This window comes from Staphylococcus sp. FSL K6-0223, from assembly GCF_038008285.1.
This window is the reverse complement of record NZ_JBBOYX010000003.1, coordinates 690,571-738,715: the sequence shown is the minus strand read 5'-3', so window position 1 is coordinate 738,715 and position 48,145 is coordinate 690,571. Positions and strand designations below refer to the sequence as shown.

The window sequence follows — 48,145 nt, the reverse complement described above, 5'->3', positions numbered from 1 at the left end:
GAAAGCGATTCAGACTCAGACAGCGACTCAGACTCAGACAGCGATTCAGACTCAGACAGCGATTCAGACTCAGATAGTGACTCAGATTCAGATAGTGACTCAGATTCAGACAGCGGCTCAAATTGTGATTCTGGTTCAGAACATAAAGTACCAGTAGTACCAACACAATATCATGAAATGACATCACATCATGATTCAAACCATCATTATAATAATCTAGTGATGGAGCAGCATCATAAGCAAGAACTACCAGATACTGGTTATGATGTGGCAAATAATGGTACGTTATTTGGAGGTATTCTTGCAGCATTAGGATCATTACTTTTAGTAGGAAGCAAACGTAGAAGTAAGAAATACTAAACCATCATTTACTATTTAATCTTTAAACCCGAGCTTTGGTGCTCGGGTTTTTCTATGAAATAAAACAAAGTAAATGTAAAATAGAATTGAACACGAATGAAGGAGTGAAGCACATGGCTTTAATGACATTGAATTATAGTTCACCGACAATAGGTATGCATCAAAATCTTACAGTCATCTTACCGGAGGACTCAACTTACTTTGATAGCTCCACTTCACCTAAACAACTTAAATCATTATTACTTTTACATGGTTTGTCGAGTGATGAAACAACTTATGTGAGATACACAAGTATTGAGCGATATGCTAATGAACATCAGCTCGCAATTATTATGCCTAATGTAGATCATAGTGGTTACGCTAATATGGCCTATGGTCATAGTTATTATGACTATATATTAGAAATATATGAGTATGTACATCAAATTTTGCCACTCTCTAAAAAACGTGAAGATAATTTTATCGCGGGACATTCAATGGGTGGTTATGGAACGATTAAATTTGCGCTTACCCAACCAGATAAATTTTCCAAAGCAGCACCATTGTCTGCTGTATTCCAAGCGCAAACTCTCATAGATTTAGAGTGGATAGATTTTTCTGCTAAAGCTATCACTGGAGAGAATAGTGATATTAAAGGTACAAATCTAGATACATATCATCTTTTAGAACAAGCAATTGTTTCAAACGCGCAATTACCAGAACTTCTTATTATGTGTGGAACTGAGGATTTCTTATATGAAGATAATTTAGAATTTATTCGCACGCTTGATGAAAAAGGTATTAGTTATACATTCGAGGACAGCCCGGGTGAGCATAATTATGCATTTTGGGATAAGGCAATCAAAAGGGCTATTGAGTGGTTTGTAGAATAATTAAAGTTGAATATTAAAATTCAACGATTATCTAAATATATTGAAATTTATATGAACTCAAAGCGCTTTCAGTTTGAAAATTCTACTCTGTGGTAGACACACAATATCCTAGTTATAATAAGATATTGTTTTATTGTATTAAGACAATGAATGACTTAGGTATAACTTTAGACACACATATCGTATTAAGTATGACTATAAAGATTTTGTCAGTCGCTACTCTTATTTTCTTGAAATTGATATAAAAGATTATATGATTACGTAAAGATATTTAGTTTATAACCGTAGTAATCTTATTTCCTAGAAAATAATTTATTTACCCCGTGTCATGATTAATTTGACGCGGGGTATTTGTATTTAAGATTTTTCATCTTAAAAATTCAAAACCAAACAATTAAACCTAACTTTTAAAATGTAAAGAAAATGTAAAATTTTATAGAAAACTTAAAATAATTTACATTATATTGTTTTACAATCTTGCTAAGTTTAAAATAAGAGTAATATATTAAATGTTTTGAAGATTGGATTTTTTAACTAGGAGTGACGCCATTGCTGAAATATTATATTTCTACAGTTATATTCTTTATTGCTTTTTTATGTGTAAGTGGATTAACCTTAGCTACTAATCTAGAGTCAGAAGCATCGGTTGTAGCTGTAGGTGATAACTTGATTCACCCTGAAGTCTATAATGATGCGAAAACAGGTAAAAATAGTTTTGATTTCAAGCCTATGTATGAGCCCGTTAAAAAAGATATAAAAAATGCAGATATTGCATACGTTAACCAAGAATCTCCGCTTGGTGGTGATGATAGACCTTATCATGGATTTAAGCGTTTTAATACACCTAGTAGTGTAGCTCAAGACTTAGTAGATACAGGCTTTAACTTTGTAAATGGCTCTAATAATCACGCAATGGATCAAGGTGAATCGGGTATCAATAACAGTATACATACATGGGATAAATTTAAAGACAAAGTTTTATTTACAGGTGTTTTTAACTCTCAAGAAGCTCGAGATAATATTCCAACAAAAACAGTTAATGGTATAAAAGTATCAATGTTAAGTTATACATTTGGCACTAATGGTATTAAACCTTCCCATCCATACACAATTAATACATTTGATGAAACACAAATTAAAAAGGATGTTAAAGAAGCTAAAAAGCACAGTGATGCTGTGATTGTATCGGCTCACTGGGGCAATGAAGGTCATCATAAAGAAAATAAAACTCAAGAAAAATATGCAAAAGTCTTTGCAGATGCAGGAGTAAATGTAGTTTTAGGAATGCATCCTCACGTAATCGAGCCGGTGAAATGGGTGAAAGGGAAAGATGGCAATAAAACACTTGTTGCATATTCACTTGGTAATTTTTTAAATGGCCAAGCTACAGGTAACGAAAGCAATGATTTATTAGGTCGTCTTAATTTTAAATTAGTTAAAAATGCAAAAGGCGTCAAAGTGGAAAACGTTAAATGGAGAAGTATGGTCAATCATTATGAATTAGCCAATGTATATGATAAGAATTCTAAAAAAGATTTTAAAATATATCCTTTACATGACTATACTGACAAATTAGCAGAGAAACATGGTTTACATTATGTTAATGGAGCAAATATGACAAAAGAAAGATTGCAAGACATTACTAAAGAAGTTATCGATAAAGAATTCTTAGATGATGAAAGTTTATAGAAGATATAGAAGTGCGCTTAAACGTCAAAACGTTTAAGCGCCGTTTTTATATAGTAACTTAAATTATTTAATGAATTCTATTGTAAAAGGCACGACATAGTCTTCACCTTTGAGTACAAATATGATTGCGACGATTGAATAAATGATCATTGCTATACCAAGGATGAACAATAAGACGACGCCTATAAGTACAAAGACTAAAACGGATGCAATAATTGTATAAATAAGATAACTAATTAAGTAATTAAGATAATTTTTACCTTGTTGATCGATAAAAGCAGAATCATCTCTTTTTAATACCCAAATAATGAGTGGCCCTAAGAAAGTTGTGAAAAATGATAATAACCAAATGACCATAGCAATCGTAGTTTCATTATCAGAAACATCTTTAAATGCATGAGGATTTTTAGATTGATTCACCAATTTCATATATCATTTAGCCCCTTTTTGTATGATTTACTTTAAATATATACATTTTAATTATTAAAGTAAATGACTAAATAATAGTAAATAAAGGGTTATATTGTTCAAAGTAATTTTAATTATGTAACTGTTTCACGCGAAACGGTTACTTTATTGATAATGAAATCTGCAAGACACTACGAATATTGAATCATCCTTAATTTTGTATATTAATCGGTGTTCTATTGAAACTCTTCTACTGAAATAGCCTTCGTAGTTTCCTTTTAATGCTTCTGGTTTTCCAATACCATCGACACAACCATCTCTGGCAATACTTTTAAGTAAAGCATTCACTTTTTTAAAATAATTTTGATTGTGTTGTTGCCAATATTGATAATCTTTAAATGCTTGAGCTGTAAAAGTTACACTAAACTTACTCATTATCATCAATCTCTATTGTAATTGTTTGGTTATGATTCAATTCCATAATTGATTGATTTAAGTGAGACACATTAGCGAGATTGGATTGAAGGTACATCGTTTCCAACATCGCATTATAATCCTTTTCAGCTAAAATCACTGCATTTTCATTTTCCTTTGTCGTAATAGTGTAAGCCACACTATCCTCGTTCACTTTAGTAATAAGTTCTTTGAAATTCTGTCTAGCGTTTGAATAATTAACTGAAGGCATATTAACAGCTCCTTTAAACGTTGTACAATTTATTGTACAATGCGTCCGCTCTGTTGTCATCAATATTTTTTGTCTATAAATCATATTGATGTTTAAAAATGATAAATTCGGACATACATCATATGTAACCATTTTCAAAAGCACTTAATAGAACTAATCATTAATTTTTGGAGGAATGTTTCGCATGACTAAAGAAATTAAACAAAATGTTGGCACAGTTGAAGTTCCTGATACAGTTGAATCTGCAGTTGCTTTAGAGTATTCATTTGTAGAAGCATTAGTGAAATTAGACGTAAATGTAACTGGTATTGCAGATGATAATAATGTAGACAATTTAGACAGTGAAACTCGTAAAAATGTAGGTAGTTATCAATCAGTTGGCCATCGTCAAACACCTATTGTTGATGACATTAAAAATGCTGAGCCACAAGTGATTTTCGCAGATGAGGATAGACATAAATCTATCTTTGAAGATTTAAATTCAATTGCACCTACAGTATTAGTTAAAAGTTTTGATGCAGACTATAAACAAAACAAAGAATCATTCGATTATATTGCGAAAGTTGTTTCTAAACAAGATGAAGGTAAAACAATTTTAGATAATCATGAAAAAGAAATTAAAGATTTAAGTTCTAAAGTACGTATAGATAAAGATGTTGCTACAATCGCCGGCGTTGTTACTGATCAAGATTTAATCATTCATGCTTCTAAATCTTATGTTGGTCAATTATTAGAAGATGTAGGTTTCAAAGCTGGTATTTCTAAAGAAAATGAAAATGATTTACCTGGATATATGGGTGCTGATTATCATAAATTACCTATTAGCAAAGTTGCTGAAGTTAATCCAGAACGCTTAATTGTTATGGTAGATGAAGATAACCAAAAAGATTTCAATAACTTTAAAGAGTCAGATGTATGGAATCAATTAGATGCTGTTAAAAACAATCGTGTTCATGAAGTTAATCGTGAAACATGGGCTAAACATCGTGGTTTAGTAGCAGCAGAACAAATTTTAGAAGACATTACACAATTTACTGAGTAATAAAACGTTTAATTGCTCAAACAATAAAGCATAAAGAAAATGCCCTCTTATCAATTCATTGATAGGAGGGCATTGTTATATCTCATTCAATTACAATGAGTATGAAACTCAATTTATTTATTTTGAGAAGCAAATGCTTTGGCAATTTCACTTAATTTTACTGGTGCATCTTCCACTGCCATTTTCACTTCTACATAGTGCATACGATCGCTATTTGCATTAATTTTTTCAAATGCACGCTTTAATTCTTCAGACGTGTTAACATCGTGTACTTCGACATTGTCTCCGCCAAATACTGCAGGTAAAGCTTTATAATCCCACATGCGTATATCATTATATGGTTCTTTCATACCATGAATCATTCTCTCAACAGTGTAGCCATCATTATTGATAACAAAGATAACAGGTTTCAAGTTTTGACGTATCATTGTTGATAATGATTGTACCGTTAATTGTAATGAACCATCGCCAATGAGTAAGACATTTCTACGTTGAGGGTCAGCAATTTGAGTACCTAATGTTGCTGGTAACGTATAGCCAATTGAACCCCAAAGTGGTTGACCTATAAATGTATTATTTTTATGCATTGCTAAGTCATATGCACCGAAGAAAGATGTCCCTTGCTCTGCGATTAAGATATCGTCTAATTGTAAGAAATCTTGAATCATGTTGAAGTATGTTTCTTGAGTTAATGGCTGATCACTTAGTTCATAATTATTCTTTTGTGGTCTTTCATATTGAAGGTAGTCGTTTTTATTTTCAAAATGAAGATCCTTCAAACCATGTATTAAGCTAGGTAATGTAACGTCATTCGCAACTGTATCATTCATCTTGAAGTTCTTATGATTAATCATCACGACATCATCAATGTCGAATTCGTAAGAGAAGCCAGCTGTTGCTGAGTCAGTTAATTTCGCGCCGATATTTAAGATCGCGTCACTATTATTAACATAATCTTTAATCTTATCTTCAGCAATTTCACCATCAAATACTCCAATATAATGAGGGTTTTCTTCATTAAAGGCACCTTTACCTAGTGATAATTGAGCGACTGGAATATTTGTTTGATTAACAATCTCTTCTAACTCTTTATGCAAGTTGAAACTATTAATTTCGTGTCCTGCAATAATAAGTGGTTGGTCCGCTGATTTTAATTTATCTTCAATCATATCAATATATTTTTTAACATCTTGATGAGGCACGTCTTCAGGTTGGAATGTTTCTGAAACTTCGATTTCAGCTAATGCAACATCAATTGGTAAGTGTAAGTGAACTGGTCGACGCTCTTGAATTGCTGCATTGATCAATCTAGGAATTTCAGTTGTTGCATTTTCAGGAGTGATGTAACCTTGAGCAGTTGTAATAGGTTCGAACATCTTTCTGTAATCATCAAATGTACCTTCACCAAGTGAATGGTGTACAAACTTTCCAGCTTCTTCTACTGCACGAGTTGGTGCGCCTGTGATAGCTATTACTGGTACACGTTCGGCATAAGAACCTGCAATGCCATTTACTGCACTAAGTTCACCAACACCAAATGTAGTGACCATAGCACCTAAACCATTGATACGTGCATAACCATCTGTGGCATAACTCGCGTTTAATTCATTCGTATTGCCAATCCATTCTATATGTTCATGTGAAATAATATCATCTAAAAAGGCTAGGTTAAAATCCCCGGGAACACCAAAGACTTTATCTACTCCGGCTGCATAAACTGCGTCCATTAAATATTGTCCTACGCGTTGTTTCATATTCAACTCCACCTTTGTATTGTATTTATATTACATCTAAAATATTATCTGTTATAATAATTAAAGTCAATAAACTTGACCTTTATTGAAAAGTTAAAAAATCTGAAATTGATGACGAATAGCATTATTTTTATTATAATGACGATATTGAAGAGAAGGGAAAGTACACAAATGTCGATGAATAAAAATGATTATGAACACATGTTATTTTACTTCGCTTACAAAACTTTTATTACAACGGCAGATGAAATTATTGAAGAATATGGTATGAGTCGTCAACATCATCGCTTTTTATTTTTCATCAATAAATTACCAGGCATTACTATTAAAGAATTATTGTTAACTCTAGAAATATCTAAACAAGGCTCTCATGGAACGTTACGTAAATTGAAAGAAGAAGGTTTGATTTATGAAGAAACGTCTGAAGTGGATCGTCGTGTAAAAAAATTATATTCTACACAAAAAGGCGATGCGTTAATTCATAAGTTGAATAAAGCACAAGATGATTTATTTCATCAGACCAAGCAAAATGTTGGTAATGACTGGTATGCCATAATGGAAGAATTAGCGAATTATCGTGAAGGATTTAAAACAGTAGAACATTTAAAGGAAACTGATAAAAGCTGAGACTGTATGAATGACGGTCTCAGCTTTCTTTATTTTCAAAATATATATAATGATGATTATTGGCTATTCTTTTTAATTAAACTTACAACTAATGCAATAAAACCTAATGGGATTAATAAAATAAGTAATGCAATTAACCCTAAAGCACCTAATACCATTGCGATTCCTCCTCATTTGTTTTAGTTACTTAATTCTAGGTTAATTAGGTAATAAGTGTTATTCAATGATTTGTAGGTTAACTTTCAATAATGTAAGAAATAAAAAAGGTAAGTATGTTTTAAATGTTTACTACAACTAAATAAAAAAGTATTGCTTTTAACAGAAAATGGTATATTATTGTTTTATATTAATTCATTTTTAAGGGGAAATGGTATGAAAATATTAGGACATACTCGTGCATTTTCATTTAGAAAAGTAACTTTGGGAGCAGTCACTGCTTTAATTGGATTAGGCACTATAGGCGCAATGGGTAATCAAGCTCAAGCTAGTACGCACTCGAGTTATTCACAATCTCATCGAACAACGACTAATGGTAAAAGTACATCAACGCAATCGAGGGTTAAAACAACTACAGTTAAACCGAAAGTAACATCTACAAAGGTAGTTAAGCCAGTTCATCAGACAAGCAAAGTTCAAACTACTAAGAAAGTCGTGCCTACTAAACAATCGACTAAGAGTATAAAACCTGTAGTTACGAAAGCACCAACTAAACAAGCTACGAGTAGTAAAACTTCAGTTACTGTATCCAAAGCACCCACAACTTCTACGGGTAAAACGACAACTACTAAGTCAGTTACTACTCGGCCAAAAACTACATCAGCAGTAAAATCTACATCTACTAAGCCGACAGCTAAAACTTCAACTTCAAGAACATCATCAACATCTAAAAAATCAACTACTACGACTAAAGCAACAAAGTCTACTACAACTACGAAACGTACGTCGTCATCAACATCGGGAAGTAAGAGTGGAACGACAACATCTCGCACAACAACTCCAAGTAAGTCGACCGCTACTCATACAAGCACATCTACTCGCACAAGTTCGACTAAAAAGTCTACAACATCTACAACAAAGCCATCAACAACAAAATCAACTTCAACGTCGACAAAGCCTATATCATCAACTAAGAAATCAACTACGACAACGACTAAACCTACAACTTCAACAGCGAAGTCTACAACTTCAGCAACAAAATCAACTACGACACCGACAAAGCCATCAACATCAACTAAGCAGCCTACAACAACACCGGCAACTACCGTGCCTACCACTAATCAAACAGATAATAATCAAGAAATGATTGGTACTGCACCAGAAGAACATATAAAAGATAAGTATCAATCGATGACACAACTTGAGAGTGAAACGGTGGAAGGTGTAGATTGGAAAAAAGATACAAGAGATAATGGTACGAAAGTACTTATTGTTGCGCCACATGGAGGAAACATTGAACAAGGAACGACAGAAGCAACGAAAGCTTTGGCGGAAAAAGGAAATTATGATTATTTCTCTTTTGAAGCTATAAGACCTAAAAATAATACAGAATTACATGTTACTTCAACGCATTATGATGATCCTACTCTTAACCAAATGATTAAAAATCGCACAGCTACAATTTCTATTCATGGTGCAGCTGGTACAGATCAAATTATTTATTTAGGAGGGCCACGTTCAACTTTAAGAGATGAAATGGGAACACAATTAAAAAGTAGTGGTTTTACAGTGATGGTTCCACCTGATCGTATCGGAGGAGTAAAGAAAAATAACTTTATAAACAGAGAAGAAAACAATACAGGCGTTCAACTTGAACTAACAACTGCACTCAGAAAAGCTTTCTTCAATAATGGTGATACAAGTACTAAGAATCGTTCTAATGAAAGTAATTGGACGCCGCTGATGCAGACATTTGTTGATGCGTTATATAAGAGTATCAACAATATTTATCCAAATCATTAATTTTGTAGAAGTAAATTAATTCAAAAACTATATAACAATATTGTCATAATAGGGCTAAAGGATGATTTCGATAGCCCTATTATTTTTTATATTTATAACTAATAGAAATTGTTCAAATTTAATAAATTGATTTGAAATACTTCTTTTATAAATGGTAAGAAGGGAAATGTTTGATTTTGAAAAAGAGAATATCAATAAGTACCTCAAGTAAAATGAAATTATCAATACTTATTTGCTTGGTCATTCTAATAATAGGAATCACTAGCGCCTGTGCTATAACACATGAACATAAGCATTCTGCAACGCATCACTCAAAGTTGCATCATGTACCACTGATTGTAGGTCAAGGAGAAGATAAGGGACAGGCATCCACTGTCAATCTTGAGCCTTCAGAATCAGCACAAGAAGATGTACATCATAAAGACCGTTTTAAATCTATGACTGATTTATTTAAGCATACAAAACGGAATGTGGATTGGAAGAAAGAAGTTAAAAAAGTAGGAAGTCATGTATTAATTATTGCGCCTCACGGAGGAAACATTGAAGCGGGTACCACAGAGTTAACTAAATTAATAGCTAACGATAATCACTATGATTATTTTTCATTTACCGTTTTAAGAAAAAAACATGCTGAAGATTTGCATGTAACTTCAAGTCATTATAATGATCCTACATTATTAAATATGGTTAAATCTAAAGATTATGCAGTTTCCATACATGGTGCTAAAGGGGATAAACCTGTCATTTATCTTGGAGGATTAGATACACCTTTAAAAGAAGCAATTAAAAAACAATTAGTTAAACATCATTTTGTTGTTAAAATCGCACCAACTTATTTAGGTGGAGACTTAAAAGAAAATTTCATTAATGAAGATATCAAAGGGAAAGGTGTGCAACTTGAATTAACGACAGCTTTAAGAAAATCTTTATTTGTGAATGAAAAACTATCTGCGAAATCTAGAAATAATAGAAGTAATTGGTCACCGGCGATGTATCGTTTTTCAGATGCCATTGATAAAGCGGTACAACAAGTTGATGAATCAGGAAAAGATAGATAAAGTGTGGCTATATGAAAGAATATTAAATGCAAAAATTAAAATAGTAGAAAATAAAAAATCTCAGAATCGCAAGTGCTTTTCTGAGATTTTTCGCTAATATATTTTAGAAAGTTTTAGCTAGTTCTTTTGCTTCTTCAACGCCGGCTAATTTGATTTCTTCAGCCTTTTCAGGTTCAGCGTTATGACCTTCAATAATAACAGTTTCGTATGAAGGTACACCTAGGAATGTCATAATGTTTCTTAAGTATCGGTCTCCAGATTCAATTTCTGCAGTCGGTCCTTCGCTATAGTATCCGCCTCTAGATTGAATGTGAAGTACCTTTTTATCAGTGAGTAAACCTTGAGGTCCTTCTGAAGTGTATTTAAATGTTTTACCAGCTACTGTAATTGCATCGATATAAGCTTTTAAAACAGGTGGGAATGATAAGTTCCACATTGGGCTAACAAATACGTATTTATCAGCTTCTAAAAATTCATCAAGAATGGCTCCTAAACGAGTAACTTTTTTACTTTCTTCAGAAGTAAGTTCTTCGCCTTTTGCAGCTTTTCCCCAACCAATTAATACATCTTTATCAATATGAGGAATATCTTCAGTAAATAAGTCGATGTGTTTAACTTCATCTCCTGAGTGATTATCTTGATAAGCGTCGATGAAAGCTTTGCCAGCTGCCATAGAATTTGAAACGAGTTCATCGAGTGGATGAGCTGTAATGTATAATAATTTTGCCATTTTTTAGTTCTCCTTAAATGTTGTATAGTTGATATAATAATTATACTTAGTCGGGGAGATTTCACAATATGTTAAATTAAAAATCATCCTAATGGACTATAAAATAATTCTATATGTGCCTATTTCTACAAGAACACAATTTATTTTCATGAAATTAATATTATCTGAATTTGAAGTTTTTAAAATTAACTTTAAAAAGTGTATAATAGTATTAAAGATTTGAACAGCTTACATGTTCATATTAAGCATCCTAGAAAGGAGTGTAACAGATGAAAAAATTAGCAGTTATTTTAGCATTAGCTGGCGCAGCTTATTATGGTTTTAAAAAATACCAAAACCATGTTAACCAAGCACCAAATATCGAATACTAAAATTTACTTATCAAAGTAAGTGATTATATTGAAGATAAAAGACAAAATCCATTTGGATTTTGTCTTTTTTTGTAAATTTCGGGTAAATACATTGATATAGGAAATGAATATCAACTTATTAAAGTTGGGGGCTTTCATTTTCAAAAGCATCAAGAATCCACAATAGTTAAGAAGGGGGTGGAAAGATGTCTAAAATCTTATTAACTGGGGCCTCGGGATATATCGGTGGTCACCTTAAAGATAAATTAAAAGATCAACATGAAATCATCGCGATTTCTAGAAATACGAGTAACAAGCAAAATGAGGAGAATGTTACTTGGAAATCTGCAGATTTATTTGATTTAGATGAAATTACTGAAGTAATGGAAGGGATCGATACAGCCATTTATCTCGTCCATTCAATGATGCCATCAGCAAAGTTAACACAAGCTAACTTTGAAGATATGGATGCACTGCTTGCAGATAACTTCGCACGTGCAGCGAAAAAGCAGGGTGTTAAACATATTGTCTTTATGAGTGGTTTGATTCCAGATGACAATCATTTATCAGCTCATTTAAGAAGTCGTCTTGAATGTGAAAAGATTCTTGGAGATTATGGTATTCCGGTTAGTACATTACGCGCTGGATTAATTATTGGTGCGAAGGGAAGTTCTTATCCGATACTTAAGCGTTTAGTTGAACGTTTACCAGCTATGGTATTACCTAGTTGGGCATATAACATGATAGCACCAGTAGCGATAGAAGATGTCATAGATGGGTTAGCAGCACTTGTTGAACGTTCTCCATCTGAAAATGAATCTATCGATATTAGTGGGCCTGAGACAATGAACTATAAAGAGTTGATTCAGCGAACAGCTAAAGTATTAGACAAACCATTACCTATGCTTGACTTGCCCATTATACCGATAATTGTAAGTCGTTATTGGGTTCAATTGATTTCAAGTGTACCGAAAGAAATGGTTTATCCGTTAATGAATAGTTTAATACATGATATGGTACCGCATGATAAACGCATCGTACCTAAATTGTCATTAGGAAATATTACATTTGAAGATAGTGTGAAACGTGCTTTAGACGAAGAGAAAGAAGAGAAAAAGAAGAAGGCGAAACAAAGTTCTAGTCACTCTAAATCTAAGAAAGAAGAAATTAAAGATGTGCGCGCCATCACACGATTTGAAATTCCTGATGGATATAGTATTAAAGATGTGACAACGGAATATGCTCGTTTCATAAATAATATTACATTGCACTTAGTGAAAGGTACGATTAATGAACATGAATTCAATATGAATGTACCTTTTATTAATAAATTTATTCTGAAAATGAAAAAAGACGAACATGACTCAAGTGAAGAAATGGCAGTGTATCGCATTGTCGGTGGCGATTTAGCACATGCGGATAATGGAGGAAATGCACGTTTCGAATTTCGCAGATTGAGAAATACTAATGAAGGGATTATTGCCCTTCAAGAATATGAACCAACATTACCATGGGTCGTTTATAAATTAACACAAGCGAAAGTCCATAAAACGGTAATGAACATATTTAAGAATAGAATGGCAAAATTATCAAAACAAAAGAAAGGATCAGGTGAGCAAGATATGACAAGAAATATTATTATTGGTGTTTCAGTAGCAGTTGCATTAGTGGCAGGAGGAGCAGGAGCGTTTGCTTTAATTAAGCGCAATCAAATGAAAAAAGAAAGTATGTCAAACGCAGAATTATAAATAATAGTTGGTCGTGACAACTTATGGTACTTCTATCCAGATGAGAATGATCTAAATAGCGTAATGAAAAAATATAAAGAAAACTTAGATTTATAAGCATATCAACCAGTTAGGACACTAAGATGTTCTAACTGGTTTTTTCATTAAAAAAGACGACCTGGCATATACCAAGTCGTCTTTATCATTAAATATCTGAATTATTGTTGATTTTGATTAGATGTTACATCATTTTTGAAAAAGTCGAAGATGTTTTGAGCACTCTTAGTGTTTTCCATGTTGCCTTTAAACTTGCTAGATCCTGGACCGTAAGCGTAAGTATTCACATCTTCACCAGTATGACCGTTTGTAGTCCATCCAGTGTGGGACGCATCATTGATTGGTTCTTGGATGGCATTTTGTAATTTTGTAGTAGCTTCTGCTACTTTAGGATCTTTATCATCTTTACCTTCTTTTTGAAGTTTGCGTAAATCTTTGGCAGCTTGTTTCACTTTATCCATTTGTTTGCTAGGGAAGTCAATGCCGTAACCTTCGTTGATGACTTTTTCAGGGTCTTTTCCTGCAGCAATTTCTTTAGTCATATACATACCAGAATGTTTCATTTTATGAATAGCTTCTGGATTCCATTTGTAATCTTTACCTTTAGCAATTGTCATACCACCAGTTGAATGGTCAGCTGTTGCTACGACTAAAGTATCTTTGTGTGTTTTCGCATAGTCGATAGAGTTTTGGAATGCTTTTTCAAAGCCTCCCATTTCTGACATTACACCAGTAACATCATTTGGATGTGCAGCTTTATCGATAGAAGCACCTTCAACCATTAAGAAGAAGCCTTTATTGTTCTTATCTAATTTACTTAATGCACTTTGTTCCATATCTACGAGTAAAGGATTTTTAGATGGTGCATCAATTTGAAGAGGCATATCTTTCTCAGAGAAAGTTCCTAATACTTTGTCACTTTGAGAATTAAGAAGTTGTGTTTTATTACTTACTAAATCATAACCGTCTTTTTTGAATTTTTTATCAAGGTTGCCATTTTCTTTACCGAAGTATTTAGAACCGCCACCTAGGAGAACGTCTACTTTATGTTGACCGTTAATTTTATCATTATAAAATTGTTGAGCAATTTCATCTTTTTTATCACGAGAGTCAACATGTGATGCGTAAACAGCAGGAGTTGCATCAGTAAGTTCAGCCGTTGTAACTAAACCAGTTGATTTACCTTGCTCTTTAGCTTGTTCTAAAACAGATTTTAATGCCTTTTTATTATTATCAACGCTGATTGCGCCATTGTATGTTTTATGACCAGTCGCGAAAGCAGTTCCGCCTGCAGCTGAATCTGTTACGTTTTCTTTTGGATCATTAGGATATGTACGATTTGTACCTTTAAGGTATTTATCAAATGCAGTTGCATTCATTTTTTTAGCGCCAGGTTGATTTTTATAATAACGATATGCTGTATTGAAAGATGGGCCCATGCCATCGCCAACCATGAAAATAACATTTTTAGGATTCTTAGTATTACCAAATGCTACTGCATCATCTTGTCCTTGCTGTCCTTGGGCATTTTCACCTGGACCCGCACCACTTCCTGAAGCATGTGATACATTTGAAGCACCTAATACAGATGCAGCTACAATAGAACTTGCTATCGTTGTTTTACCAAATTTATTAATGAAACTCATAATTAATGTGCCCCCTAAATAAGTTATGTATTGCATTTTTAAGTATAGGGTATGAACTTTGATTAAAAGTAATTTTTAAGTAAATGAATTGTAAATGTATATAAATTTGAAAAGAATTTAAATTCTAATTGCTTAAAATTAAATTGAGTTATTATACTAAAAGATACAGAGATTACCTTTTTTCATTCAATATTTTAGGACAAAAAATTGTATGAAACGTGTTTGTTTAAAAATGTATTTTTTAGATACAAACATGTAAAATAGTGATAAATAGAAATTTTGTTATAAAAAGATGAGGACGAAACAACCTCAAAGAAGGTGAAATAATGATACTTGTTATGTTATCTCCAATATTGATTATTGGATTTATAGCTTTAGGTATTTTTGAAGAAAGAAGAAGAAGTAAAAAAGCTCAAGATCAAAAAGACCAAATTGAAAAAGATAAAAATAAAGTTTATGATTCAGAAGAGAACAAATAGTTAAAGTATGTCGTTGAAAGGTGAACAGTTATGAAGATTCTCATAGTCGAAGATGATTTAGTTATTGCTGAGAGCTTGGCTAATGAACTTTCAAAATGGAATTATGAAGTGAATGTTGTTGAAAACTTTGATCAAATTATGGAAGATTTTCGTGAAACAGAACCACAACTAGTATTATTAGATATCAATTTACCTACACTCAATGGATTTCATTGGTGCCAAGAAATGCGCAAAGAATCTAATGTTCCTATCATGTTTATTAGTTCAAGAACCGATAATATGGATCAAATTATGGCTATTCAAATGGGTGGCGATGACTTTATTGAGAAACCGTTCAATTTATCGCTAACAGTAGCGAAGATACAAGCGTTACTTCGCCGTACATACGATTTATCCGTATCAAATGATGAATTAGATGTGAAAGGTTGCAAGTTGATTCTCGATGAGGCGAAACTCGTAAAGGATGATGACGCTGTTCAATTGTCATTAACAGAACTTCAAATTTTGAAAATGTTATTCCAAAATGAAGGAAAATACGTGAGTCGTACAGCATTAATTGAAAAGTGTTGGGAATCTGAAAACTTTATCGATGACAATACCTTAGCAGTTAATATGACTAGATTACGCAAGAAGTTATTATCTATAGGCGTTGATGATTTTATTGAAACTAAGAAAAATGTCGGATATAGGGTTTAATGATTATGTTGCTATCTTTTATAAAATCGATTCGAAATGAGATTACAATTATATTTTGTATATTTTTATTATTTGCATTAATATTTTACTTATTTTCATTACCATTTAGTGCCTTCGGTCTTGCGTTAGGAATCGTATTACTCATCATTTTTATTCATTGGTGGGTAAAGTACCTTGGATTTAAGAGAAATGAGGATCTTAAAGAGAAGGTAGATAATTTGGAAAATGAATTAACTGAAGTAAAAAATCGCCAAGTAGAATATCGTAATGATGTGGAAAGTTACTTTTTAACATGGGTACACCAAATTAAGACACCTATCACAGCGTCACAACTATTACTCGAACGTAATGAAGAAAATGTTGTCAATCGCGTAAGACAAGAAATTGTTCAAATTGATAACTATACAAGCTTAGCATTGAGTTATTTAAAATTACTCAACGAAGAATCTGATATGACAATTTCATCAGTGACAGTGAATGAATTAATACGTCCGCTAATCATGAAATATCGAATTCAGTTTATCGAACAACATACTAAAATTCAGTATGAAAAGTGTGAAGCAACTGTTTTAACGGATGCACAATGGGCGTCTATTATGATAGAACAAATTTTAAATAATGCTTTGAAGTACGCGCGTGGAAAAGACATTTGGATTGAATTTGATTCTGCTAAACAAACATTAATCATTAAAGACAATGGTGTAGGTATTAGTAAAGCAGATATTCCTAAAATATTTGATAAAGGCTATTCTGGTTACAACGGCAGACTTAATGAAGAATCAAGCGGCATAGGATTGTTCATTGTTAAGCATATTTCTAATCATTTGAATCATGAGGTCGATGTAGATTCAGGACTTGGTGAAGGTACGACATTTAAAATACATTTTCCCAACGAAGATTAGCTAACTTTCAAAATTGTAAGTTTGCCAACAATATTTGTAAGAAATTATGAATGTTGTTGGCACTTTTTTATTTTATGATATTAAGTGAAATGAGAAAGGGGCATTCGTGATGTTATTAGAAGTGAAAAATGTAAAAAAAGTATATGGAAGAGGACTAAACTCAACTACCGCATTAAATAATATGAATTTAGAAATTGATGACGGTGAGTTTGTAGCTATCATGGGTGAATCAGGCTCAGGAAAATCTACGCTACTCAATCTCATTGCGACTTTTGATAAGGTGACAGAAGGTTTTATTTCGCTTAATGGAACCGCAATCAACAAACTGCGAAATAAAGAAGTTGCCCGTTTTCGAAGAGAAACTTTAGGATTTGTCTTTCAAGATTTTAATGTCTTAAACACTATGACCAATAAAGACAATATTCTAATGCCACTTGTCCTTTCAAATGAACGTCCTAAAACAATGAATGAACGACTTGAAACAATAAGCACTCAATTAGGTATTAATGATTTGTTGGACAAATATCCATACGAAATCTCAGGCGGGCAAAAACAGCGAATTGCTATAGCACGCGCACTCATCGCTCAGCCTAAATTATTACTAGCCGATGAACCTACTGGGGCACTAGATTCCAAAACTTCTAAAAACCTTATGAAATTATTTCGAGAAATTAACCAAAATAATCAAACTATCTTAATGGTGACACATTCTAATATCGATGCGTCATATGCCGAAAGAGTTATTTTTATTAAAGATGGTAAACTTTATCATGAAATCTATCGTGGTGAAGAATCTCGAGATGAATACCAGAAACGGATTGCAGATAGCTTAGCTATCCTAAATGGAAGAGGTGATTAGTGTGACATTCAAGATGATATGGAAAATGATAAAACGTGGGTATGTCACACAACGTCATATTATTGTTCCGTTTATTATTGCTGTGAGTATCATGTTTGGTATTGAGTATATATTAATATCGATAACTCAGAATACGTATACTCAACGACATAGCGTCACACTTCCGCTATTTGCTGTTTTAGGTAATGTACTCATGTCTATGTTGACGTTAATATTTGTTGTATATGCTAATAACTTTGTAATTAAAAGAAGGCAACGAGAATTTGCTGTATACATGATTTTAGGGATGGAGAAAAAACATATAAAAGTTTCTTTGGTTATTGAATCTTTGATCAATTTCATAATTATTAGTTGTATAAGTTTAATTGGGGGATACTTGTTCGGTTCTTTATTTTTTATGCTTATAAGTAAAATATGGATAGGGAAGAGTGCAAGTTTAGTTGATTACCCGTTTGATATTAGATCAATGTGGATAACTTTAATCATGCTAGTGGTAGTTTTAAGCGTGCTTAATATTATAAATATTATAAAGGTAACCTTTCAAAGTCCACTTAAATTAGTTAACCAAAATAGTAAAAAAACTGGAAAAACATCTAAAATTTTTACTTACATTTCATTGTTATTAGGAATTCTTCTAACTGGGTTTGGGTATAGTATTGCCTTACAGAACAATACTATGATTGGTTCATTAGCAAGTATATTTGTAGCTATGCTTAGTGTTTTTATAGGAACATACTTCCTCTTTATATCTTTAAGCGTATTAATATTAGATTGGTTAAAAAAAATACCCAACTTTTATTACAAGACTAATAATTTTTTTACTGTATCTAATTTGAGAAGTAGATTAAAATCTAACGCAGTAAGCTTAGCTACTATATCATTATTAGCTACATTCCTCATAGTTACTTTAGGTATGACAATTCACACTTATAGAGGTTTCAATGAACGAATAGATCAAATATGGCCAAATGAATATCTAATCAGCGTGAGTGGAGATGTTCATAAAGATAAAAAAGTAAAAAAAATAATGGATTCATTAGAAAATGATATTCAAAGGCACGTTAAAACCGATACCTTTAAAATGTATAGTATAAAAAGCAATAAGGCTGAATTTGTAAATAATAAAAATAACACTATATTAAGGCCGAACTCAAAAAAGTTTGATGGTCGATTATTCTATTTATCTAAAGAAGTACCTCACTATATTACGACATATTTTATGACACTTAATGATTATAATAAATATCACCCTAACTTAAGTCTTAAAAGTAATGAGATAGCAATTAATACAGATAATTCCGTTTTAAATAAGACAGATAAAATAAAAATCAATGGAACTGAATATAGGTTGAAGCATATTAAGAAAATGAATATAAATACGCTATCAAATTTTATGGACGGTGCTTATTTAGTAACGAAAAATAATAAAATTAAAGAAAAGTTATATAATTACCTAAATAATTTTTCTAAAGATGATGACTACTATCCACGATCTTTTTTAGAATTCAATGTTATGGGGGATAAAAAACTCAGTGCTTCTCAAATAAATAAAATAAATAAAAATAGCAATAATGGAGCGTTTGTAGAGGATAGACCCAGATTTGAAAAGGAGTGGACTGGCGTTAATGGCGGATTGATATTTGTCGGGACTGTGGTATCCTTCGTATTATTCATCGCTATCTTCCTAATGATGTATTACAAACAAATTTCTGAAGGTTATGATGATAGACGTGAATATGAAGTAATGAGAAAAATTGGACTTGAACAAGACTTAATTAAGAAAATTATCAATAAACAAATTATATGGATATTTTCAATACCTGTTATTGTAGCAATTATCCATACCTTAGTTGCTTCCAAAATTATTTTTAATCTTCTTGGATTTATAACACCTAAAAATAGTGGAGCATTTGCTACAAGCTTTATAGGAGTTACTTTAGCATTTATCGCTATTTATTCTCTTATGTACTGGGTAACTTCACGTATTTACTATATGATCATTAATAATAAACATTAATATTTCAAAGGCTAAGACATGCTTATCGTGTCTTAGTCTTTTTTATACACTATAAAACTTGTATTTCTAGTGCTAATATTGTTTTAAATTTAATTGAAATGACCTTTATATTTTCATGAAATTAATAACTTCAAATTAAATGTTAAATTCTTTTTTTAATTTTTAAGAATAAATCTAAATTTTTAGGGTATTAAACAAATATCTTGCAAAGGAGGAATTATAAACATGATAAAACGTACTGTTGAAAAAGTTCTATCTTGGATAGGAAATATACTCCATCTTCTATACTTAGGTTTTATTGCTTTAATGGTTTCAATGATGGGTAATAAAGATTTTAAACATGAAATGATTCATAATACTCAAGATTCAAATCAAGGTGTATCATCTGACCAACTTAATCAGTCATATGGAATGTTATCAAGTATGGGTACATGGTACATCATTGGTTTTATAGTATTATTAATTCTTGCAATTATTGCTACATTATTAATCAGTAAAAAATCTAAAATTGCAGGTATCATCTTATTAATCGTAGGTGTTATTGCGTTACTTACTTCAAGTTTCTTAGCAGGTATTTTATGGATAATTGCAGGTATCATGCTATTAGCACGTAAACCAAAAAATGATTCAAATCATCAATATAATGATAAACATAATGCCTATGCAAATAATGAGCACCATAGAAATAACAACCACAATGAATATGACAAAAACAATAATTACAATAACAATCATAATGAATATGATAGAAATCATAGTCACGACGACAATCATCATAATTATGATCACCATAATGCTCATGATAATACACATTCTCATGACAATTATCAAAATAATGAGCACTATGAAAATGGTGACAGACAAGTTAATGAGAAGAATAACTCATTTATTTTATCTGATGATGACAAAAAACATGAACAACAAGAAATTAAAGATCAATATTCACACAATAGTGACAGAGAGTCTCATGATTTAAACAATCATTCAAAAGATAATCATCATGATTTTAACTCTAATGACACTAAACGTGATGATTTTATTAAAGAAGAAGAGCGTCATCGTAAAAATGAAAAAGAAGACGATCCATTTAAATATTAAATTAATAATTGTATAAGTTTATTAAGTACAAAGACCGATCCACCAAAATGAGTGGGTCGGTTTTTTCAATATCTATAAATATATGATGAACGAGTTTCTTCCTATTATATAATATAAAACTTTGAACAGATTTATTATCGAAAATGAAATTTACATACAACTATTGAAAATGTTAATGAATTAGTCTAGAATTTTTCAATGCACACAATTCAATGTACATTTAAAAACGAAGTTTAAATGATTATATTTAAGTCAATATATTTTTGCATGCTAATGTTCAAAATAATTGAGGGAGGAATTATTGAGGATGAATTGGATATCGATACTCTTATTCATTCTGGTGGTAGGTGGTATTTCATTATACGCTTATCTACAATCGAAAAAAGTTAAAACAGATAGTTCAGATGGTTACTTTATGGGAGGTAACAGTCTGACAGGATTTACAGTTGCTTCGACGATTATTATGACTAATTTATCTACGGAGCAAATCGTGGGACAGAATGGACAAAGTTATTCACAAGGTATGGAAGTTATGGCATGGGAGGTTACTGCAGCTGTAGCGGTTGTACTACTAGCTTGGATCTTCTTGCCTAAATATTTACAATATGGTGTTACGACTATTTCTGAATTCTTAGAATTAAGATATGATACTTTTACTAAGCGATTTGTATCTATCTTATTTATTTTCACATACGTCGTTTCATTCTTACCCGTTGTACTTTACTCTGGTTCACTCGTGTTCAACAAAATGTTTAACATTGATAAATATTTAGGAGTAAGCAGTACAACTGCCGTTATCATTATTTCCTTGGTCATAGGCGTTGTAGGAATCATCTATTTATTTGTCGGTGGTTTATCTCTTAGCGCATTCAGTGACTCTATTTATGGTATGGCGCTTATTATCGGAGGACTTGCGATTACAATTCTAGGTCTCGGACATCTAGGTGACGGTAATTTTATCCATGGTTTCGATAAAATGGTTCAAAAAACGCCAGAGAAATTGAATGGATTCGGTAAAATCGATTCTGATATTGTGCCATGGCCTACGTTATTCTTCGGTATGTTCTTCAATAATTTATTCTTCTGGTGCGCAAACCAAATGATTGTTCAAAAAGCGCTTGCTGCTAAGAACTTAAAGGAATCACAAAAAGGTGCTATTTACTTAAGTTTATTCAAGGTATTCGGGCCTTTATTTACAGTGCTTCCAGGAGTAGTTGCATACAACTACTTTAATGGCAGTATTAAAACTCCAGACAATGCGTATCCAGCGCTTGTAAGTTCAGTACTACCTGATTGGGCTTTCGGTTTATTTGGTGCCGTGATTTTCGGTGCAATCTTAAGCTCATTTGTAGGTTCATTAAACAGTACAACGACATTACTTACGCTTGATTTTTATAAACCCATCTTCGGAAAGAATAAATCTGATAAACATATTGCACGTGTAGGTCACATTGCGACAATCGTTATTGGCGCAATTGTAGTAGGGCTTGCGCCAGTCATTTCATTATTCCCAAGTGGTTTATACGCTGTTGTACAACAATTCAATGGTGTTTACAGTATGCCAGTACTCGTACTTGTGTTAGTCGCATTCTATTCTAAGAAGACATCTAAGTTAGGTGCTAAAGTTGCACTTGCCACACACATTGTAATATATGCGATTGTGAGTCTCGTATTTACAGAAATTAACTATTTATATACATTCAGCGTATTATTCTTTGTAGATTTAATTATTGTATTAATTTTCAATAAGATTAAACCTTCTAGTGAATATGACTTAAAATCACGTCAAGCACAGGTCGATATGACACCATGGAAATATCGCTATGTTGCTGGAATATTTATCTTGGCATTAGTGGTAATAAGTTATATCATCTTTTCACCACTCGTACTTGCGAAATAAATGTTACAATTGGAACTTGATAAATGAATGAATAGAAGTGTACGTTGGCACGCTAGAGGTAGTGTTAACGTACACTTTATCTATATTAAATTTAATTTTCCTGAAAATGAAAAACGAAAGGAGGTTCTAACGCATATGCATACAGTCGGCATCATACCTTCACCAGGTGTTGCACATCATCATGCGAAGAGAATCATACCAAAAGTAAAAAAATTGCTTACTGAACGTATCGAAGGTGATAGCCATTGGAACTTCGATATTAAAGTAGATTTAATGATAGGTTCAGCTGAAGATGTACATGAAAGTGTGGACAAGGCCGCTCAATTAAAGGACGACCATCACTGGGATTATGTCATCTGTTTAACTGATTTACCGAGTATTTCTGATAATAAAGTCGTGATTAGTGACTATAATAATGATAAGCAAGTAGCTATGTTATCTCTACCTTCACTTGGCTTTATGAGTTTGAACAGTAAATTAGTTAAGACTGTGACATCTTTGATTGAACAGTTATACTATGAAGATCCGAAAAGTAAAAATGCGCCACATCCATTTGTACGCATGAAATCAGTTGAACCTAATGAAGATGAATCTGAAAAAAGACGTTACATTAATACATTATTTATCATTAGTTGGATTCAACTTATTGGTGGTTTAACACGAGCCAATCAGCCATGGAAGAATATCTTTAATTTTAAAAAGATTATCTCCGTTGCATTTGCTACAGGTACGTATATTTCAATTTTCTCTATGCCTTGGGAACTCAGTGTCATTTATTCACCTTTCAGACTCATACTGCTTATGATTATTGCGATATTAGGTATGGCAGGTTGGTTACTATACGCACATCAATTATTAGAAAGAAAGACTGCGAAATCCCAACGCGTTTATCGTTATATCTATAACTCAACGACACTAGTTACATTGAGTGTGATTACTTTAATGAATTATTTTATTCTATACATTTTACTCATTATCAGTATTACGCTATTTGTACCAGTTGATTTATTTAATAGTTGGACAAGTGCAAAGGCTCAATTTACCTTTACTAATTATTTAAGATTGATTTGGTTTGTCGCGTCATTAGGTCTATTAGCAGGCGCTATGGGTTCTACAGTTGAAGATGAAGAAAAAATACGACGCATTACGTATTCATATAGACAATATCATCGCTATAAAGAGGCAGAAGAAGAACAAAAAGAACAACAACAATCTCAAGACGTATCACATCAGAAAGTTGAACAACAAGCTTCAAGTAATGATCAACAAGATGAACAATATGAAGGTAAAAAACAAGGTCACAGAGAGGAGGATGAGTAATGGCAGATTTGGAGAAAAGAACGGTTGGACTAGTTGTAGCGCCAGGGGTTACAGAACGTCTAGCAGAAAGTTTGATGGAAGAGTTGCCAGATATGTTGTCTGAACAATATAACAACAAAAAAGAATGGACATTTGATTTGGTTACAGATCCATTAACTGGCTTTGCAGAATCTGTAGATGAAATATTTAAGAAAGTTGCAGATTATCATGATAAGCGCCAATGGGATTATGTCATTTCAATTACTGACTTGCCGATGTTTGCTGATCATCAAGTGATGGCATTAGATATCAACATGTATAACGGCGCAGCAATCTTCTCATATCCAGCATTTGGCTGGCGCCCAGTAAAAAATAGATTTAAACAAGCAATTCTTAGTATCATTCAAGAACTCCATGAAGCAGAACACGAAAGTCGTAATTACGATGATAATAACAATATAGAGACATCCGTTAAAAAACAATTTCCTCTCTCTAAAATAGATAAAACTCAAGTGTATTTAGAAGAAACTGAGTCATATCATTTAAGATATTTATCAAGTTCTCGTTCTAGAGGTATGTTTAGACTTGTCAGTGGTATGACATTTGCTAATAACCCATTAAATATGATGGCAAGTTTAAGTAATATAGTTGCCATTGCCTTTACGACAGGCGCTTTCGGGCTTGTCTTTACAACGATGTGGCAAATGGCCAATAACTTTTCAATGTGGCGTCTATTTGGTATATCCATTATCGCGATTATTGGCATGTTAATATGGATTATGATGTCTCACGATCTTTGGGAATCTGTTAAATCAAGTAAAAATAAAAGGATAACTTGGTTATATAATGCTACGACAATTATGACGTTAATTATTGCCATTATCATTTACTATATTATTTTATATACTCTGTTCTTGATTGCAGAGTTAGTGCTGCTACCGGCAGACTTTTTAGGACAACAAGTAAGTCTTGAAGGTCCAGCAGGTCCAGATCTTTATTTAAGTATTCCTTGGTTTGCAGCATCTGTTTCTACAGTTGCAGGTGCTATTGGTGCAGGTTTATTAAATGATCAGTTAATTAAAGAAAGTACGTATGGCTATCGACAACGTATTCGATACGAAGATACCCATGATAAAACTCAATAAGAATATGACATAAATTTATATGTATAATATGAATGATTGTATATAAAGCCACTCCATAATTTTGGGAGTGGCTTTATTTATAACTAAATCTTTTCATAATTTATATTAAATTGTAATTTTTATATTAAAAACTAGAAGCAAGATGAATAACAGTATTTTCAATTATTAAGAGCATAGATTTTCTATAAAAAATATTTTAAAATATTGTTTAACAACTTAATTTGAGTAAAAATTGAAAGTAGGGTTAGTTATGTACTGTTCAAATTGTGGACATCAATTAAAAGAGGGCCAATCGTTTTGTAATCAATGTGGAGCACATATTAGGCAATCATATCAAAATCACCCACCTCATTATAACCAAAACCATTCTAACTACAACGTACAACGTGCATCTCGTGGTAAGAAGCCAACAGGTTTAATTATTTTATTATCACTCATCTTTATAGGATTCATTGCTGCTATGCTTTACGGAGCATATTATGCTTATGAACATTATGTCAAAGATGATGATAAGACATCAGAATCTGTTCAATCAAGTCCATCTAATACAAATGATTCAAAAAGTGAGAAAGATTCAACTTCTAAAGGTCCGCATATTGATGTCTTTAGTACAGCATTTGATAAAGGATATATGAAATCTGCGTCAACGAGTGGTTATCAAGGTATATATACAGGTATGACACGTAAAGAAGTTGAAGAAAAATTTGGTAAATCCGATGGAAAGGTTGATAGTTCAAATTATACTTACGAAAAGTATGGGAACTTAGCAGTTGCGTATGAGAATGATGAAGTTGTTCATGTAGGGGTGGCCCCTAATGATATTTCAGAAGACCAATTTATCCAAAAATATAACGAACCTGATGACAGAAAGCCAAATCAATTAATCTATGATAGCAATAAAGATAATGATTTCTCTGTATTAGTTAATGTTAAAAATGGAAAAATATCTGTTATCGAAAATGTTGATCAATTATAGAGAGTTGCGAAAGCAACTCTATTTGTTTATATAAAATTATGCAAATATTTTGAATTGTGAAATACAATGTAATAGAATTCAACCAATCGTACTCGATTGAAAAGAGGTGAATGTGTGAATAAGTAACACATGTTACTAGAAAACTAGTTATATTTTAAACTTATCATATGAGTCGATGATTGACGCAATTATGAAAGAAAGAATTTAAATGGTTTGGTTTAACCAATTCGTAATATCTCGTGTGACTTGCTTTATGAGTTAAGGACACTTAAACTCACAATGGCATGAATAAATAATTAGACCTATTTAATGAAAAGAAACTAAGAATTAAATGTTAAACAGTCCGAAATACTGTTCGCTAAGACGAGGTAACGAAGTCATAAAAGTATAACTTTTATTGTAGCGGGTATCATATGTATAGAATTCGTATCTGTCATGTTTAAAAAGGAGTCGAAGTCGATATCATTTGCCGTATCGCGCGGTAAACAAATGATTTCTGAGTATAATAATAAAACTGAAACGGAAATATCTATTATCTTAGATAATCACAAGCAATGATTGTAGAAATTCACAGTAATAATGCAAGTGATTTAGTAAATTTATTATTAATAACAAAATGACAGCTCAAAAATTAATTCTAAATATTTTTGCTTTCCCTGGAGCATCTAGTGGCGTTATTGATTTATTAAAATTCGCAATGATGTAGAGGTGTATCTCAATGAGTAAGCGTGTTTATGATATAAAAGTAGAAAGGTATGACGGTTCTACTTACTTTTTAGAAGAATATAAAGGAAAGGTTCTTATTATCGTAAATACAGCAACTAATTGCGCATTAAACGATCAATTTGAAGGATTGGAAACGTTATATCAAAAATATAAAAATGATGGATTAGTTGTTTTAAGTTTTCCTTGTAATAACTTTGACAATCAAGAACCTGGGTCGATGGATGAAATCTACAATACTTACCGTCGACGGTTTGGTATTACATTTCCTATCCACTCGAAAACAATTGTAAATGGTGACAATGAACATCCTTTATATACGCTTTTAAAACGCGAGAAACCTGGATTATTTGGTTCGCAAATTAAGTGGAACTTTACAAAGTTTGTTATTGATAGAGAGGGTAAAGTAGTAGGCAAGTATCTTCCTTATGACTCTCCTGAAGAGATGGAGGAATTCATTAAAGAATTATTAAATGAATAAATGATGATGTGTTAGCTCTCTTTTAAGTCGAAGTGACTTTTAAGAGAGTTTTTAGTATTTAATTTTAAAATTAATGATGAATATTTACACTGGTATCTTGACTTTCAAATTAAAAGTAGTTAAAGTAGTAAACATAATTATTCTGACAATTCAGATAGGAATTTAAGTGTTTGAATGAATTTATGAAATGAGGGGGGATCATAAATTGATGTCAGTAGATAAGATTACGTATGATAGTTTTACGGGTGATCCTTTTATCGACACTATCGATGCTGACGACCAAACCAAAGGTGCCTACCAAATATTAGAATGGGCTTACCAAATCTATGGTGATGCCATCGTTTATTCATGTAGTTTTGGGGCTGAAAGCATGGTGCTTATCGATTTAATTTATCAAATTAAACCAGATGCACAGATCGTCTTTTTAGATACAGACCTACATTTCCAAGAAACTTACGATTTAATTGATAGAGTGAAAGAGAAATATCCACGACTTCGAATTAAAATGAAAAAACCAGAACTTACATTAGAAGAACAGGCTGATAAATATAATCCCGCTCTATGGAAGAATAATCCTAATCAATGTTGTTATATTCGCAAGATTAAACCACTTGAGGAAGTTTTATCTGGCGCGGTAGCATGGGTTTCAGGATTAAGACGTGCCCAATCACCAACACGTGCAAACACGGACTTTATTAATAAAGATGAACGATTTAAATCAGTTAAAGTATGTCCACTTATTTATTGGACTGAAGACGAGGTTTGGGACTATATCAAGAGCAATGATTTACCTTACAATGAATTGCATGATCAACATTATCCTAGTATCGGTTGTATCCCTTGCACTGCACCAGTATTTGACTCAAATGATTCCCGTGCTGGCAGATGGTCTAATTTCGAAAAAACTGAATGTGGCTTACATGTTGCAGACAAACCATAATAAGGTAATCAAAATTTTTTGACTTTAAAGCATAGTATTCCGATAAGATATAACCAAAAACTTACTTTGTTATAGCAAAACTCATTTAAAAAATGCTGAAGCATAAAATAATTCTAGGCTGTAAATGAATAGGGATGGATGTATTGTGCATCACTCTCTTTCATTTACTGTCGTGAATATTTAGTACATACTAGAATAAACGATATTGGAAACATTTTCAGAAATAAATATAAACAAATATCGGGATAATTAAGATAAGAGGTGTATATGATTGAACTTAAGTGTCACTAATAGCCCCTTTACTGAAGGGCAAGCAGCACAGATTAATGAATTACTCCAAACTTTAACACCAGAACAACAAACTTGGTTAAGTGGCTACCTCATGGCAAACCAATCATCGAATGCTACGAGTGAGGGAGCTTCTGACAATATAGCATCATCTTCAACGTCTTCAGTAAGTCAAGAAACTGAAGCCATGTTACATCGAAAAGAGCCTGAAGTAACGCCAGAACAACGCTCGATTACTATTCTTTTTGGTTCTGAAACAGGTAATGCACAAGGGTTAGCAGAAATCTTTGAAGAACGTTTATCTAACATTGGAAATGATGTCACACTTAAATCTATGGACGACTTCAAGCCTAAAGATCTTAAGAAAGTTGAAGATTTATTTATTGTGACTGCAACGCATGGGGAAGGTGACCCTCCAGATAATGCTGTAGAATTGCATGAATATATCCATGGTCGTAAAGCGCCTAAATTAGATGGTGTAAGATTCTCAGTTTTAGCATTAGGAGACCAAACTTATGAATTCTTCTGTCAAACTGGTAAAGACTTTGATAACCGCCTTGCAGAATTAGGTGCTGAGAGAATTTATGACCGTGTCGATTGCGATGTTGATTATGATGAAGACGCTGAAAAGTGGATGGCGAATGTCATCAATGCGATAGATTCAACACCAGCAGGCACTGACAGTGAACAAGTGGTAAGTGAGTCTATTAAATCTGCAAAGGAGAAGAAATATTCAAAGTCTAATCCTTATGAAGCCGAAGTTTTAACGAATATTAATTTAAATGGTAGAGGTTCAAATAAAGAAACAAGACACATTGAATTATTACTTGATAATTTCGGTGAAGAATATGAACCTGGCGATTGTATTGTTGTCTTACCTCAAAATGATCCAGCCCTCGTCGACTTACTTGTCAGTACATTAGGATGGAGTCCGGACACGCAAGTGTTAATTAATGAAGATGGCGATACACTTAATCTTGAAGATGCATTAACTTCTCATTTTGAAATAACGAAGTTAACAAAACCTTTAGTTGAGAATGCGGCAACGTTCTTTAACAATGATGAACTTAGCGAGAAAGTTCAAGACAAGGAATGGATTCAAAGTTATATAGAAGGTCGCGACCTCATTGATTTATTAAATGATTTTGCAACAACTGAACTTCAGCCAGAAAATATGTATCAATTATTAAGAAAGTTACCACCGAGAGAGTACTCAATTTCAAGTAGTTATAAAGCAACGCCTGATGAGGTGCATATTACGGTGGGCGCTGTAAGATATAACGCGCATGGTCGTGATCGTACAGGTGTATGCTCAGTACAGTTTGCGGAGAGAATTCAAGAAGGTGATACGGTTCCAATTTACTTGAAACGTAATCCAAATTTTAAATTCCCTCAAAACGAAGAGACCCCAGTGATTATGATAGGTCCAGGAACTGGTGTTGCGCCATTCAGATCGTATATGCAAGAACGTGAAGAGCTAGGATTTGAAGGTCATACTTGGCTATTCTTTGGTGAACAACATTTCACTACTGATTTCTTATACCAAACTGAATGGCAAGAATGGCTCGATGATGGCACCCTCTCTAAGTTAGATGTGGCCTTTTCAAGAGATACGGATCAAAAAGTGTATGTACAGCATAAAATTGCTGAAAATAGTGAGCAATTTAACCAATGGATTGAAAATGGTGCAGCGATTTATGTGTGCGGTGATGAGAGTAAGATGGCTAAGGATGTTCATCAAGCTATTCGTAATGTATTAGTGAAAGAACAAAATCTTTCTGAAGAAGATGCAGAAGAATACTTGAAGCAATTGAAACGAGATAAGAGATATCAACGAGACGTGTATTAATAGAAAGGATGGGGGATACATGGCTAGAACAAATAAACAAATTTCAGAAGAACTTGATAAGAATCTTGATGAAATGGAATTTTTAAAAGCCGACAGTGACTTTCTACGTGGAACAATCGAACAAGGGCTTGCCGATCCAATTACGGGCTCAATTTCACAAGATGACGCTAAGCTATTAAAGTTCCACGGAAGTTACATGCAAGACGATAGAGATTTAAGAGATGAACGTCGTAAACAAAAATTAGAACCAGCATATAGTTTTATGATACGTGTTCGTGTACCTGGGGGGAAAGCGACACCAGAGCAATGGATTGCTATGGATGAAATCTCTAATAATCATGCTAATCAAACGATTAAATTGACCACAAGACAGGCATTTCAATTTCACGGAATTTTAAAGCGTAACTTAAAACAGTCTATGAAGGAGATCAACGACTCTGTCTTAGATTCAATAGCTGCTTGTGGCGATGTAAATCGTAATACGATGTGTAACCCAAATCCCTATCAATCAAAAGTTCACAAAGAAGTGAACACATATGCTACTGACATTAGTAATCATTTACTTCCAAGAACTGGCGCATATCATGAAATTTGGCTAGATGGCGAGAAAGTATTAGATTCCAGTGAGGAAAAGGAGCCGATATACGGTAATACGTATCTACCACGTAAATTTAAAATCGGTATTGCTGTACCACCCTCTAACGATATCGATGTCTATTCACAAGATATCGGACTTATTGCTATTGTAGATAACGATGAATTACTAGGATTTAATGTCACGATTGGTGGAGGTATGGGTATGACTCACGGTAATACTCAAACGTATCCACAACTAGGGCGTTTAATAGGATTTATACCAAAAGAAAAAGCTGTAGATGTTTGTGAAAAGCTTTTAACAATTCAAAGAGAATACGGTAATCGTGAAAATCGTAAAAATGCACGCTTTAAATATACAGTCGATCGTCTTGGTGAAGCTTGGGTCAAAGAAGAATTGAACCGTCGATTAGGATGGGATATTGAAGGTGCACGTGACTTTGAATTTGAACATAATGGTGATCGTTTAGGTTGGATTGAGGGTAATGGCAATTGGAATTTCACGTTGTTTATTCAAAATGGACGAGTCAAAGATACTGAAGATTATAAATTGAAAACAGCACTTAGAGAAATTGCTGAAATGCATACAGGTGACTTCAGATTATCACCGAATCAAAATTTAGTAATCGCTAACGTTACACCTGAGAAAAAAGATGAAATCCAAGCTATCATTGATAAGTATGGTCTTACAGATGGTAAGAACTATACTGGATTACGTAGAAACTCTATGGCATGTGTAGCCTTTCCAACTTGTGGATTAGCGATGGCAGAATCGGAAAGATACTTACCATCTTTAATCTCTAAAATTGAAGATTTATTAGATGAAGCTGGAGTTCAGGAAGAAGAAATTACAATTCGTATGACAGGATGTCCAAATGGTTGTGCAAGACCTGCACTTGCTGAAGTCGCATTTATCGGAAAAGCACCTGGCAAATATAACATGTATTTAGGTGGTGGCTTCAAAGGTGAGCGTCTCAATAAATTGTATAAAGAAAATATCGGTGAAAATGAAATATTAGAAAGTTTACGTCCATTGTTGATGAGTTACGGTAAAGAACGACTCGAAGGCGAGCACTTTGGTGATTTCGTCATACGTTCAGGTGTGGTAGCAAAAGTCCATGATGGTCGCGACTTCCATAGCTAATCTAAAGGGGGAGTGATTAATATGGGCAAGGTATTTCTAGTTGGTGCAGGTCCAGGTGATCCTGATTTATTAACAATTAAAGGTTTAAAAGCAATTAAAAAAGCAGATGTGATTCTTTACGATCGTTTGATTAATAAAGAGATTTTAGAATTCGCCTCTCCTTCCACTAAATTCTTTTATTGTGGCAAAGATCCTAATAAGCATTCATTACCACAAGAAGAAACGAATAAAATGATGGTCACTTTAGCTAAGAAAGGGCATACTGTTACACGATTAAAAGGTGGCGATCCTTTCGTCTTTGGTAGAGGTGGCGAAGAAGCGGAAGTATTAGCAAATCACAATATTCCGTTTGAAATTGTACCTGGTATTACATCGGGTATTGCTGTACCAGCATACGCAGGTATTCCTGTCACTCACAGAGATTTTAGTTCATCTGTCGCATTCGTAACCGCAGTCAATAAACCAGGTATGGATAAAGAACAATATTGGGAACATTTAGCGAATGGACCAGAAACGTTATGCGTTTATATGGGAGTTAAACGACTTCCAGAAATTTGTGATTTATTAACGAAACATGGTCGTTCATCAGAAACACCAGTCGCACTCGTTCACATGGGTACATCAATACGACAAAAAACGATTACTGGTACACTTGGTAATATTGTAGATAAGGCACATCAAATAACGAACCCAGCTATGATCATCATTGGTGATGTAGTCCATATGCGAGAAAAGATTCATTGGTTTGTGGAGCAAGCTGATGTAAACAAGTTGTCAATTCCTAAAGTTACATCTAAATAGTACTGTTTTAGATTTATCATTTATTTTCTGAAAATGAAGAAAAATAGTAAGATGAATATGAGGAGGGATTTACCGTGAATATGCCATTAATGTTAGATTTAACAAACAAAAAAGTTGTCGTTGTCGGTGGTGGAAAAATTGCTACACGACGTATTAAAACATTGTTAAATTACACAGAACATATTCACGTTGTAAGCCCGGTTATCACTAATCAAATAGCACAATGGGTTGAAACTCAGCGCATCACTTATTTGGAAAAACGTTTCGAACCTACTGATATTGAAGAGGCAGATATGGTAATTGCTGCTACCAATCATTCAGAGGTCAATGAAGAGGTAAGGTTATCAGTACCTGAACATGTGTTATTTAATCATGCAGAACAAGCTGAATTAGGTAATGTTACGTTTCCTAATGTTTTTCGAAGGGATCGCTTAACGATTAGTGTATCCACTGAAGGTGCAAGTCCAAAGTTAGGACAACGTATTATTAATCATTTAGAGGATACATATAATGAGGAGTATGCTACTTATGTTCAATTTCTATATGAAAGTAGACAATACATTAAAGCACTCAGCATAGAGCCATCTGATAAACATGCGTTACTTGAACAAATTTTATCAGACACATATTTAGATGAGAATAAGCAACATGAATTCATCCGATGGCTTCAATCACAGGTTTAATGAAGAATGGGGGCATTTGATATATGCGCAAAGTATTAATATTCGCAATAGCGGGATTTTTAGCACAACTTGTAGATGGGTCACTCGGCATGGGATTTGGTGCATCATCATCATCCATTTTACTCACTTATGGTATTGCGCCAGCAGTAGTTTCTGCAACAGTTCATTTCTCAGAAATTGCTACCACTGCAGCTTCTGGTACATCTCATTGGAAATTTGAAAATGTTCATAAGCCAACGTTGTTAAAGCTTGCGATACCTGGTTCTATTTCAGCCTTCATAGGTGCAGGCGTTTTAACGTTTATTCACGGTAATTACATTAAACCATTCATTGCACTCTTTTTATTAAGCATGGGATTCTATATTTTATATCAATTCTTATTTAAAAGAACACATGAACACCATACGCATGTTGGTGATTTGAGTAGTTTCAAAGTGATTCCACAAGGTGCGATTGCAGGTTTCTTAGATGCTATCGGTGGTGGAGGCTGGGGTCCAGTGAATACACCGCTCTTACTTTCAAGCAAGAAAATTCAACCACGTTATGCGATTGGTACGGTTTCAGCTAGTGAATTCTTTGTTACATCTTCTGCAGCAATAAGTTTTATTATATTTTTAGGATTAACTCAGATTAACTGGTTTGCTGTCATTGCACTAAGTGTTGGTGGCATGCTTGCTGCTCCAATTTCAGCATATTTAGTTAAAATTTTACCTATAAATATTTTAGCAATATGTGTGGGTGGGTTAATTATTTTTACAAATAGTAATGCATTATTAAGTTATTTCATTAAAGATACAACAATCTCAAATACAGTTAGATGTATTATTTTAGCAGCAATTATTGTTTTACTCATCGTTCAGGTGATTCGAAACAAGAAATTGTCTTTTTCTTACAAGAAAAGCCGATTAAACAAATATAATTAATTGGATAAAGGGGTTATAAAACGATGTCTAAAAATGAAGAAGTAATTAACTATACAATTCAACCACATGGTGGTGAATTAATTAACCGAGTTGTTGAAGGTGAAGAAAGAGAACGTTTAATTAAGGAAGCATCATCTTATAAATCAATTACTTTGAATCCTTGGGGTATTTCAGATTTAGAATTAATTGGTATTGGTGGTTTTAGTCCATTAACAGGATTTATGAATAAAGCAGACTATACCAAAGTTGTTGAAGATACTCATTTAGAAAATGGATTAGTATGGAGTATTCCCATTACTTTACCAGTATCTGAAGAAGAAGCGAATCAATTAGAAATTGGTGATGACATTGCTTTATACGGTGAAGATGGCGAATTATATGGAACATTAAAATTAGAAGAGAAATATACGTACGATAAAGAAAAAGAAGCAAAATTAGTCTATGGAACTACTGAAGAACAACATCCAGGTGTCAAAAAAGTGTATGAAAAAGGTGATGTGTACTTAGCTGGACCTATTCAATTAATCAATCGCCCTAAACATGATGAATTTTCTGATTATCATCTAGATCCATCTGAAACAAGACAATTATTCCATGATTTAGGTTGGAAAACGGTTGTCGGATTCCAAACTAGAAATCCAGTTCATCGTGCACATGAATATATCCAGAAATCAGCTTTAGAAATTGTAGATGGATTACTTCTCAATCCTTTAGTTGGAGAAACTAAATCAGATGATATACCTGCTGATGTTCGTATGGAAAGTTATCAAGCTATCCTCAAGAATTATTTCCCTGAAAATAGAGCACGACTAGTGATTTATCCTGCAGCAATGCGCTATGCCGGCCCTCGTGAAGCAATATTGCACGCAACAGTGCGTAAGAATTATGGTTGTACACACTTTATAGTGGGACGTGATCATGCGGGTGTGGGTGATTACTATGGCACATATGAAGCGCAAGAACTTATCACTCAATTTGAAGATGAACTAGATATTCAAATCTTAAAATTTGAACATGCTTTTTATTGTGAAGCATGCGGTAATATGGCGACGGCTAAGACGTGCCCTCATAATGCCTCTCAACATTTACATTTAAGCGGTACAAAAGTTAGAGAAAAATTACGTAACGGAGAATCCTTGCCAACTCAATTTTCAAGACCAGAAGTCGCTGAAGTACTAATTAGAGGTTTACGAGAAAAATAATAAAGTAAAAGGAGAGATAGCATGAGTGAATCTAACAATATTACTTGGCATGATTCAGAAGTGACGAAAGAAGAAAGACAAAAACGTAATGGTCATAAAAGTGCAGTTATTTGGTTTACGGGTTTATCTGGTTCAGGTAAATCGACCGTTTCTGTCGCTTTAGAAAAAGCGCTATTCAATGAAGGAAAGCAAACATATCGTTTAGATGGGGATAATGTGCGTCATGGTCTTAATAAAAATTTAGGATTTAGTCCTGAAGATCGTACTGAAAACATACGTCGTATAGGTGAAGTTGCCAAACTCATGGTTGATGCAGGTTCAATCACTTTGACAGCTTTCATTTCACCATATAAACAAGATCGCGATAATGTACGCGCGATTCTTGAAGATGAAGAATTTATAGAAGTATATACGAAATGCAGTGTTGAAGAATGTGAGAATCGCGATCCTAAAGGATTGTATAAGAAAGCACGCTCTGGAGAAATTCCTGAGTTTACAGGTATTAGCGCCCCTTATGAAGCTCCAGATCATCCAGAAATCATTTTAGATACTGAACATGAATCAATTGATCAATCAGTTGATCGTGTGATTCAATACCTTAAGCAACATCAATATATTTAACTCACAAGCATGTATGTCAATGAACATACATGCTTTAAGTTTGAAATGTTGTATGTCTATACATATTTTTTATTTTGAAAATCTTTGTTACAATTATGGAAAGCGCTTACAAAATACGAGGGGATTTAACGAGTATGATGAGGAATGACTTATTGGGAGATGACTAAAATTTTATACATCTGTGTATAGTAATACTTATTAAACCTACGTATGACATAGCGGAGTTAATAAAAGGGGATGTTAAATATGCATGGAGATAATATATGGTTAACGATGATTGGGTTAGCGATTATTGTTTCAATTGTAGGTTTACTCATAGCGAAGAAAATTAGCCCTGTTGTTGGCATGACATTGATACCATGTATCGGTGCAATGATATTGGGGTACAGTGTGGGAGATTTAGTGAAATTCTTTGATAAGGGCTTATCACAAGTTATGAACGTTGTCATAATGTTTATATTTGCCATCATCTTTTTTGGCATTATGACTGATAGTGGATTATTTAAGCCTTTAGTGAAGCGATTGATATTAATGACGAGAGGTAACGTGATTATTGTTTGTGTAATGACTGCGTTAATTGGTTCATTTGCGCAATTAGATGGCGCTGGGGCAGTGACTTTCCTACTTTCAATACCAGCATTGCTTCCATTATATAAAGCGCTAAATATGAATAAATACCTCTTAATATTATTACTTGCGCTAAGTGCAGCAATTATGAACATGGTTCCGTGGGGTGGACCTATGGCACGTGTGGCAACAGTATTGAAAGTGAAAAGTGTGAATGAATTATGGTATGGTCTGATTCCAATTCAAATTATTGGATTCGTCCTCGTAATCATCTTCGCAGTATACTTAGGATTTCGTGAAAAGAAACGTATTAAGAAGGCGATAGAAAAAGGCGAAGTAGAAGAAACGCAAGATGTAGATATACATAGATTAGTTAATATTTATGAACGTGAACAAGATATTAAGTTTCCAGTTAAAGGCCGTGCTAGGAATAATCCTTATATTATATGGATAAATGTAGTATTAACGATTTTAGTTATCGTCATCATGCTAGCAAATCTAGCGCCACCAGAGTTTGCTTTCATGATAGGCACTTCACTCGCGCTAATTATCAACTATAAAAGTGTTGATGAACAAATGGATCGATTAAAGGCTCATGCTCCTAATGCCTTAATGATGGCGGCAGTCATTATTGCAGCTGGAATGTTCTTAGGTGTTCTTAATGAAACTGGTATGCTTAAAGCGATTGCTACAGATTTTATTAAGATTATTCCAGATGCAGTAGGTCCATATTTGCATATCATTGTTGGGATATTTGGTGTGCCATTAGATTTATTAACAAGTACGGATGCATATTACTTTGCTGTTTTACCTATTGTTGAACAAACTGCTAGTCAATTCCATGTTTCAGCTGTTTCTACAGCATATGCAATGGTGATAGGTAATATTATTGGTACATTCGTAAGTCCGTTTTCACCAGCATTATGGTTAGCCATTGGACTTGCTGAAGCGAATATGGGTACTTACATTAAGTATGCATTCTTTTGGATTTGGGGATTTGCCATTGTGCTATTACTTATCGCAGTACTTATGGGCGTCGTGACTGTTTAGAGTTTAATTAAATCATATGCTTAGTGTGAAGGCGCTATCACAAAAGGGATGAAACGAAGTTTTCATCCCTTTTTCAATGAAATAATTTACTCTAAAAATTATCAGATAAATTACAACAACTGTAACAACGATGTTGATTAAATCGCTATAAATACTGTCATGAAAGTGATTTAAATTGTGTAAAATTGACACACGTTTTTTACAAGAGGGCGTTACATTATTATGATTCATTTACAAAGTATTAACATTGTACACAAACGGTTGTGTGTCTGTTACAGTGTTTATTGTCGTTAATTAACGAAGAAAAAATTAAACTTAAATGTTAAAGATAATTGAAGGTAGCCACGAGATAGTTAAAAGATTAACCCAAATTATAGGAGGATATTAAAATGAAAAAAATCGCTACAGCTACAATCGCTACAGCAGGTATTGCAACATTTGGAATCATGCAACACGATGCAGATGCAGCGGAAAATAACAATAATGGATATAACCCTAACGATCCTTATTCTTACAGCTACACTTATACAATCGACCAACAAGGTAACTATCATTACGATTGGAAAGGTAACTGGAGTCCACAACAAGCTCAACAAGGAAACAACTCTAACTACTCAAATGCTAACCAAAGTACACAAAGCTACAATTCATACAATAACTACAATAATTATAGAACAAATAACCAAACTCAAAGCTACAACTCAAATAATGGTGGAGGTTTAGGTGCAAATTATTCAACTTCTGATAGAAACGTTAAAGTAACAACTCAATCAGCACCAACTCAAAAATCTTCAAGCAATGCATCAGCTGCATTCGCAGGTCAAACATCTTCAGGTTCAAACCTATACACTTCAGGTCAATGTACTTACTATGTTTATGACAAAGTTGGCGGCAAAATCAGCTCAACTTGGGGCAACGCTAACAACTGGGCTAACGCAGCAGCATCATCAGGTTACACTGTAAACAATACACCTAAACAAGGTGCAATCATGCAAACTTCACAAGGTGCATTCGGTCACGTTGCATACGTTGAGAACGTAAATAATGACGGTTCAGTAAAAGTATCTGAAATGAACTATAACGGTGGACCTGGAGTTGTATCTACTCGTACAATCTCAGCAAGCCAAGCTGGCGCTTATAACTACATTTCATAATCGAGTGACTAGAAATATTTTTAGTAATGAAGCCATGAACTTAAACGGTTCATGGCTTTTTTATATAGGTAAGAAACTTTATACATATAAAAGGTTAAGTCAATGATTATGTGATTGAAGTTATTTTAAAAGGGAAATTTAAAAGTAAAGGGATTAGAGTTGAGCTATTTTTAGCTTTAAGGAAGGTGAAGTAACATGGAATTTAACATTTGGATGTGGATTATTTTAGCAGTTATTATCATTGTCACTATAGCTGTTATTCTTATATTAACAGTTGGTTCAGTTTATGAAGAACGTGCTTACGATAAACGTTCAAAAGAAGAAAAACGTAAAAACACAGAAAAGAACCTTCAAATGGCAAAAGGTCACACAGATGAAGAAAGTGAAAAGAGTGAAGCACCACACCATCAAACTGAAGATAAAGCACATCATTCAGTAGATAATGAAAAGTTTGAAGAACGGTTTAAAGACAAAGATAGATAAGTAGAATATTTTTTAATTTATAAGGCTCTGACATGTAGATGATGATCATACATGTTAGAGCTTTCTAATTGTTCGCAATAAAGTGCCTTTTCCACATATAGTTCATGAAACGTTAAAATCTTTTTGACACTTTCGTTAACGTCTAAGTTATTGATTGTAATACTATATATAGTGTTATATTTTGTAAATAGATGCCATATATAGAAAAAAGGTGATAATATGACGGCTTTAGAACAATCATTAACACGATTGATAACAAAAGACCCGACAATATTAAATGAAAATGCAAATAAAGATAGTAATACTTTCTCTACAATGAGAGATTTAACAGCTGGAACTGTATCTAAGTCATATGCACTAGAAAATCTACTTCCAAAACACGTAGCTAAAGCACATTTATCTGGAGATATACATTTCCATGATTTAGACTACCATCCTTTTCAACCATTAACGAATTGTTGTCTAATTGATGCTAAAGATATGTTAGAAAATGGCTTTGAAATAGGTAATGCACATGTGACATCCCCTAAATCAATACAAACCGCATCTGCACAACTTGTTCAAATTATCGCAAACGTATCAAGCAGCCAATATGGTGGTTGTACAGTTGACCGAGTAGATGAATTATTAAGTACATATGCTAAATTAAATGCAGAACATCATCGTGAAATGGCACAACAATATGTCCAACCAGATAAAATAGAATCTTACGTTGAGCAACAAGTGACAAAAGATATCGGCGATGCCATCGAAAGTTTGGAATACGAAATTAATACACTTTATACTTCCAACGGTCAAACGCCATTTGTAACATTAGGATTTGGTTTAGGTACAGATGAACTTAGTCGCAAAATACAACAAGCTATTTTACGTACGCGTATTAAAGGACTGGGTAAAGACCGTATGACAGCTATTTTCCCGAAACTTGTCTTCTCAATTAAAAAGGGTACTAACTTTAGCCCCGATGATCCCAATTACGATATTAAACAACTCGCACTTGAGTGTTCAACGAAACGTATGTATCCTGACATCTTAAATTATGACAAAATCGTTGAACTTTTGGGTGATTTTAAAGCCCCAATGGGTTGCCGTTCATTCTTACCTAGTTGGAAAGATGCAACAGGAAACTTTGAAAATAATGGCCGCTGTAACTTAGGCGTTGTCACATTGAATATCCCAAGAATTGCAATAGAATCTAATGGTGATATGGCCAAGTTTTGGGAGTTATTTGATCAAAAAATGCAATTGATGCATGATGCATTAGTTTATAGAATTAAACGCTTAAAAGATGCAATACCTAATAATGCGCCAATTCTATATAAAAGTGGTGCTTTTAAATACAAATTAAACGCTTCTGAAAATGTAGAAGAACTGTTTAAACACCAACGTGCGACGATTTCAATGGGTTACATTGGCTTATATGAAGCCGCAACAATGTTTTACGGTCCTGATTGGGAGGATAATATTGAAGCTAAAACATTTACATTAGATATTCTAAGAGAAATGAAATATTATCAGAATGCATGGACTAATCGATATGATATTTGGTTTAGTATTTATAGTACGCCAAGCGAATCTTTGACCGACCGATTTTGTCGCTTAGATAAAGAGCGCTTTGGTGAAATACCTGATATTACCGATAAAGGATACTACCAGAATTCCTTCCATTATGATGTGCGTAAAGATGTAACACCTTTCGAGAAGTTAGATTTTGAAAAGGATTACCCTTACTATGCAAGTGGTGGTTTCATCCATTATTGCGAATATCCTAAACTTAATCACAACATTAAAGCGTTAGAGGCAGTGTGGGATTATTCTTATGATAAAGTTGGCTATTTAGGAACGAATATTCCTATTGATCATTGTTACAAGTGTGATTATGATGGTGATTTTGAAACTACTGAAAATGGTTATAAATGCCCGAACTGTGGAAATAGCGATCCTAAGACCGTCGATGTCGTGAAAAGAACATGTGGTTATTTAGGAAATCCAGTACAACGACCAGTGATAGAAGGACGTCAAAAAGAAATTTGTGCAAGAGTTAAACACATGAAGGAACCACGTTCATGAGCATGTTAGACATTAAAACAGGACAAAATCATATTGCTAAAATTGAAAGTCATAGCTTTGTGGATGGCGAGGGTGTACGTTGTAGCGTATATGTATCAGGATGTCCTTTTCAATGTAAAAAGTGTTATAACGAAAAAGCACAGAATTTTAAATATGGTGAAACATTTTCTGAAGATATCTTGCAAGAAATACTTGAAAATTGTGCCCCCTCGTATATTTCTGGAATCAGTATTTTGGGTGGAGAGCCTTTTTGCAATTTGAATATATCTTTAAAGATTGCACGAGCGTTTAGAGAGAGATTTGGTTACAGTAAAACGATTTGGATATGGACTGGCTTTCTATTCGAATATTTGAAACATCAAACGGATGAACGACGAGAATTACTTGAACTTACTGATATTTTAGTTGATGGATTATTTATGTATCAGTTATACAAACCCAATTTACCTTATAAAGGCTCTCTTAACCAACGCGTGATAGACGTTCAAGATTCTTTACGTAGCCATGGGATTATTGAATATGTGTAATAATGAAGCGGGTGTTAACACTCGCTTCAGTTTATTTCAAAATCTAAAATGTTAAAAGAGTTATTAAACACTAAAGTAGGAAAAATGATAATACCTAATCAAATTTAAAGTGATAATAAATAATATTCTACCTATATATATACTATTTACATCTTTAAGTGATAAAATATTAATGTATACAAAATTTGTTCACCAAGTTTAAGGAGATCTTCTCATGGTTTTATTTATCATAGAAATCATAATAATGATTCTTGCGATATTATTAGGTCTTAGAACAGCTGGCGCACTTGGATGTGGTATCTTTGCGATTGTGGCTCAGTTAATAATGATATTTATCTTTCGATTACCTCCAGGTTCAGCTCCTGTTACAGCAGTTTTAATTATCCTATCTATTGGTATCGCAGGAGGAACTCTTCAAGCAACAGGTGGTATTGATTATTTAGTTTATATTGCTTCGCGTGTGATTGAACGCTTTCCAAAATCGATTATATTTATTGCTCCGATGATTGTTTTCCTTTTCGTCTTTGGTATAGGTACGGCTAATATAGCTTTATCCTTAGAACCTATTATTGCAAAGACGGCGCAGAAGGCACATATACAACCTAAGAGAGCCTTAACTGCATCAGTTTTAACTGCAAATTTAGCACTGCTTTGTAGCCCTGCAGCTTCAGCTACCGCATATATCATTTCAGTTTTAGCAGGATATCATATATCGATGGGTAAGTATTTAAGTATCGTGTTACCAACTGCTCTTATTAGTATGTTGCTACTTAGTATTTTTTGTACTTTTGTAGGGCGTAAAGAGAAAGTACATGATTCATCTGAGCGTTTAGTTCAAATGCCGGAGGACGAGCTTGAAAATCAATTTTCAGGAAAAGTAAAAATAGGCGTGCTAAGCTTTCTATTATGTGTGTTAGGCATCTTAACATTTGGTATATTCCCACATCTTATGCCTACATTCGATGTTAATGGAAAGACAGTCAAAGTAGAAATGACTGAGATAGTACAATTCTTTATGTATTTAAGTTCAGCAATTAATTTACTATTAGTCAAAATTAACACATCAGATATATTAACTTCTCATATTACGCAATCAGCAACAGGAGCTTTATTTGCTGTGCTTGGACCTGGTTGGTTAGGTGCAACGATCTTTAATGCGCCACAAAATTTAAAAATATTAAAAAATGATATCGGACAAACGATTAGTCAAGTTCCATGGTTAGTCATTATATTGGTTTCCATTGTAGCGATGATTGTAATATCTCAAACTGCCACTGCATCGATTATGGTGCCGATTGTTATGAGTTTAGGCATTCCACCTATTTATTTCGTAGCCATGGTACAAACATTGAACGTTAACTTCGTGATACCAGCTCAACCTACATTACTATTTGCTGTGGAGTTAGATGAAACAGGCAGAACGAGACCAACCAGCTTCGCCGTCCCAGGATTCTTTGTGATTACTGTATCTATCATCATTGGGTTCACTATTAAAGCACTATTAGGTTATTAAAAATTAAATCATTCTCTACGGTTTACTTAAACTACTTTTCAATTTCTTATGGAAAGTAGTTTTTCTTTTGTATAAGGAATTATTTCTTTAAGAGTCGAAGTTTTGAAAATAAATAAATATTCTTTGAATGCGTATTTTTATGCATAATCAACATTCTGTAAAATTCGTTTATTTTGTTAAATTTTAATTTAACACTGTTGTCATAGTCATTTTAAATGAACATTAAAATGCTTAAAACTATATAAATATTCACTATAACGGTTAAAAATCTTTGTATGTAATTTGCATTATTATTAAAACTTCGTTATTGTCTTTTTTGTGAATCAATAAATATTGAGCGTAATTGAACACACGATTCATAAAAATAATATTAGGGGGATCACAATTGAAAAAGGAAAAAGTTATGGACTGGACGACCTTCATAGGCGTAGTCATAGTATTACTTTTTGCCGTTATACCTATGATGGTTTTTCCGAAAGCAAGTGAAACAATCATCACAGACATCAATAGTGCCATTTCTAATTCAATTGGTTCTGTGTATTTATTTATGGGACTGGCAATCTTTTGTTTCGTTCTTTACATAGCGTTTGGTAAATACGGCAATGTCACATTAGGGAAAGCAAGTGACAAGCCAGAATTTAATAATTTCACATGGGCTGCGATGCTATTTTGTGCGGGTATCGGCTCAGATATCTTGTATTGGGGTGTGATTGAGTGGGCATTTTACTACCAAGTCCCACCTAATGGTGCAAAACCAATGTCAGATGAAGCACTTCAATATGCGACACAGTATGGTATGTTCCACTGGGGCCCTATTGCATGGGCTATCTATGTATTACCAGCACTACCAATCGGTTACCTTGTATTCGTTAAGAAACAACCGATTTATAAAATTAGTCAAGCTTGTCGACCTATTTTAAAAGGTCAAACTGATAAATTTATCGGTAAAGTTGTAGATATATTATTTATATTTGGTTTACTTGGAGGTGCCGCTACGTCATTAGCACTTGGTGTGCCAATGATTTCAGCTGGTGTTGAGAAGTTAACTGGTTTAGATGGAACTAATATGGTGTTACGTTCAATCATCTTATTAACCATTACAGTTATATTCGCAATTAGTTCTTATACTGGATTGAAAAAAGGTATCCAAAAATTAAGTGACGTCAACGTGTGGTTATCATTCATATTACTAGCGTTCGTGTTTATCGTTGGTCCAACAGTGTTTATTATGGAAACAACGGTAACTGGGTTCGGTAACATGTTAAGAGATTTCTTCCACATGGCGACTTGGATGGAACCATTTGGCGGTATTCATGGTCGTAAGGAAACTCATTTCCCTCAAGATTGGACAATTTTCTATTGGTCTTGGTGGTTAGTATATGCACCGTTCATCGGTTTATTTATCGCCCGCATTTCTAAAGGTCGTACACTTAAAGAAGTAGTATTAGGTACAATGTGTTACGGTACATTAGGATGTGTATTATTCTTCGGTATTTTTGGTAACTATGCAGTTTACCTACAAATTACTGGACAATTTAATGTTATTAATTATTTAAATAGTCATGGTACTGAAGCAACAATCATTGAAGTAATGCATCAGTTACCATTCCCGACAATTACAATTATTTTATTCTTAATCTCAGCATTCTTATTCTTAGCAACAACATTTGACTCTGGTTCTTATATCCTAGCAGCTGCTTCACAGAAAAAAGTTATCGGGGAACCTTTAAGAGCCAATCGTTTATTCTGGGCATTCGCATTATGTTTACTTCCATTCTCACTCATGTTAGTGGGTGGCGAGAGAGCACTTCAAGTATTGAAAACAGCATCAATATTGGCCAGTGTACCTTTACTCGTCATTTTCACCTTTATGATGATTTCCTTCCTCATCATACTGGGTCGAGATCGAATAAAACTTGAAACACGTGCAGATAAATTGAAAGAAGTTGAACGACGATCACTTCGAATCGTTCAAGTCAAAGAAGAACCAGAAGACGATAATTTATAAATACTAATTCAAAAAAGCCAAGGGATATTCACGTTTAAATACGTTTGAATATCCCTTGGCTTTTTTACGTTATAATTTAAATTTAATTTTATTCATTTTCATGTTCAGGAATAGGGAAGTATTTGAATATTTCTCCAGATTCCAATGACTCGCTTAATTGTTCTAACCATTCATAATATATTTTTGAATGATCTAATTGAGCTTTAACATTTAACGCATCTTCTCTCGCTTCTTCATCTAAATTTTCTTTATTTAAAAGCGGATTGATAATCTTTTCGGCATCTTTAATTGCCTCCATGTTTGTATCGATCTCTCGTTCCCATTTTCTTGTAAAGAAGTTTCTGAAGAAATTAAAGAAGTCTTTCTCTGCGATAAAATGTTGTTTACGACTTCCGCGTGTAAATTGTTGTTTAACAATGTCGTATTCTTGAAGTTTCTTTACACCTGAACTCATACTTGGTTTACTCATTTGTAATTGTTGACGCATCTCATCTAGTGTCATGCTGCCTTCAAAAACCATGATGCCATATAAATTGCCGACGCTACGATTAATACCATACAAATCCATCGTTTCTCCAATAGAGTTTATCACTAAATCTTTCGCTTGTTCGACTTGGTGCGCGTCATTATTCGTACGTGTCATCACTGCACCTCCAATTCTAATATTCAATTTTTTTACCACGTCAATTAAGTTAAATAACTTAAAATTGAAAATTTTACATGCCAAACTATTATAAAACCTTTTTACAAAAATTAAAATTAATTTATCAAATTAAAGTTGTAAGTAAGGAGAATAATGTTAAGTTTGGATATTTACTTGTGTATTACAAATGTATTTTAAGAAATTGACACGTTTTCAATACCTATGCTAACATAAATTTGTAAAATTCGTTAAATAAAAATTTAACAAACTTAACGGAGGTTGTTTTGATGGAACTTGTAGATAAATTATCAAACCGTCAGTATATCGATGGTGAATGGGTTGAAAGTTCAAATAAAAATACAAGAGATATTATAAATCCTTATAATCAAGAAGTTATCTTTACAGTAGCTGAGGGGACTAAAGAAGATACGGAAAGAGCAATTTTAGCTGCAAGAAGATCATTTGAAGAGGGCGAATGGTCACTTGAAACAAGTGAAGTTAGAGGTAAAAAAGTAAGAGCCATCGCAGATAAAATTAAAGAAAATAGAGAAGAATTAGCTAAACTTGAAACATTAGATACTGGTAAGACATTAGAAGAGTCTTATGCAGATATGGATGATATTCATAATGTATTCATGTATTTCGCAGGATTAGCTGATAAAGATGGTGGTGAAATCATTAATACGCCAATTCCAAATTCAGAAAGTAAAGTCATCAAAGAACCTATCGGTGTAGTTACACAAATCACACCTTGGAATTATCCTTTACTTCAAGCATCATGGAAGATTGCACCTGCATTAGCTACAGGTTGTTCTTTAGTTATGAAACCTAGTGAAATTACACCATTAACAACAATTCGTGTATTTGAATTAATGGAAGAGGTTGGTTTCCCTAAAGGTACAATCAACTTAATTCTAGGTGCAGGTTCAGAAGTTGGCGACGTAATGTCAGGCCATGAAGAAGTTGACTTAGTATCATTCACAGGCGGAATTGAAACAGGTAAACACATCATGAAACAAGCTGCTGACAACGTTACTGAAGTTGCTTTAGAACTTGGTGGTAAGAATCCAAACATCATTTTTGACGATGCAGACTTTGAATTAGCAGTGGATCAAGCTTTAAATGGTGGTTATTTCCACGCAGGTCAAGTTTGCTCTGCAGGTTCTAGAATTTTAGTTCATAACGATATTAAAGATAAGTTTGAAAAGGCACTGATCGACCGTGTAAGTAAAATTAAAATTGGTAATGGTTTCGATCAAGACACTGAAATGGGACCAGTTATTTCAACTGCACATCGTGAGAAAATTGAAAATTACATGGAAGTTGCTAAACAAGATGGCGCTACAATTGCTATCGGAGGTAAACGTCCTGAACGTGAAGACTTACAAGCAGGATTATTCTTTGAACCTACTGTTATCACAGATTGTGATACATCAATGCGTATTGTTCAGGAAGAGGTCTTTGGACCAGTCGTAACTGTTGAAGGTTTCGCAGATGAAGAAGAAGCAATTCGTTTAGCTAACGATTCAATCTATGGATTAGCTGG

At 33.4% G+C, this 48,145-nt stretch carries 43 protein-coding genes (1 of these 43 cut by a window edge); 36 read left to right on the top strand and 7 right to left on the bottom strand.

What is annotated here, in order from left to right; all coding sequences use genetic code 11:
* The 3 genes from MHI13_RS20865 to MHI13_RS20855 all read left to right on the top strand — a co-directional run.
* Nucleotides 1-360 (top strand): LPXTG cell wall anchor domain-containing protein (locus tag MHI13_RS20865; protein WP_340761934.1); only part of this gene is annotated, 360 nt, incomplete at its 5' end.
* Nucleotides 361-473: 113 nt separating this feature from the next.
* On the top strand, nucleotides 474-1,232 hold the full coding sequence (locus tag MHI13_RS20860) for an alpha/beta hydrolase (protein ID WP_002436240.1): 759 nt from the start codon (nucleotides 474-476) through the stop codon (nucleotides 1,230-1,232).
* A 540-nt stretch (nucleotides 1,233-1,772) separates the two neighbouring features.
* Nucleotides 1,773-2,921 carry a CapA family protein gene (locus tag MHI13_RS20855; protein ID WP_176605631.1) on the top strand — a complete coding sequence of 383 codons (1,149 nt, stop codon included), beginning with the start codon at nucleotides 1,773-1,775 and terminating at the stop codon, nucleotides 2,919-2,921.
* Nucleotides 2,922-2,984: 63 nt separating this feature from the next.
* Here the strand turns inward: MHI13_RS20855 and MHI13_RS20850 are convergent, their stop codons facing one another.
* The 3 genes from MHI13_RS20850 to MHI13_RS20840 all read right to left on the bottom strand — a co-directional run bounded on the left by MHI13_RS20850 (nucleotide 2,985) and on the right by MHI13_RS20840 (nucleotide 4,014).
* Nucleotides 2,985-3,350, bottom strand: a complete 366-nt coding sequence (locus tag MHI13_RS20850; protein ID WP_002436243.1) for a DUF4870 domain-containing protein — start codon at nucleotides 3,348-3,350, stop codon at nucleotides 2,985-2,987.
* A gap of 144 nt (nucleotides 3,351-3,494) precedes the next feature.
* Nucleotides 3,495-3,764 (bottom strand): Txe/YoeB family addiction module toxin, encoded by a 270-nt coding sequence (locus MHI13_RS20845; protein WP_002436254.1) that lies wholly within the window; start codon nucleotides 3,762-3,764, stop codon nucleotides 3,495-3,497.
* A complete protein-coding gene (locus MHI13_RS20840) occupies nucleotides 3,757-4,014 on the bottom strand; it encodes a type II toxin-antitoxin system Phd/YefM family antitoxin (RefSeq protein ID WP_002436168.1) in 258 nt (85 codons plus the stop codon). The genes MHI13_RS20845 and MHI13_RS20840 overlap by 8 nt, the downstream gene beginning before the upstream one ends.
* A 184-nt stretch (nucleotides 4,015-4,198) precedes the next feature.
* On the opposite strand from MHI13_RS20840, the gene MHI13_RS20835 reads away from it, so the two are divergent.
* On the top strand, nucleotides 4,199-5,056 hold the full coding sequence (locus MHI13_RS20835) for an ABC transporter substrate-binding protein (protein WP_064210761.1): 858 nt from the start codon (nucleotides 4,199-4,201) through the stop codon (nucleotides 5,054-5,056).
* Between the two features lie 113 nt (nucleotides 5,057-5,169).
* Here MHI13_RS20835 and MHI13_RS20830 read toward each other — a convergent pair whose 3' ends face one another.
* The gene (locus MHI13_RS20830; protein WP_064210760.1) at nucleotides 5,170-6,810 is read right to left on the bottom strand and encodes an alpha-keto acid decarboxylase family protein; all 1,641 of its coding nucleotides are present in this window, start codon (nucleotides 6,808-6,810) and stop codon (nucleotides 5,170-5,172) included.
* A gap of 171 nt (nucleotides 6,811-6,981) precedes the next feature.
* On the opposite strand from MHI13_RS20830, the gene MHI13_RS20825 reads away from it, so the two are divergent.
* The 3 genes from MHI13_RS20825 to MHI13_RS20815 all read left to right on the top strand — a co-directional run bounded on the left by MHI13_RS20825 (nucleotide 6,982) and on the right by MHI13_RS20815 (nucleotide 10,454).
* The gene (locus MHI13_RS20825; protein WP_002436214.1) at nucleotides 6,982-7,437 is read left to right on the top strand and encodes a MarR family winged helix-turn-helix transcriptional regulator; all 456 of its coding nucleotides are present in this window, start codon (nucleotides 6,982-6,984) and stop codon (nucleotides 7,435-7,437) included.
* Between the two features lie 372 nt (nucleotides 7,438-7,809).
* Nucleotides 7,810-9,396: a poly-gamma-glutamate hydrolase family protein gene (locus MHI13_RS20820; RefSeq protein WP_241497418.1), complete on the top strand. Its 1,587-nt coding sequence runs from the start codon at nucleotides 7,810-7,812 to the stop codon at nucleotides 9,394-9,396.
* A gap of 212 nt (nucleotides 9,397-9,608) precedes the next feature.
* Nucleotides 9,609-10,454 carry a poly-gamma-glutamate hydrolase family protein gene (locus MHI13_RS20815; RefSeq protein ID WP_002436206.1) on the top strand — a complete coding sequence of 282 codons (846 nt, stop codon included), beginning with the start codon at nucleotides 9,609-9,611 and terminating at the stop codon, nucleotides 10,452-10,454.
* 103 nt (nucleotides 10,455-10,557) lie between these two features.
* Here the strand turns inward: MHI13_RS20815 and MHI13_RS20810 are convergent, their stop codons facing one another.
* On the bottom strand, nucleotides 10,558-11,184 hold the full coding sequence (locus MHI13_RS20810; protein ID WP_002436199.1) for an FMN-dependent NADH-azoreductase: 627 nt from the start codon (nucleotides 11,182-11,184) through the stop codon (nucleotides 10,558-10,560).
* A 269-nt stretch (nucleotides 11,185-11,453) separates the two neighbouring features.
* On the opposite strand from MHI13_RS20810, the gene MHI13_RS20805 reads away from it, so the two are divergent.
* On the top strand, nucleotides 11,454-11,555 hold the full coding sequence (locus MHI13_RS20805) for an SE2200 family small protein (RefSeq protein WP_016898541.1): 102 nt from the start codon (nucleotides 11,454-11,456) through the stop codon (nucleotides 11,553-11,555).
* Nucleotides 11,556-11,740: 185 nt separating this feature from the next.
* Nucleotides 11,741-13,282 carry an NAD(P)H-binding protein gene (locus MHI13_RS20800; protein WP_064210759.1) on the top strand — a complete coding sequence of 514 codons (1,542 nt, stop codon included), beginning with the start codon at nucleotides 11,741-11,743 and terminating at the stop codon, nucleotides 13,280-13,282.
* 197 nt (nucleotides 13,283-13,479) lie between these two features.
* On the opposite strand, the gene MHI13_RS20795 is transcribed toward MHI13_RS20800, so the two are convergent.
* Nucleotides 13,480-14,964, bottom strand: a complete 1,485-nt coding sequence (locus tag MHI13_RS20795) for an alkaline phosphatase (RefSeq protein WP_002436173.1) — start codon at nucleotides 14,962-14,964, stop codon at nucleotides 13,480-13,482.
* 326 nt (nucleotides 14,965-15,290) lie between these two features.
* Between MHI13_RS20795 and MHI13_RS20790 the strand changes: the two genes are divergently transcribed.
* The 26 genes from MHI13_RS20790 (at nucleotide 15,291) to MHI13_RS20660 (ending at nucleotide 45,956) form a co-directional block, all read left to right on the top strand.
* Complete coding sequence (locus MHI13_RS20790; RefSeq protein WP_002436229.1) at nucleotides 15,291-15,443, top strand: hypothetical protein; 153 nt, start codon at nucleotides 15,291-15,293, stop codon at nucleotides 15,441-15,443.
* A 30-nt stretch (nucleotides 15,444-15,473) separates the two neighbouring features.
* Nucleotides 15,474-16,139: a response regulator transcription factor gene (locus tag MHI13_RS20785; protein WP_002436233.1), complete on the top strand. Its 666-nt coding sequence runs from the start codon at nucleotides 15,474-15,476 to the stop codon at nucleotides 16,137-16,139.
* A 5-nt stretch (nucleotides 16,140-16,144) separates the two neighbouring features.
* On the top strand, nucleotides 16,145-17,041 hold the full coding sequence (locus MHI13_RS20780) for a sensor histidine kinase (protein WP_002436260.1): 897 nt from the start codon (nucleotides 16,145-16,147) through the stop codon (nucleotides 17,039-17,041).
* Nucleotides 17,042-17,150: 109 nt separating this feature from the next.
* Nucleotides 17,151-17,900, top strand: a complete 750-nt coding sequence (locus tag MHI13_RS20775) for an ABC transporter ATP-binding protein (RefSeq protein ID WP_002436183.1) — start codon at nucleotides 17,151-17,153, stop codon at nucleotides 17,898-17,900.
* Between the two features lies 1 nt (nucleotide 17,901).
* A complete protein-coding gene (locus MHI13_RS20770; RefSeq protein WP_064210758.1) occupies nucleotides 17,902-19,917 on the top strand; it encodes an ABC transporter permease in 2,016 nt (671 codons plus the stop codon).
* A gap of 225 nt (nucleotides 19,918-20,142) precedes the next feature.
* Nucleotides 20,143-21,015, top strand: coding sequence for a DUF4064 domain-containing protein (locus MHI13_RS20765; RefSeq protein ID WP_002436204.1), 873 nt, complete (start codon nucleotides 20,143-20,145; stop codon nucleotides 21,013-21,015).
* Nucleotides 21,016-21,322: 307 nt separating this feature from the next.
* Nucleotides 21,323-22,915 (top strand): solute:sodium symporter family transporter, encoded by a 1,593-nt coding sequence (locus MHI13_RS20760; RefSeq protein WP_002436279.1) that lies wholly within the window; start codon nucleotides 21,323-21,325, stop codon nucleotides 22,913-22,915.
* A 135-nt stretch (nucleotides 22,916-23,050) separates the two neighbouring features.
* On the top strand, nucleotides 23,051-24,235 hold the full coding sequence (locus tag MHI13_RS20755; RefSeq protein WP_002436186.1) for a hypothetical protein: 1,185 nt from the start codon (nucleotides 23,051-23,053) through the stop codon (nucleotides 24,233-24,235).
* Complete coding sequence (locus MHI13_RS20750; protein ID WP_002436170.1) at nucleotides 24,235-25,359, top strand: hypothetical protein; 1,125 nt, start codon at nucleotides 24,235-24,237, stop codon at nucleotides 25,357-25,359. Before MHI13_RS20755 ends, MHI13_RS20750 begins: the two co-directional genes overlap by 1 nt.
* Nucleotides 25,360-25,609: 250 nt before the next feature.
* Nucleotides 25,610-26,335: a zinc ribbon domain-containing protein gene (locus MHI13_RS20745; RefSeq protein ID WP_002436194.1), complete on the top strand. Its 726-nt coding sequence runs from the start codon at nucleotides 25,610-25,612 to the stop codon at nucleotides 26,333-26,335.
* 718 nt (nucleotides 26,336-27,053) lie between these two features.
* Nucleotides 27,054-27,539, top strand: coding sequence for a glutathione peroxidase (locus MHI13_RS20735; RefSeq protein WP_002436222.1), 486 nt, complete (start codon nucleotides 27,054-27,056; stop codon nucleotides 27,537-27,539).
* 208 nt (nucleotides 27,540-27,747) lie between these two features.
* Nucleotides 27,748-28,479: a phosphoadenylyl-sulfate reductase gene (locus MHI13_RS20730; RefSeq protein WP_002436250.1), complete on the top strand. Its 732-nt coding sequence runs from the start codon at nucleotides 27,748-27,750 to the stop codon at nucleotides 28,477-28,479.
* Nucleotides 28,480-28,750: 271 nt separating this feature from the next.
* Nucleotides 28,751-30,616: an assimilatory sulfite reductase (NADPH) flavoprotein subunit gene (locus MHI13_RS20725; protein WP_064210757.1), complete on the top strand. Its 1,866-nt coding sequence runs from the start codon at nucleotides 28,751-28,753 to the stop codon at nucleotides 30,614-30,616.
* Between the two features lie 19 nt (nucleotides 30,617-30,635).
* Nucleotides 30,636-32,354: an assimilatory sulfite reductase (NADPH) hemoprotein subunit gene (gene cysI / locus MHI13_RS20720; RefSeq protein WP_340761926.1), complete on the top strand. Its 1,719-nt coding sequence runs from the start codon at nucleotides 30,636-30,638 to the stop codon at nucleotides 32,352-32,354.
* A 21-nt stretch (nucleotides 32,355-32,375) separates the two neighbouring features.
* Entirely contained in the window at nucleotides 32,376-33,155 is a 780-nt protein-coding gene (gene cobA / locus MHI13_RS20715) for a uroporphyrinogen-III C-methyltransferase (RefSeq protein ID WP_064210755.1), read from the top strand.
* 74 nt (nucleotides 33,156-33,229) lie between these two features.
* A complete protein-coding gene (locus MHI13_RS20710; RefSeq protein ID WP_064210754.1) occupies nucleotides 33,230-33,838 on the top strand; it encodes an NAD(P)-binding protein in 609 nt (202 codons plus the stop codon).
* 23 nt (nucleotides 33,839-33,861) lie between these two features.
* Entirely contained in the window at nucleotides 33,862-34,761 is a 900-nt protein-coding gene (locus MHI13_RS20705) for a sulfite exporter TauE/SafE family protein (RefSeq protein WP_340761922.1), read from the top strand.
* A gap of 23 nt (nucleotides 34,762-34,784) precedes the next feature.
* Nucleotides 34,785-35,963, top strand: coding sequence for a sulfate adenylyltransferase (gene sat, locus MHI13_RS20700; RefSeq protein ID WP_002436216.1), 1,179 nt, complete (start codon nucleotides 34,785-34,787; stop codon nucleotides 35,961-35,963).
* A gap of 21 nt (nucleotides 35,964-35,984) precedes the next feature.
* Nucleotides 35,985-36,584 (top strand): adenylyl-sulfate kinase, encoded by a 600-nt coding sequence (cysC, locus tag MHI13_RS20695; protein WP_002436172.1) that lies wholly within the window; start codon nucleotides 35,985-35,987, stop codon nucleotides 36,582-36,584.
* A gap of 246 nt (nucleotides 36,585-36,830) precedes the next feature.
* Entirely contained in the window at nucleotides 36,831-38,201 is a 1,371-nt protein-coding gene (locus MHI13_RS20690; RefSeq protein ID WP_002436256.1) for a CitMHS family transporter, read from the top strand.
* Nucleotides 38,202-38,590: 389 nt separating this feature from the next.
* The gene (locus tag MHI13_RS20685; RefSeq protein ID WP_002436224.1) at nucleotides 38,591-39,355 is read left to right on the top strand and encodes a CHAP domain-containing protein; all 765 of its coding nucleotides are present in this window, start codon (nucleotides 38,591-38,593) and stop codon (nucleotides 39,353-39,355) included.
* Nucleotides 39,356-39,550: 195 nt separating this feature from the next.
* Nucleotides 39,551-39,838 carry a hypothetical protein gene (locus MHI13_RS20680; protein ID WP_002436232.1) on the top strand — a complete coding sequence of 96 codons (288 nt, stop codon included), beginning with the start codon at nucleotides 39,551-39,553 and terminating at the stop codon, nucleotides 39,836-39,838.
* Nucleotides 39,839-40,057: 219 nt separating this feature from the next.
* Nucleotides 40,058-41,908, top strand: a complete 1,851-nt coding sequence (gene nrdD, locus MHI13_RS20675; RefSeq protein WP_002436208.1) for an anaerobic ribonucleoside-triphosphate reductase — start codon at nucleotides 40,058-40,060, stop codon at nucleotides 41,906-41,908.
* A complete protein-coding gene (nrdG, locus tag MHI13_RS20670; protein WP_002436158.1) occupies nucleotides 41,905-42,435 on the top strand; it encodes an anaerobic ribonucleoside-triphosphate reductase activating protein in 531 nt (176 codons plus the stop codon). Before nrdD ends, nrdG begins: the two co-directional genes overlap by 4 nt.
* Nucleotides 42,436-42,649: 214 nt before the next feature.
* Nucleotides 42,650-43,948 (top strand): anaerobic C4-dicarboxylate transporter family protein, encoded by a 1,299-nt coding sequence (locus tag MHI13_RS20665; protein WP_002436174.1) that lies wholly within the window; start codon nucleotides 42,650-42,652, stop codon nucleotides 43,946-43,948.
* 385 nt (nucleotides 43,949-44,333) lie between these two features.
* Entirely contained in the window at nucleotides 44,334-45,956 is a 1,623-nt protein-coding gene (locus tag MHI13_RS20660) for a BCCT family transporter (protein ID WP_002469734.1), read from the top strand.
* Nucleotides 45,957-46,044: 88 nt separating this feature from the next.
* On the opposite strand, the gene cudC is transcribed toward MHI13_RS20660, so the two are convergent.
* Nucleotides 46,045-46,599 carry a choline uptake/conversion transcriptional regulator CudC gene (gene cudC, locus MHI13_RS20655; protein WP_002469880.1) on the bottom strand — a complete coding sequence of 185 codons (555 nt, stop codon included), beginning with the start codon at nucleotides 46,597-46,599 and terminating at the stop codon, nucleotides 46,045-46,047.
* Between the two features lie 287 nt (nucleotides 46,600-46,886).
* Here cudC and betB point away from each other — a divergent pair, with 287 nt between their 5' ends.
* On the top strand, nucleotides 46,887-48,145 hold the 5' portion of the coding sequence (gene betB, locus MHI13_RS20650) for a betaine-aldehyde dehydrogenase (RefSeq protein ID WP_002432685.1). It continues 232 nt past the right edge of the window; 1,259 of the gene's 1,491 nt are visible here — the first part of the coding sequence; it begins with the start codon at nucleotides 46,887-46,889; its stop codon lies beyond the right edge, outside the window.

Coding starts and splice junctions, on each gene's coding strand:
- MHI13_RS20850 (WP_002436243.1), bottom strand. CDS start 3,350: ATGAAATTGGTGAATCAATCTAAAAATCCTCATGCATTTAAAGATGTT.
- MHI13_RS20730 (WP_002436250.1), top strand. CDS start 27,748: ATGTCAGTAGATAAGATTACGTATGATAGTTTTACGGGTGATCCTTTT.
- cysC (WP_002436172.1), top strand. CDS start 35,985: ATGAGTGAATCTAACAATATTACTTGGCATGATTCAGAAGTGACGAAA.
- MHI13_RS20805 (WP_016898541.1), top strand. CDS start 11,454: ATGAAAAAATTAGCAGTTATTTTAGCATTAGCTGGCGCAGCTTATTAT.
- MHI13_RS20840 (WP_002436168.1), bottom strand. CDS start 4,014: ATGCCTTCAGTTAATTATTCAAACGCTAGACAGAATTTCAAAGAACTT.
- MHI13_RS20780 (WP_002436260.1), top strand. CDS start 16,145: ATGTTGCTATCTTTTATAAAATCGATTCGAAATGAGATTACAATTATA.
- MHI13_RS20820 (WP_241497418.1), top strand. CDS start 7,810: ATGAAAATATTAGGACATACTCGTGCATTTTCATTTAGAAAAGTAACT.
- MHI13_RS20690 (WP_002436256.1), top strand. CDS start 36,831: ATGCATGGAGATAATATATGGTTAACGATGATTGGGTTAGCGATTATT.
- cysI (WP_340761926.1), top strand. CDS start 30,636: ATGGCTAGAACAAATAAACAAATTTCAGAAGAACTTGATAAGAATCTT.
- sat (WP_002436216.1), top strand. CDS start 34,785: ATGTCTAAAAATGAAGAAGTAATTAACTATACAATTCAACCACATGGT.
- MHI13_RS20765 (WP_002436204.1), top strand. CDS start 20,143: ATGATAAAACGTACTGTTGAAAAAGTTCTATCTTGGATAGGAAATATA.
- MHI13_RS20680 (WP_002436232.1), top strand. CDS start 39,551: ATGGAATTTAACATTTGGATGTGGATTATTTTAGCAGTTATTATCATT.
- MHI13_RS20685 (WP_002436224.1), top strand. CDS start 38,591: ATGAAAAAAATCGCTACAGCTACAATCGCTACAGCAGGTATTGCAACA.
- MHI13_RS20795 (WP_002436173.1), bottom strand. CDS start 14,964: ATGAGTTTCATTAATAAATTTGGTAAAACAACGATAGCAAGTTCTATT.
- MHI13_RS20760 (WP_002436279.1), top strand. CDS start 21,323: ATGAATTGGATATCGATACTCTTATTCATTCTGGTGGTAGGTGGTATT.
- MHI13_RS20705 (WP_340761922.1), top strand. CDS start 33,862: ATGCGCAAAGTATTAATATTCGCAATAGCGGGATTTTTAGCACAACTT.
- MHI13_RS20810 (WP_002436199.1), bottom strand. CDS start 11,184: ATGGCAAAATTATTATACATTACAGCTCATCCACTCGATGAACTCGTT.
- MHI13_RS20750 (WP_002436170.1), top strand. CDS start 24,235: ATGGCAGATTTGGAGAAAAGAACGGTTGGACTAGTTGTAGCGCCAGGG.
- MHI13_RS20835 (WP_064210761.1), top strand. CDS start 4,199: ATGACTAAAGAAATTAAACAAAATGTTGGCACAGTTGAAGTTCCTGAT.
- MHI13_RS20790 (WP_002436229.1), top strand. CDS start 15,291: ATGATACTTGTTATGTTATCTCCAATATTGATTATTGGATTTATAGCT.
- MHI13_RS20745 (WP_002436194.1), top strand. CDS start 25,610: ATGTACTGTTCAAATTGTGGACATCAATTAAAAGAGGGCCAATCGTTT.
- nrdD (WP_002436208.1), top strand. CDS start 40,058: ATGACGGCTTTAGAACAATCATTAACACGATTGATAACAAAAGACCCG.
- nrdG (WP_002436158.1), top strand. CDS start 41,905: ATGAGCATGTTAGACATTAAAACAGGACAAAATCATATTGCTAAAATT.
- MHI13_RS20860 (WP_002436240.1), top strand. CDS start 474: ATGGCTTTAATGACATTGAATTATAGTTCACCGACAATAGGTATGCAT.
- MHI13_RS20665 (WP_002436174.1), top strand. CDS start 42,650: ATGGTTTTATTTATCATAGAAATCATAATAATGATTCTTGCGATATTA.
- MHI13_RS20755 (WP_002436186.1), top strand. CDS start 23,051: ATGCATACAGTCGGCATCATACCTTCACCAGGTGTTGCACATCATCAT.
- MHI13_RS20785 (WP_002436233.1), top strand. CDS start 15,474: ATGAAGATTCTCATAGTCGAAGATGATTTAGTTATTGCTGAGAGCTTG.
- MHI13_RS20825 (WP_002436214.1), top strand. CDS start 6,982: ATGTCGATGAATAAAAATGATTATGAACACATGTTATTTTACTTCGCT.
- MHI13_RS20830 (WP_064210760.1), bottom strand. CDS start 6,810: ATGAAACAACGCGTAGGACAATATTTAATGGACGCAGTTTATGCAGCC.
- cudC (WP_002469880.1), bottom strand. CDS start 46,599: ATGACACGTACGAATAATGACGCGCACCAAGTCGAACAAGCGAAAGAT.
- MHI13_RS20775 (WP_002436183.1), top strand. CDS start 17,151: ATGTTATTAGAAGTGAAAAATGTAAAAAAAGTATATGGAAGAGGACTA.
- MHI13_RS20735 (WP_002436222.1), top strand. CDS start 27,054: ATGAGTAAGCGTGTTTATGATATAAAAGTAGAAAGGTATGACGGTTCT.
- MHI13_RS20800 (WP_064210759.1), top strand. CDS start 11,741: ATGTCTAAAATCTTATTAACTGGGGCCTCGGGATATATCGGTGGTCAC.
- MHI13_RS20845 (WP_002436254.1), bottom strand. CDS start 3,764: ATGAGTAAGTTTAGTGTAACTTTTACAGCTCAAGCATTTAAAGATTAT.
- cobA (WP_064210755.1), top strand. CDS start 32,376: ATGGGCAAGGTATTTCTAGTTGGTGCAGGTCCAGGTGATCCTGATTTA.
- MHI13_RS20815 (WP_002436206.1), top strand. CDS start 9,609: ATGAAATTATCAATACTTATTTGCTTGGTCATTCTAATAATAGGAATC.